Below are 57671 nucleotides of genomic sequence, written 5' to 3' on the forward strand. Positions count from 1 at the left end.
GGTAGCGTGACCAATCTGGTATTAACAGGAGGGACGCCATTGAGCTACCGCTGGCTGGACCGAAATGATGCAGAGGTCAGCAATGCCAGCGACCTGCTGAACGTGGGAGATGGGGTGTTCAGGCTATATGTAACTGATGTGGAGCAATGTGAACAGCTGGTCTCTACGATCATCCTGAGGACCCCCAATTTACCACATATTGATGCGTCCTTTGTGTCTATACTGGATGACGTTTGCAGCATGACCTCCGGTATGATCACCGGTGTGGCAGTAGATGGCAAGGAGCCTTTGTCCTACGCCTGGCTGAATCCCGATAGTGCGATCGTCTCAAACAGCCTGCATGCCGAGGCGCTGCCAGGTGGCTATGCTTATACCCTGCGGGTAACGGATGGGTATGGCTGTGTTGTATACGGTCAGCCGATCACGATCGAGGCTGTCGACATCCTCTTATTGGCGCCTGCTGTCAAAGAGGCGATCATTATGAAAGGTATGCCAGCAACTATCAAGGTAAATAACCGGAACCAGGGTACTTATTATCTTTTCAAACCTGGTACTGAATGGTCGATGAATAATGCTACCGGAGAGTTCACGATAGATGAGATCACCACTACCACGACCTTTGGCATTTACTATCAGTTCGGAGAATGTATCAGTCCGACGACCTATTTTAAGGTGGACGTGATCGATGCCATCAAAATATATGCCCCTACAGCATTCTCACCTAATGGTGACGGTCAGAACGATATTTTCAGGCCGAGAGGCATCGGCGTATCTTCCTATACACTGTTCTCTGTAATGGATCGCTGGGGCAATCCGGTATTTAGCACCAAAGATATCAATACCGGATGGGATGGCACCTTCCGTGGGAAAAGGGTAGAGACGGGTGGTTATGTGTGGCTGGTACAGGGAATAGACATCCTCGGGCAACCTGTCCAGGAGAAAGGGGCGGTGCTGGTGGTGTACTGATCCGGGCCGAAAAAAATGTAGCGGGGATTGCGCAATACAACTTAATATTGTTTTTTTGCTTAAGTATGTATCGATCTTTCCTCACTATATTTTTGTTAATCATTTTCAGTACGGCTGGACGGGCACAATCTTATTTATCCTATGGACTGGCATTTAACGGACATGAGGCAGTAGCCGAAAAGAGGACTGCGTTTGAAATCGGTACGCTGCAGCCGCTTTGTTTGTCTGGTGTGGTGAAGCTGGAATTTGACCTGAACTTTGTTTCCTATCATCATATTTACTTTGGTTACATCCTCCGTATTATCAATGGTAATCAGAATATTGATCTGATCTATGACCAGCGGATGTCGCTGTTCCGGGTTATCTCCGGGCAGAAATTCTTTAACATCTCTTTTGCTGCTGAACCTTACCGGCTCTACAATGAATGGAACCGGTTGGTTATTACATTAGATGCGGGCAACCAGCAGCTCTCTCTTTCATTTAATGACCAGCCTGTCGGCAGTGCCGCCTTTGCGTTTAAAGGCGATTGTTTCCGTTTCCTGTATGGGGCCAATGATGATGAACGTTTCCATACCCGTGACATTCCGCCTATGCGTATCAAGGACATCCGGATCATTCATGATAACTACCTGCGCCATCACTGGCCGCTTGAATCGGTTGCGGACACTTTATGTTATGATGCGGTTGGTCATATACCTGCGAAGGTAAAAAATGGTGTGTGGCTGAAACCTGATCATCAGCACTGGCGTGTGGCCGGCGATTTCCAATTGAACGGGAACGCCGTAGCCGCTTTTGACAGCAGGAATGAACAGTTGCTGATTGCCGGTGTAGACTCCGTGATCACCTACGACCTGCGTCAGCCGCAACGGCCACGCACGGCCCGGTCAGCCAGACAGGAGAACATCCTGGTTGGGTGCCAGGGCATTTATGATACGCTGTCCGATCGTTTCTATGACTACTACATTGATCATCGTAAAGTGGCTGCATACGATCCTGCTGCCGGTAAATGGAGCAGCACATTTCCGGATACCATCCTGACGGAATACTGGCATGCGAATAAATTCATCTCTCCGGTCGATTCGTCGTTATATGTCATTGGGGGATATGGTCAGCTAAAATATAAGAACCAGGTACAGCGGTATGACTTCCGCACGGGGCGATGGGAGACGCTGTCTGTCGCTGGCGATCACTTTCCGCCCCGATATCTGGCTGGGCTGGGCATTAATGCCACAGGCGATACAGCTTTTATTGCAGGTGGTTATGGCAGTACAACCGGCGATCAGATGCTGGATCCCGGAGTGTATTATGACTTTTTTTCTTTTGACGTCCGTACCCGTACGTTCTCCCGGCGTTTCAATTTCGATAAGATACATGGCCGTTTTACATTTGCGAACAGTCTGGTCATTGATGCGAAGCGCCGTCAGTATTACGGACTGGTATTCTCCAAGGATAGTTTCAATTCGAATCTTCAGTTGTTGCAGGGCTCACTGGATAGGCCGATGTACAAACTAACGGGGACTGCTATACCGTACTCGTTTTATGATGTACAATCCTTTGCTGATCTGTACTTCGCCCCCGGAGCGGGTAAACTGATTGCCATCACGCTCCTGTACGATGACCAGGAATTGCCTAAGCGGCAAACGAAGGTGAAGATCTACACAATTGACTTTCCTCCGCTGGATCTTGATAACGAAGTTGCGGCTACATTGGACGTCACTGAGCATGGTCATTCGTATCAGTGGGTCATCGCGATCTCGCTGTTTTTACTCGGTTATGGCATCATTTTGTGGTATTCATTCCGTAAGGACAGGCGGTTGAAGCACAATCAGGCCCCTATGCATCCTGATTCGCCGCAACATCCAGTTGCCCATAGCGCCGCTGGGCAGCCGGCAGCAACGGAACCGGGCGCAATGCCAACGGTGCCGTCATCAACACCTGCACCTGACATTGAGCCCGATACAGGCGACGCCATCTGCGAAGGATCAGCTATCCCGGTCACTCAGATGAAGACTTCGTTTGCCGTTCCCATTGATGTAACCTTACCAACATCTTTACCAGAAAATGCATATTCTCCTCCAGTTGATGTGCCTTCGTCCGCACAATCTTCTATACAGTTATTTGGTCCTTTTCAGGCTTTTAATGAGTTGGGTACGGAGGTGACGGGGCTCTTCACGCCGCTCATGAAGGAACTGCTATTGCTGATCCTGATCTATACTGTCAGAACAGGGCAGGGGATCACATCTGACGAATTAAATGAAGTGCTCTGGAGTGGTAAATCTGCCAAGGATGCCAAGAACAACCGTTCCGTCAATCTCGCGAAGCTGAAAGGTATTCTTGAAAAGATCGGCCACTGTATGTTGTACAAGAACTCCGTCTATTGGCAATTTCAGTATACGGAAGGGAAATTCTATCTTGACTATGAGGAATTTATACGTCTTACTAAAACTAAAGCTACGCCTGACAGGTCGTTGATAACGGCGCTGCTGAAGATCGTCGAATCAGGTGCTTTCCTGGCGAAAACGGAGTACGGCTGGCTGGATGATGTGAAGGCGGAAGTGAGTAATGCTGTCATTGACATCAGTCTGGCGTATCTGAAACGGGAACCGGCTGATGCTGAGTTTGTGATTCGTATTACTAATGCGATTTTCTTTTTTGATCGTCTGAATGAAGAGGCCCTGGAGTTTAAGTGTAAGAGCCTGGTGCAGTTGCGCCGGTATTCTCTGGCGAATAATACCTATGAGAAGTTTGTGAAAGATTACAGGGAGATCTATGGGGAGGAGTTTTATAAGTCTTTTAATGAGGTGATCCGGTAGATTCTTTCTTAGGGTGACTGGGGCCAGGTGGGCATAAGTTGTTTCGGGGAAACAGGATATCACCTTTTCCGGACTGTGGTTATGCAACGCCTTCGATGCGCTGTTAATTATTACAAACAGGTAATTTATTGCCATCTGAACCCCCCATAATGCGTCCTCTAAAGTGCTCCCATCCCTTCAAAATTATTACTTGCTCAAGTCAACGAAATGAACGCAGCTGGTCATCAAGGGGACTAACGTACATGCGCAACTGACTGATTGTAATAACAATGCAACTAATTGCCTGTGTCAATTTTTGGGGTAACGTCATTGTATATCCTATAGACACGAGCACCCCTGCATGCCCCATTCCGCCAACCCGGTGAGCCCTTACCCACACACTCAAAAGCCAGCCACATCTGGCAGAAAAGGCAAAAATCTAAAAAATAATTCCGATTAACCCCTCCATTAACCCTTTTGTTAAACCTTTTTTAACCTTCCCGTTAGTTTCTTACACCCACAGCCAAATGCATAGATCTATGTCAGTGAATCCAGCATAAAACTCTTTAATCCAGTTATGAAACCACAATTCCACAGACCTCCTCTTTAAAAGGACAAAAAGCAAATATGAAAAGATCCACGTCTGAAACATGCATGCATGTTATGAAAAAAAGCGGCCACTCCCTGTTCCTCCCGCTATTCCTCATTACCACCATGCTGCTATCCCAACCGGGACATGCCACAGCACAACAACGGGACAATACAGGGGCAACACCTGCTAACACGATCAGCGGACAGGTCATCGACTCCGCCAATGGCGGGGTCCTTGAAGGTGTCACTATCGGCATTGCAGGTACCTCTGCCGGCGCCATCTCCGGCAAAGACGGCCGCTTCTCTTTTAAAGCACCCGGCGGCCAGGCGACTTCCCTGTACGTACGCCTCGTCGGTTACCGGGAGCTCAGGGTCCCCTGGAACGGTACAGGCAATCTGCTCATACGGCTGCCTGCCACGACCGCCGGCCTGAACCAGGTCATTGTAACAGGTTACGGTACACAACGGAAGGCCACTGTTACCGGTGCGGTATCTGTTATTAAGGCGGCGGAGCTGGTAACGACCAGGAACGAGAACGTGATCAATATGATGACGGGAAAACTTCCCGGATTGAGAGTCGTGCAGAAGAGCAGTGAACCCGGAGCTTATGACAACGTATTCGACATCCGGGGAATGGGCAATCCACTGGTCGTGATCGACGGAGTGCCAAGAAGCGGTGGCGACCTGTCCAGGATGGACCCTAACGAGATCGAAAGCATCTCCATCCTGAAAGATGCTTCTGCCGCCATTTACGGGGTAAGGGCGGCAAACGGGGTGATCGTGGTAACCAGCAAAAAAGGTACCCGTAGTCAGTCAGGCAAGTATGACATTACCTACGCGGTGAACCAGAGCTGGCAGCAGTTCCTGAATGTGCCGCAGGGAGTGAACGCCCTGCAGTATATGATGCTGAAGAATGAGAAACAGAAGCGTGACTTCGGGAATAACTTCTATAATCAGATGCCGCCGTCTTTTTCAGATGCAGACATGGAGCTGTACAGGAATGGAACGCTTTTATCGTCCGACTGGGTAGGTGCCACCATGCGGGAGTTTGCCCCCGAAACGCAGCATACGCTGAGTGTCAATGGCGGCAATGACAAGGCTAACTATTTCTTCAACCTGGGGTACTTTGATCAGGATGGGCTGTTCCGTAGTGGTGACATGCACTATGACCGCTGGAACTTCCGCTCTAATATCAATGCACGGATCAATGACCATATGCGCGCGCAGTTGCTCCTGTCGGGCTATACCGATACAAAGCATCAACCTGGTGGCAGAGGTGTATGGGAGATGTTCAAGTATACATGGAACCAGCTGCCGACAGACCAGATCTATGCCAATAACAATCCCCTGTATCCGCACCTGGAGCCGGATAATGCCAATCCGGTAGTGATGACGGATGCTGACATTGTCGGGTCTCAGGCATTCAAGAACAGGAACTTCCAGGGACAGCTGGCGCTGGAATATGACATTCCCGGTATACAGGGCCTGATGGCGAGAGGAATGTATAACTACGGATTTAACATCGTAGACAATACGATGATCAGGAAGTCCTACAACCTGTACGAATACGACCGGCAGAATGATAAATACCTCCCTACGCTGGTCAACTCACCTTCTACGGTGAACAGGACCTACGGTAATAATACTTCTTCATTGTACCAGCTGTCGCTCAACTATAACCAGCATTTCGGAGGCAGGCATCACGTAACCGGCCTGCTGTTGTACGAGGAAAGCCACTCCATGGCGGATAATTTCTACGCACAGCGGGAGTTTTCTCTGGGACTGCCTTATCTGTTTGCAGGCGATCAGACCAATCAGCTGGGAAGTATGGATGGCAACGGATTATGGGAGACGGTGAACAAAGGGCTGGTTGGTAAAGTGAACTATGACTTTAAAGGGAAATACCTGTTTGACTTCAGCTTCCGTTATGACGGTTCCAGTAAGTTTAAACCTGGCGCGCAATGGGGATTCTTTCCCGCTGTGTCGATGGGCTGGCGACTGAGTGAAGAGCCTTTCATACAGACGATCCTCTCTCCCGATATCCTGAACAACCTGAAGCTGCGTGGTTCTTACGGTAAGACCGGTGATGACGGTGCTACCGGTTTCCAGTATATATCCGGCTATAACTATCCTTCCCCCGGTTATTTCTTTGGTGGTAATTACGTGAACGGAATGGTATCCAGAGGTGTTGTGAACCCTGATCTGACATGGTATACGGCGAAGACGCTGAACATGGGTGTTGACTTTGATGTCCTGAAAGGATTACTGGGTGGTTCAGTAGATTATTTCATCCGTAACAGGGACGGACTCCTCGCTACAAGGACCACTACGTTACCAGGTACGGTAGGTACCAACCTGCCGCAGGAAAACCTGAACAGCGACAGAACAAGCGGGTTTGAGATCGTATTGACACACCGGAATTCCGTGGGGGATGTCAGCTATAACATCAGTGCCAATGTCGCATCCACACGCACCATGTTACGCACGGTACAGCAAACGAAGGCCGGCAATTCCTACGAGCACTGGAAGAACTCCCAGCAGGACCGCTATACGAATATCTGGTGGGGTAAACAGTACGGCGGACAATTCGCTACCTATGACCAGATCTATCAGCATACTATCAATACTGGTGGTGGTAACCAGGGCATCGTACCAGGCGACTATTACTATATCGACTGGAATAATGACGGCGTGATCGATGGGAAAGATGAGTCTCCGATCGCCACACGCGATATTCCATTGGTCAACTTTGGTATGACCATAGGCGCGGGATGGAAGGGATTCGATGTGAGCATGCTGTTACAGGGAGCGACCGACTTCTATGTACAGTATGCGGAGCAGATGGCCGAACCCCTGATGTATGGGCGTAGTGCACTGACGCCCTTCCTGGACAGGTGGCATACGGCCGATCCGGGTGCAGATGTGTTTGATCCCAATACGGTATGGGTGGCTGGTAGGTATCCCGCTATGGGCTCTCCAACTGCAGAAGGTACCAAAGCGGTACAGGATGCTTCCTATGTGAGGATCAAGAGCCTGGAACTAGGTTATACCATTCCGAAGAAGCTGCTCAGCCGTGTGGGTATCACTAACCTGCGCGCCTTTGTCAACAGCTACAACCTGGCCACTTTTACCGGACTACAGTACAGTGATCCCGAACACCCGGGTACGGTGGCAAACGGGGCAGACTGGAACTATTCCCAGGGCGGCTATAAATATCCTATGAACAGAACATTCAGCGTAGGAGCGAGTGTCACTTTCTAAACTGAAAATTACATGAAGAGCAAGATATACATTGGTATCATTACTATACTCACGCTATTGATGCAGCCCGGCTGCCGTGATCTGGACATTGACCCGCTGAATGTGATCCAGGATAAGGACGTATTTGCCACAGAGGCCGGCGTCTCCGGATATATGGCTACGATCTACAGGGCGCTGCCGATAGAGGATTTCTTTTACCAGCAGGCAGGTTCCGGATTTAACCGTGGATGGGAACATTTTTACCATCCCGGTGCGCTGTGTGGTGAAATGGTCGGTCCTTATGGCAGTACCTATGATGGTGCCGGTGGCTTCGGCTACTGGCCTTATGGTGATATCCGTACGGTCAATTATTTTATAGAAAATCTGCCCGTATTCGGTACAGGATTTTCCAGGGAACAGATAGATGCATGGCTGGGAGAAGCTTACTTCTGTCGCGCGTACTTCTATTTTGCACTGGTCAAACGTTACGGCGGTATACCCATCATAAAGAAGGTACAGCACTATCCGGAGCAAAGTCTGGAAGAACTGCAGGTACATCGTGACAAGGAAATAGATGTATGGAATTTTGTGGCTGATGATCTGGATAGTGCCTATGCAAAGATGCCCGCCACCAGTCCACGCGGACGTGCGAATCGCTATGTAGCGGCGGCATTGAAGTCAAGGGCTATGCTATACGCAGGCTCCATTGCCAGGTATGGTGCAGACAATTTTGTAGCCGGAGAGGCACGGGAAAAAGGATATGCTGGTATACCGGCTGGTGCGGCGAACGGGTTTTTCCAGCGGGCCTGGGATGCGGCAAAACTGCTCGAAGGGCATTACTCCCTGTATCGTAAAAAGACAGATAAGGAACAGAATTATGCTGACCTCTTCCTTGATAGGGAAAGTACAGAGAATATACTCGTACGCGACTACTCCCTGACCAGCAATACTGCGCATAGCTGGGACGCTACCATGACCTGCCGGTTTATGACCGCCGACGGCCTTTCCCGTGCCTATCCGACACTGGAACTGATAGAGCGTTTCTCCGGGTCACTACCTGTCGTGAACAATGATGGCACACCACGCCGCTTCGACAATACCGCTCAGCTGATGCAGGGCGTTGAACCCCGCTTGCTCGCGACGGTGTACTTCCCCGGTGCAGCATTGAGGGGAAAGACCTTTGATATGCAGCGTGGTATTTATGAACAGTTTCAGGGTACTGCTGCCGCGGAGGTAGGGCAGAACCCACCTAACCGGGCATTCAGACATCTTGCCGGAAAAACAGAAACGCTGTATGATGGTATGCGCATCATCGGTTTTACGGGTATCAGCACTGATGATGACAATCTTACCCGTACCGGTTTCTATGTAAGGAAATACATTGATTACAACCGGGCACAGTCAGCCTGCGGATTATATCAGAGCACACAGAGCTGGATCGATATGCGTTACGCCGAAGTGCTCTTGAACAGGGCAGAAGCGGCGGCAGAACTGAACAACATGACGGACGCAGTGAATGTGCTGAATGATATCAGAGACCGCGCCGGTGCGCCACTGATCCATACCGATATCACCATCGATACGGTAAGGAATGAACGTTGTAAGGAACTGGCTTTTGAAAAGCACTACTGGTGGGACCTCAGAAGATGGCGTATTGCTGACCGGCTGCTGGACAATACCAGGTATCATGCACTGATGCCCTATTATGTCGCCAACGAAAAGAAATACATTTTCCTCCGTGAAACGGAGCCATTCCAGCGCACGTACAACTTTGAAAAGAAGTTCTACTATGAGCCTATTCCCGGTGGCGAACTGGGTAAGAATCCTAACCTGTTTCCCAATAACCCTAATCATTAAAACTGACCAACCATGCGAAAGATCATATCAGGACTATTTTTGTTACTGGCTACTACCTTATTTACCGCTTGCTCGAAGGAGGATAACTATGACGGACCGGATGCTGCGTTTAAAGGCAGACTGCTTGACAATGACTCGAAGGAGAACTTCCTGACGGAGACCGGCGGTGTGCAGATCCGGCTGGAAGAATTAAGCTGGAGTGCCACGCCTACACCGCAATATATTCCGTCTAAATACGATGGTTCATTCGAAGATACAAAACTGTTCAGCGGTCACTATCGCGTAACGCCTGTCAATGGCGCCTTCTGGCCGGTAGAGGGGGTGGAGCTTGATATCAGTGGTACCACGGCACAGGATTTCACGCTGACCCCGTACCTCCGTATCACCCAGTTTGAACATCAGCTCGAAGGTACCACACTCATCATGCGTTGTAAATTGTCGGCGCCAAAGACAGCCGGCTTACCCCGCTTACTGGATATCAAGCCTTTTGTAAACGTAGATGATTATGTAGGAAGCGGCGCAACGATCAGTCAGTATACCGATCCGAACAAGGTGGATATTAATGCCGGCTGGTCGGCAGATATTGCCGGTAAGACCTATGAGATCAGGGTGCCGAACCTGAAGTCAGGCAGAACCTTCTACGCCAGACTGGGCGCACGTGTGGACGACAGCTACAAGCAATTTAACTATTCACCGGTAATTGAAGTAAAAGTTCCTTAAAAGTCATCAGGAATTCCTGATTACCCATGACGCTTCCGCCCCTTATAAATGTCTCTCCCGCACCTCCTGCGTAAGTGAAAATAGTTCCACCTTTACCATAGGTTTATAACGCTAAAAAACACGTACTATGGAAAAACAGGAATTTAGGATCATGATCAATGGTCCACGCGAAAAAGTGTGGGAAATATTATGGAATGACGCATCTTACAGAGAATGGACTTCCATTTTTGCTCCGGGCTCCTGGGCCAAGACTGACTGGAAAAAGGGCAGTAAGGTGCTATTCCTGGGTGGGGAGGATAATTGCGGCATGGTAGCCACCATTGCAGAGAATATACCTAATGAGTACATGTCTATTGAGCACCTGGGATCTGTTAAGGACGGGAAGGAAGACCTGGACAGTGCTGAAGGTAAGGAGTGGGCCGGGGCACATGAAAATTACACATTGAAAACTGTTGATGGCAAAACAGAACTGGTAGTAGATATGGATATTACCGAAACCCATAAGGACTATTTCATGGAGACCTGGCCGAAGGCGCTTGAGAAGGTGAAAGAGATCGCAGAAAGAAATTAGGCAGTCGTAAATAATGTAATAGGTCGCTTCCATTCACTGGAGCGGCCTATTGTTGTTTATGGGGATATATACTTATTCGGCTTTTTTACTACTTTAGCGCCCGGTTCAACCAACGACAGTGAAAGAATGAATGCAGCATGTCAGGAATGTTAGATAACGAAACAGCTTTACTGGAACAATTAGCGGCAGGTGATAAAGAGGCCTTTCAGGCTATCTATTACCACTATGCACCCCGTATTTATGGTAAGTTGCTGAAGTTACTCCACTCCGAAGACCTGGCGACCGAACTGTTGCAGGAAGTGTTTATTGTTGTCTGGCAGAAGCACCCGCTTATTGATCCCACCCGCTCATTCCGGTCTTATATCTTTAAAATAGCGGATAACCTGGCCATAGATCTCTTCAGAAAGGCCAACCGTAACACCCAGTTGCTAAACCGGCTCCTGGATGCCAGCATTGACCACTATACCCATACGGAAGAAAGACTTGAGCAGAAAGAAAGTGCATTCCTGCTCCAGCAGGCTGTTGATGCCTTACCTCCGCAACAGAAAATGGTGTTTACCCTTTGCAAACTGGAAGGTAAAAGTCATGATGAGGTCGGCCGGTTACTGGGTATCTCTCCATCTACCGTTAATAATCATATTGTTAAAGCGACCCGGTCCCTGAGGGAATACCTGGCCGGCCACCCGGATATTGCCGGAATGATCCTGCTCTATTTTATTTTAAAATAATTTTTCACCGGGAGTAGTTATTTATTCCCTTTCGTTCGTAATAGCTATTATGGAAGATGTTTTTCATGAGGACGAACTACGTGGTCTGTTCATTAAATTATTGCAAAGATCCTGTACCGAAGCGGAATTGAGGAAGCTGACAGCTTACTCAGCCGATGAGCGGTTCCAGGAGCTCTGGCAGGAACTGCTGGAGCAGGTCGACGTAGATGGAACAGCAGAAGAACTATACTCCATATACCGTCAGCCGGTAGACAGGGTGTTCAGCCGTCTTTCTTTCCTGACCGATCAATTACCTGTGGATGTGAGTAGTATACGTGTTCGTTCGCTGAAGCGCTACTGGTGGGCAGCAGCAGCTGTGGTGGTGATGGCGATGGCAGGCACCTGGTTTGTTACACAGCATATGCCCGCAGGTGATATTGCGGTCGTTTATGACAAGGCGCCTGGTGCTGACAGGGCGATACTGACCTTGTCCGATGGCAGAGAGATTTCCCTGGATAGTGCAGGTAAACAACAAATTGCGGAGGGCGCCACTGCTATTCAGCAAAATGGAGGTCTGCTGGCTTATAAGTCTGACGCACATGCTGCCGGTGCTGGTTTTAATACCCTGACGACACCTCGTGGTGGTCAGTTCAAAGTGATCCTGCCTGATGGTACGACCGTATGGCTCAATGCGGCCACATCCCTGCGTTATCCTACCGCTTTTGATGGCAGGGAAAGGGTGGTGACGCTTAAGGGGGAAGCTTATTTTGAGGTAGCAAAAGATCCGCAGCAACCTTTCCGGGTACAGATTGATGACCGTGCAACGGTAGAAGTACTCGGAACCAGTTTTAATATTCATGCCTATTCCGATGAAAGCCCGGTCAGTACAACGTTGCTGGAAGGTAAAGTAGCAATGGTGAGCAATGATGCTCCTGACCAGCGCGTTGTGCTGAACCCCCTTCAGCAGGTCGTGGCCGACAAAGGAACACTGACACGCAATAATAAGGTCAATATGGACCAGGTCCTGGCCTGGAAGAACGGGATGTTTAATTTTGACGGACTGGATCTGCCAGCTGTCCTGCGGCAACTGTCCCGCTGGTATGATATAGAGATCGTCTTCGAAGGCAAGGTGCCGACAAGAAAATTCGGTGGGGAAATACAACGTGACCTGTCACTGCAGCAGGTATTACGTATCCTGGAGAAGATGGATGTGAAATGCCGTATTGAGAATGGGAACAGGTTAATAGTCATGTAAACAGGTACTATAGATTAACATAAACAGAGAACAACAGTAAAGGGGACTTCAGCAAGGAATGTAATAGCCGCTCTACGGGGAGGTAGAACGGCTATGGTCGGAGCTTTCTAAACAAACAGCGTCTTCGCCAGACACTTATTATTTATCAACCACAACGAGTACAAAAGTATGATTTTTCAAGCTTCTTGTAACCGGCAGGGGATGCCTATGCCCGTCCGAAAGGGTAGCCGGTTAGTGAGTCAAACGCTACGTATTATGCGATTATCAACCATTCTGCTCCTGGTATTTATATTGCAGACCAGCGCCAGGAGCGTCTATTCGCAGCATATTACCTATTCCGGTAGGGATGTGTCACTGGAACAGGTCTTCAAAGTGATCAAACAACAGACAGGCTTTGTCGTCTTCTACGACCAGGAGCTGGTAGGAAGAACCAGACCTGTCACCCTTCATGCCACAGACCTGCCGCTGGAGAGTTTCCTGCATAAAGCGCTGGTAGATCAGCCGCTCGATTACACTATAGAGAACAAGACCATCGTCATCTCCAAAAGAGCGATGCCCGTGCCTGTACCTTATACGGCACCTCCTTCCATGCCGGTCGTCTCCGGTGTGGTGCTGGATGAAAGAGGGGTACCAGTACCCGGCGCAATTGTAAGACTGATGCCCACAGAAGACAGGGGCACCACTACCGTGAATGATGGTACGTTTATACTGTCGGCCGTTCCCGCGGGTAACTATACACTTGAAGTAAGGCACATGGCTTATCTCGTTGCCAGAAAGAAAATTACGGTAGCTGATACAGATGTGAAAGTGACCATTTCGCTGACACCACAGCAGCGGGAGCTGAAAGGAGTGGTGATCAGTACTGGCTTTCAGAAGCTGGAGAAAGCCGTCACACCCGGATCCTATACCGTTGTTACAGCGAAGGAACTGGAAGAGACGCCCGATATCAATCTGGCTAAACGACTGGAAGGTAAAGTACCCGGTGTACGCTTCGATCCTGTCAGCAACACTATCCAGATCAGAAGTGCCAATAACTTCCTGAAGAGCGCTCCACTGATCATCATCGATGGTTTTCCTGCAATGGACCAGAATCTGAACCTGCGTCCGGGATATACCCCATTACTGGGAGATCAGGTTGTTACCAATAATGCGACCCTCAGCGCATTCAACCCAAACGATATTGAAAGCATTACCTTTCTCAAAGATGCTGCCGCTACTGCTATCTGGGGTTCCAGCGCAGCTAACGGGGTGATCGTTATTGAGACAAAGAAAGGCAGGCGGGGAGAAGCCACGGCTGTCAATCTCGGTGCTATTGTCAGCGTTGCCGCGCCTGTCAGCTTTTCCAGGTTAAAAAGGATGAACAGTCGTCAGTATATCGACATGGAACAGGAAATGTTTGACGCCAATTTTTATCAGGACCCTTATACGCACTGGCGATATCCCAATCCCAGTGAAGCAGTAAAATATATGTTCCTGGCACAGCGCGGAGAGATCTCTGCCCAGGAGCGCGATGCACAACTGGAAAGGCTGGCTAACACCAATGCTGATCCGCAGATACGCAAATATATGATGAGGCCTGCTGTGACACAGCAATATAATCTGTCACTGGCGGGCGGTGGACGAAGCAGCAGCTATCATGTATCGGGTAATTATTCAAAAGACCAGCCCTCTTACCGGAGTAATAGTACGACCAACTATACGATGAACAGTAACTTCACCTCAGATATACTGGGGGGACGTGCGAAACTGAATGCCGGTCTGACACATAATTATTCCAGCAGTGTGGTGAACACGGCGACGCTGTCTGTTCTGCAGCCAGGCATGTTCGGTGTAAGACCCTATGATCTGCTGGTAGATCAGAACGGCCAGTCGATCAGCTATAACACCATTTTTAAACCTGAAGTAGAAGACAGTCTGCATAATAAACTTGGATTGCTTCCCTGGACATACAATCCCGTCGATCAACTGAACTATTCCAATACAACATACGAAAAACAGCAAACGCGCATGCAGCTGTCCCTGTCTGCCCGTATCAATTCCTGGGCGGAATTGCAGTTTTCCGGCATGTATCAGCGCAGTTCACAGGAGATCACCTCCCTCGATGAACCGGAGAGTTTCGATGCACGCGATAAACTGAACAATGCCACCTCTGTACAGAATGGTAAACTGGTATATGGTATCCCACTGGGAGGGATTATGAAGAACCTGAACACCTGGTCAACCGACTATGGCGCCAGGGCACAGCTGAACATCAATAAGCAGTGGAATAATATTCACCGTCTGACATTCCTGGCGGGTACGGATATCCGTGAAGCGAAATCCCATGGCTACAGACAAACACGCTATGGCTATGATGTCAATACCGGCACTGCACAGGCATGGAATGCAACCACCCCATACAGGTCGTTCTATGGTGGGAACGTAACGATCGGTTATCAGGATGGTGCAATGCTCTCTGATATAAAACGCTACCTGTCTTATTTCTCCAATGCCAACTACTCACTGCAGGATAAATACCACGTGTCTGGAAGTGTGCGTTTTGACGATTACAGTATGTTTGGTGTTGACCGTCATAACAGGGCTATTCCGCTATGGTCTGCCGGTTTGAAATGGGACCTGCGCAAGGAACAGTTTATGTCCGCTATTACCTGGCTGGATGCATTATCGTTACGCACTACCTATGGCACGGCAGGTACTGCGCCATCTTTTGGATCGAACATCACAATAGTGAACGTATATGCGCCTGACCAGTTCACGGGCCTGCCGTTTGCCAGTCTCGGTTCTCCGGGTAACCAGCAGCTGGGATGGGAAACAACCGCGACGCTCAATGGTGGATTTGAAGCAGATGTCATGCATGGTCTGCTCAATATTACGTTTGACATTTATAGCAAACGTCCCCGTGGTATCCTTGTAGACCTGCCTATCAACACTACCTATGGCTGGCAATCTGTTCCCTACAATACGGCTACTATGAAAAGTCACGGTCTGGAGTTGGGTATTAACGCCAATTTGATCCGTACACGTGACTGGAATTATAATGCGACCCTGAACCTTGCCTATAATACCAATAAAGTGACAGATGCACGATTCCCGGTTACCAACGCTGCTATTTTAGCGGATGCACCTATACAGGGATTGCCGATAGATTATGTCATGGCGCTGCCATGGGCAGGACTGGACAACCAGGGACAGACACAGATCCGTAATCATGAGGGAAAGATCCTGAATGCCTATGATGGCGAGCCTGTCACGGATAAGGACTGGATCGCTGTGGGCCGCAGAGAACCGCCGGTATTTGGTGGATTCATTCATACGGTCCGTTATAAACAACTGAGTCTTTCCGCCAGAGCGACCTACTATCTGGGACACAAAATATTTAAACGGGATATCCTGCCGGGATTGTATCCTTCATGGGGACAGGCCCCCGGATTCCTGAACACCTCCAGTGCACTGGTAGACCGCTGGCGTAAACCAGGTGATGAGGCTTTTACAACGATCCCTGGTTTGCTGAATGCGAATTCGACCAGTCTGGAAAGGTATGTTCAGTCAGACCTGAACGTGATCAGCGCTTCCAATATCCGTCTTGATCAGCTTTCGCTGAACTATATCGTAGGCGCGGGTATGCTCAAAAAAATCGGTGCTATCAAAAGTATGACGTTAGGTGCTACGGCTGGTAACCTGGGTGTGATATGGCGTAAGAATAAAGACGGGATAGATCCGATGTATGTACTGTCCAACAACTATGCAACCCTTGCGCCGTCGGCGACCTATACGTTCAACCTAAATGTCTCATTCTAATCGTTACTGATCATGTTTAGCATAAAAAGACTTTTATATATCACATTAGGTAGTGCCGCTATGTTGTGGAACACCGGCTGCCGCGACTATGTTGAGGTAATTCCGCAGGGGAAAAGAGCGCTGGTGAATACAGTAGATTACCAGTGGCTGATGCAGAATGAAGGCGACATCCGTGTGTCTTACAGCTTTCCCCTGTATGCTGTGGACGATTACGGTATTGACTATGAGCCCTTTCAAAATGGTATGGCCAGCGGGCAGGAAGCTGCCTACACATGGGCGGTAACGTTTGTTGGCGATCAGGACGATCCCGACTGGACACTGTTCTATAAACAGATCTATGTCTGCAATACCATTATCAGCGAAGTGCGTAACAGCAAGGGCGGCACGTCACAGCAAAAAGAACAGATACGCAGTCAGGCGCTGGTGCAACGTGCTTACGCTTACCTGATGCTCGTGAATAACTATGCGCGTCACTATGACAAGTCGACTGCCACAACAGATCCCGGTGTACCTCTGCTGCTGACACCTGATCTGTTTGCCTCGTTACAGCGAGCGTCTGTGCAGGCAGTGTATGATCAGATCATGGCGGATCTGAAAGAAGCTGCCGCTGTATTGCCTGATCAGTCCATCATTACCCTGCTGCCTTCTGCTACCTCTGCCTATGCGCTGATGGCCCGTGCAGCATTGTATATGGCCGATTATGAAAGTGCGGCTGCATACGCAGATAGTGCACTGGCCAGACAGTCGACCCTGATCGATCTGCGTTCCTATGCCAGTAGTACAACGTCTTTCCCCCAGATATATCAGGACCCGGAGATCATCCTGGCGAAGACGGTTGCCGTATCTCCTGTGTACGCATTGAGCACTGACCTTTTACAGCTGTTTGAACCAGGCGATCTCCGTTATGAGTTATATACAAATGATGGCGCCAACTTTGAGTGGACACCGTTCCCTGGTAGAGGTTACTGGCGCACCCGGTTGTCAAATACCAACGCATATACAGGTCCCGGTGTGCCGGAGATGATGCTCATCCATGCCGAAGCCGATGCGCGTAAAGGTAGAACAGCGGCTGCGCTGCGGACATTGAACAAGCTGCGGGAAAAGCGTTTCACAACCGATACTTATGCCGATCTGACTGCCAATAGTGCAGATGAGGCACTACGCCTTGTCGTGGATGAACGCCGCCGTGAACTGATGGGCAGTGGCCTGCGATGGTTTGACCAGAAGCGTTTGAACAGGGAGCCTGCATTTGCCAGAACAGTCATACGCAGGTTCCTGGGAACGATCTATACGCTGGAACCAAACAGTAACAGGTACCTATTTCCAATACCTTCAAAGAATATTCAATTTAACCCGGAGATTTCACAGAATCCGAGATAACTACATTAGCTAAGAAGATATGTTACAAGTAAAACTAAGTCCCGGTGCATGGCTGTTGTCATGCGCCCTGCTCGCCGCATCCTTACCTGCTAACGCGCAATGGAGAAAAAAGAAAGATAAAGGCAAAACACCGGCTGAGGTGAAAGCAGATACTACGGCTGGTAAAAAGCCGGAAGTCTCTAAACTGAAGAAGTACAGTGAGGTCATTACTAAAGACATGCGTACCGACTCGGGTTTCATTATCGTACATTCAAAAGAAGACGATTACTATTTTGAAGTGCCGTTGTCTGTTCTGGGAAAAGATATTCTCATCGTAAACCGTCTCGCACAGGCTTCTGTAGATATGCGTAATGGTAACTGGGGACTTACTGGTGACCAGATAGGAGAGGCGGTATACCGCTTCGAGAAAGCACGTAATAACAACATTTATCTTCGCAGACTTTCTTTCTCCGAATACAGTGGTGACAGTACCAAGCCTATGTACACCAATGTACAGCGTAATAACGTGCAGGCGATCGCGGCGGTATTCCCGATCGCGGCTTACAATGCTGATTCAACGGCTGTCGTGCTGAATATGGGCGAGTTCCTGAACAGCGATAACGACATTAACTATTTCTCCCAGCCAAAGCTGAAAGAGCGTGCCGGTATGGGCGGACAGCAGAATGACAGAAGCTATATCAAGTACGTGCATGCCTATCCTACCAATGTGGAAGTGCGTGCGTTCAAGACCTATTCCGCCGGTCTCAATCCGACTTCTTCCAACTACAGCGTGGAACTTAACTCCTCTATGGTGCTGCTCCCCGAAAAACTGGCGCGCCCGCGTCTGGAAGATAAACGTGTAGGTTACTTCACCGTTGCACACAGAGATTTTGATGCGAACCCACAGGGTGTTGCCAACACTACGTATGCTGTACGCTGGAGACTGGAACCTAAACCGGAAGATGTAGAAAAGTACAAACGTGGCGAACTGGTGGAACCGGCCAAACCGATCGTCTTCTATATCGACCCCTCTACACCGAAAAAATGGGTGCCTTACCTCATGCAGGGTGTAAATGACTGGAAGGTTGCCTTTGAACGTGCAGGCTTTAAAAATGCTATTTGTGCAAAGGAAGCACCTTCCCGTGAAGAAGATAGCACCTGGAGCCTGGAGGATGCCCGTCATTCCGCGATCATTTACCGTCCGTCCACAGTAGCTAATGCCATGGGCCCTAACGTCAATGACCCGCGTACCGGTGAGATCCTGGAAAGCCACATTTTCTGGTATCACAATGTGATGTCGCTATTACACAAATGGTATTTTATACAGTGTGCAGCGGTTGATACCGGCGCGAGGAAAATGGTGTTCGATGATCAACTCATGGGAGAACTGATCCGCTTTGTATCTTCTCACGAAGTGGGGCATACCCTGGGGCTGAGGCACAACTATGCTTCCAGCGCTACTGTGCCGGTAGAGAACCTGCGTAATAAGGCCTGGGTTGAGCAACACGGGCATACTCCTTCTATCATGGACTATGCACGTTTTAACTATGTGGCACAGCCGGAAGATAATATCAGTCGCGCAGGATTATATCCGCGTATCAATGATTACGACAAATGGGCGATCGAATGGGGCTATAAATGGCGTCCCGACATCAGGGACGAGTATGCGGAACAGCAACTGCTGACTGCTATCGTCACAGACAGTTTGAAAAACAAACGTCTCCTGTTCGGCAGTGAGCTGGAACCAATGGACCCGCGCTGCCAGAGCGAAGACCTGGGAGATGATGCAGTAAAGGCAAGTACCTATGGTATCATGAACCTGAAACGCATCATCAAGCATATGGCTGAATGGACATACCAGCCTGAAAAGGATTATGAGGACATGCGTGAATTGCTGTCAACGCTATATAATCAGTATGGGACATACGTTGGGCATGTGCTTCGTAATATCGGCACAGAATATCATAACGAACGGATAGCGAGTCAGCCGGGTGTTAACTACGAACCGGTACCATACGATCGTCAGAAACAAGCGATGGCATTCGTAGACAGAGAAGTATTTACGACACCCGAGTGGCTCAACGAAAAGTCACTGATGCAGAACATCCCTGATAAATTCGGTATTGACCTGATAGATATTCAGCGCGGCGTGATCGTAGGCTTATTCAACCGTTTACGCCTGACCGCTATGCAGGCGGCACAATATGACAAGAACTATACCGTGAAGGTCTACACTATTGAGGAGATGCTGCAGGATCTGGATAAGAGTATTTTCAGAGAATTGTATGAAGGAAAAAGTGTATCGTTCTACAGGCGTAATCTCCAGAAGATCTATATCAACAAACTCATGGAGATGGTATATCCGACAAGCGATAATGATCAGGTGTACTCGTCGATCAATCTGGTATATACCTACCACCTGTCTGATATCAACGACCTGTTTAGGGCTGCGCTGGTAAAGTCACAGCAACTGTTGACCAAATACCAGGCCGATCCGAGGATGGATAAGGAAACGAAACTTCATCTGAAGGAACTGAGTGCGAAGATCAGGAAGATGGGAGAGAAGGAGATCAGATTTTAGTTAATAATTAATGCATCATTAGCGCCAAAAACCAACCAACGATCATATATCGATTGACAATAAATAAGCATTAGGTATCAGGGGCTGCTTTCAAGTGGCCCCTTTTTTATGGACGACTTTCTTCCTCCCACTATTTGATAAGAGTAGTTCACACTTTCAAAACATTGGGTTCGCCTATTGTGACGGATCATCAGTATACACCAGCATTTCCTCGCTATTCCTGTTAAACGCAAAAAAGGAGATAAAGAATAAGGGAATTCAGTTCCCCACTGCCCTGAGCGCATACTTCTCCAAAGGCAGTGCACATGACAACCCTGTAATCGTCCGGCTGAAGCCAAAAGATGAATTATAACGAGAAAGTGATCATACCGGTACTTACCTCATACCTCCCAATCTCCTTTTTCATTCGATCAGGTATTAGTGAGGTAAGCTTTCTCTTACGTTTCTCCTACGTCTTAAAACGTAGGAGAAACGTAAGAGAAAGCTTACCTTAACAAGACAACAACCAGAAAACAACACCAGAAGCCCTTCCGCGTAATATATTACTTCCCATATTCCTACAGAAATACAACGATTTGTTTGCTGGTCTGTTTCCACCCCTGATTGCTGCAGTTCACGTACACAATTCTGCAGTTCACGTACATGATCAGAAAATGTGTTTTAAATCCCGGTATTATTGTATCCGGAGCTGAATAAGGCACAAAGTGACTGTGTTTACTCTGGTAGTTCCTTGACATATTTGTTGAGTAATAAAAATAAGCAGGCCCGCTCGCTGGCTTGTTATTACTCGCGTTTTGATTTTCACTCTGTTCTGATACTCTTCAGCGGATTGCCTATTGCTGCTTTCACCGACTGGTGCGCAATGGTAAACGCTGCTATTGCAATGGAACATCCCAGGGCAATAAGGAAGATGCCGGGACCCAGCGTAATATGATAGGCAAAATTTCCCAGCCAGTTATGCATGAGATAGTAGGACAGCGGTGTCGCCACCAGGAAGGCGACGGCGATCAATGTGATGAACTCTTTCCCTAACAGGGTAACAATATCAGCAGGCGTTGCGCCCATTATCTTTCTGATGCCCACCTCCTTATTGCGCTGTACAGCAGAGAAGGCAACGAGTCCGTAGAGCCCCAGACACCCGATCACGATCGCCAGTATGGAAAAAATCCTATACGCTGTAAAGAGCTTCTCTTCCTGCTGATATAATGAAGCAATGTGATTATCCATAAATTCGTAAGAGAATAGTTCATCGGGGAAAGTAGCGGACCAAATCTTTTCTATCTGTGCAACGGTGTTATGCATCCCTTTAGGATAGAGCCTTACACTGACGACGTCCGTTCTGCGGGCGAAATCTGTCATGACCAGCGGTCTTCTTTCCTTGTGTTTGGATTCACTCTGGAAGTCCTGTATTACGCCATTGATGGTGACTTTATCCCCGGCGAACTCGATATTCATGCCGACGGCTTCTTCCGGTTTATGTATGTTCAGTTTACGCAACAGTGCCTCGTTCACGACCACCTGCCTGAGTGAATCTTTATCTCTTAAGTGAGATACGTTTGTACCCGCCAGCAGTTGAATATGATAGAATGGGATATAGTTTTCGTCAATGAATTTCACTTCTGTTACATCTTCATCTACCATCCCTTTTTCCGGAGATCTGAATGGTGCAAAGTTATTGTTATAGGAAGGGGCACTGGAAGAGAAGGTCATCTCCTTAATACCGGAGATACTTTTTAGCTGCTGTTCCAGTACGTCCTTTTTCTGCATATCCTCTACCGGAAAACTCACCACTGCTTCCTTATCAAATCCCAGGTCCTGGTTCTTGAAGAAGTCCATTTGCCGTGCTACTACCAGTGTGCCGATGATCAGTACCTGTGATACCAGGAACTGTACAAATACCAGTGATTTACGGAGGCTAAGCCCGCCAGATGGCTGTCTGGTAACACCTTTCATGCTCAGCACCGGCTGGAAGGAGGATTGTACGAATGCGGGATAAAGACCGGCTAACAGAATGATCACTATTGCGAGTAGCAGTAACAGGGCATATACCACCGGCTGATTCAATTGTTCGATACCGATACGCACATTCAGTAAAGCGGCGACGCTGGGTAATGCAAGATAGGCGAGGACCAGACCCGCCAATACCGTGATGAAAACCAGTATGGCTGTTTCTCCGAGGAATTGCCTGATCAGTTGTGTATGCGTGGCCCCCAGTACCTTTCTTACACCGGTTTCCCTGGCACGCTTCACCGCCTGCGCCGTGGCCAGGTTAATGAAGTTGATACAGGCCGTGATGATAATAAATGCCGCGATGGCGATCAGCGCAAGATAGGTAGTGCGGGAAGTGGTTGCACTCTGAATATAACGCTGGTCAAAATGAATATCTTTTAAAGGTTGTAATGGCATCTCTGCACCTGCTGCAATGTCTGCACCCCAGTTGTCTTTGATAAAAGGTTTCATACGAACCTGTAACTTACTGACGTCAAAGCCAGGAGGCGTAACAATGAATGTCTCACCACCCACAATAGCGTAGAATTCCCGCATTGGCCGTTCCATTTCACGTATAATGGTGGCAAAGGATACCAGTAGGCCGAAGGTCTGGCTGGTATTGGGAGGAAGATCTTTTATGACGCCGGTGACTTTCAGCTGATGCCTGTTGTTCAGGTGTAACACATGCCCCATAGGGTCCTGTTTATTGAAATATTTGCGGGCAAGACTTTCTGTTAATACCACCGAGTTCGGTTCCAGCAGGGCTGTTTTGGCGTCGCCGCGCAACCATTCATAATCGAATACCCGGGTGAAGTACTGGTCGGCATAGGCGTATTCGCTTTCACGATAACGGGCATCTCCTACCTTAACATATGCGTTCGTGTTATGCCAGTACTGTGTGACCATTTCCAGTTCCGGAAATGACGTACGCATAGCAGGTGCCACAGCGAGAGATACACTGGGGTTGTAATCCAGTGCGTGCAGGGTCACCCGGTAGGTCCGTTCTGCCCGCTGGTGGTGCTGGTCGAAGGTCAGCTCGTTTTTAGTGATCAGGAAGATGATCAGACAGGCGGCAATACTGAGGGTCAGTCCGACCATATTCAGTACAGCATAGTTGAGATTGCGTCTCAGGTTCCTGATAGCAACGGTGAAATAATTCCTGAACATAAGGATACGTTTAGATAATGGGTGCTCCCATGCCATACAAAGGCGGTGCCATCACACGAGGGTGCTGAAAAACAATGCGTTGTAAATGATAAGGGCTGTGCAGGTGTTCGCTTTCAAAGTAACCGGCGTTCACTTCCGGACGTTTTTACCGCGGCGTTTCGCACAGCATGTCTTTGTCCAGTAAAAAGAAGCAATTCCGGACAGCCTGGTCAAATGATATGAACTTGTTCCATTCCTGCACAATGGCGCCAAATGTACAGCTTTAAATGTCAGACGACGATCGGTTCATTGTGACAGATTCTGTTGCGGATTGATCAGCCAGTGTTTGCTAACCTGGACACAACCGGCGTCGCTACTGCGATAAGATATTTCCAACCTGAAACATGGAAAGATTTTTTTGAGATGGAGACTCATCTTACTAATTAAACAGTAATTTACACCCTCTTAAAATTGACTTTCATATGGCTTCAAAAATCCCGGTTACAATCATTACTGGATTCCTGGGTTCCGGTAAGACGACGTTAATCCGCAACCTCATTCAAAATGCCAACGGGCGCAGACTGGCTGTTATTGTCAACGAGTTTGGTGAAATGGGCATTGACGGGGAGATCCTGAAATCATGCTGCTCTAATGAAGAAGATGTACTGGAGCTCAATAATGGCTGTCTTTGCTGTACGGTACAGGAAGAATTCCTGCCTGTAATGCTGCAGCTGATGGAGCGTAAAGATACCATTGATCATATTATCATAGAGACTTCCGGTCTGGCATTGCCAAAGCCATTACTGCATGCATTCAACTGGCCGGAGCTGAAACCACAGATCACAGTAGACGCGGTAGTAACGGTAGTGGACGTAGTAGGACAGGCAACGGGTGAGATCTGTGACAGGGAACGCGTACAGGCGCAACGCCTGGCGGATGACTCGCTTGATCACGAGACTCCGATCGAAGAACTGTTCGAAGATCAGCTCTCCTGCGCTGACCTCGTAGTGATGACGAAGAAAGACCTCGTAGATGAGACCCAATATGAGGAAGTACGTAACATCATCGCCGGCAAGGTACGTCCGGATGTGAAGATGGTCGCTGCTGCTAACGGTGTATTGTCCGCAGACATCCTTTTAGGCGTGAATGCCGCTGCTGAAAATGACCTGGACAGCCGTCACTCTCATCACGAAGAAGATCATGCCAATGGCCTGGACCATCACCACGATGATGATATCGACTCTGTAGTCGTGGACATTACTGCGCCGCATACACCTGAAACCCTGATAGAAGCACTGAAGGAACTCATCGAAACATATGAGATATACCGTATCAAAGGTTTTATCGACGTACCGGGTAAGCCGATGCGTCTCGTACTGCAGGGTGTATCCAACCGTTTCGATCATTACTTTGACCGTAAATGGAAAGACGGAGAAACCCGTAAAACCAGCCTGGTGGTCATCGGTGACGAATTACATGACAAGGACCTGGCCGCTATCATCAATGAAAAACTGACTGTAGTCAGCTAATCTCTTACATGCACCTTATTCCAACTATTCCGGGAGGATGGAACCCTAATGGCGAAGGGGTGTTCCATATACAGCAACAACCGGGTGATATCATCTTCCTGTCAGCCGCTGACACGGAAATACACTCGCTGAACAATGCCTACAGAACGCTGCATGCGTCAGCTGATGCTGGACAAACCCTGCCTTCACTACGTATTGCGAACCTGGTCTATCTGAAACAGGAGCTGACCATAGACAAATACGTGGAAGAAGTCATCAGTAATGCGAAGCTGGTCATCTGTCGTTTCCTCGGAGGGAAGAGTTATTATCCTTACCTCTTTGAGGCGGTCAGCATTGCCTGTGAATTAAAGAAGATCCCTGTTCTCTTCCTCCCGGGATATGATGTACCCGACGTAGAGCTGCTTAACAGCTCTACTGCCGATGTACATGTCGCTGATATGGTATGGAAATACCTGTGCGCCGGTGGCAAACAGAACCATGTCAGTTGTCTGTGTTACCTGTTCCGTACTTTCTTTGATCTGCCCTATGCCATAGTTCTTCCCAGCCGTTTGCCGGACCTGTTCCTGTTTCATCCGGAACGGGGGATTATCCCACAGGGGGAAGAGCATACTGCTGGTAGTCGGACGCAGAGGAATGCGGTGATACTCGTGTATCAGACGCATTACCTGGCAGATAACCTGGAGCCGGTATACTATCTGGCGGACAAGCTGAGACAGGAACATATACATCCTGTGATTGCCTTTGTCAGCAACCTGAGGGATCAGGCGATCTGTGATGAATTGTCCGACCTGTTGCAACATAAGACAGGTGCGCTGATCGATGTGATGATCAATACCACCAGTTTCTCAATCAGGTCCCTGCTGGATACAACTGACGAACAGTTCATTTTCAGGAAAATGGATGTCCCTGTCATTCAGGCCATTTTTGCTTCCTGTACCAGGGAGGTGTGGGAAGAGAACCTTTTCGGACTTACACCTACGGACGTAGCCATGAATATTGCCCTGCCGGAAATAGACGGACGTATCATCACGACTGCGGTATCGTTCAAGTCGTCCGAGGGAAGGGATGAACTTACCGACTCAGACATCCTGAAGTATACAACACATGAAGAAGGTTGTGCTTTCGTGGTCGCTTTCGTGAAACGCTGGATAGCCATTCGCTGTAAGAATAACCGGGATAAACGTGTCGCCCTCATTATGCCGAACTATCCGAACAAGGACAGCCGGCTGGCCAATGGGGTCGGACTGGACACACCTGCCAGCATTGTAGAGATACTGCAGGCCATGAGATCGGCCGGCTATGCCCTGGGGAATTTTATTCCTGCGGATAGCAGTGAGCTGATCACACTCATCACCCACTACATCACCAACGATACTGATACTACTTTACACAGACCGTATCAGGTCAGTCTTTCAAAAGATGCTTTCTATCAGGCATATGACGCATTGGCGCCTGCCCTGAAAGAAAAGATCACGGCACAATGGGGCCAACCGGAAGACTCGCCTCATTTTAACCAGGATGGGTTTATCATCCCCGGTTTCCTGTTAGGCAACACCTTCGTCAGTATTCAGCCTGCACGTGGGTACAACCAGGATATCAAAGCCATCTATCACTCACCCGACCTGCCACCTACATACGGGTACCTTGCCTATTACTTCTGGGTCAACTATGTTTTCGCTGCTGATGCCGTTGTGCACGTAGGTAAACATGGTAACCTGGAATGGCTGCCCGGCAAGAGTGTAGCACTGAGTAAGGCATCCTGTTTCCCTGCGGTACTGCTGGAGCCTATCCCGCACTTCTATCCGTTTATCGTGAATGATCCCGGAGAAGGTACACAGGCGAAGCGGAGGAATCATGCGATCATCATCGATCACCTGATACCACCGATGACCCGGGCGGAAAGTTATGGTGTGCTGACTAAACTGGAACACCTTATCGATGAATATTACGATGCATATAGTGTAGACCCGAAGAGAACCGCGGTGATCAGGACGCAGATCAGGCAGCTGGTGAAGGAAGCTAATCTGGAAACAGACCTCCAGGCCTCGGTGAAAGATATTGATGAACTGCTGGTAAAACTGGACGGCTATCTCTGTGAACTGAAAGAAGCACAGATCAGGGACGGACTGCACATCCTGGGTAAAGTACCGGCAGGTGAACAGCTGATCGACCTGATGGTAGCGTTGCATCGTATACCGGTGAATGGCAGGATGGGGATTACACAGGCACTGGCGAAAGATCACCAGCTGGAAATTGATCCGCTGCACTGCGACTATCAGGTGCCCTTCGCCGCGGAAGGTGCGGACAGCGTGTTCCTGGCCTGTCGTCACAACGGCGACGTCGTAGAAGTGCTGGAGGCCATGGCAAGAGATACCATGAAAGCGGCGCTATTCAGAGATGGCGCCATCCCACAGACGCCGCATGTAAAAGAACTATGTGCATTTATCATAGCAGATACTTTGCCCAAAGTACTGCAAACAACCGAAGAGATCAGCAACCTGCTGCACGGACTTAATGGTGGATATGTGCCGTCCGGTAGCTCGGGAGCGCCTACACGGGGCAGACTGGATGTATTGCCCACCGGCAGGAACTTCTATTCGGTTGATGTACGTGCCATCCCGACTCAGACGGCCTATGATCTCGGCGTGAAGAGCGCCCGGCTCATCATCGACCGGTATATGCAGGAGCATGGCGATTATCCGGAGACGATCGGACTCTCCGTTTGGGGTACTTCCACCATGCGCACCGGTGGCGATGACATTGCGCAGGCCCTGGCATTGATGGGCGTGAAACCTGTATGGCAGAAAGCGAACAGGCGTGTCAGTGACTTTGAGATCATCCCGCTGATCCTGCTAAGACGCCCGCGTGTAGATGTGATGCTGCGGATCTCCGGTTTCTTCCGGGATGCATTTCCGGATGTGATCTCCCTGTTTAATGCGGCAGTAGAAAAGGTCGCGCAACTGGATGAACCGTTCGAACAGAATCCTGTCCGGAAGCGCTTCATACAGGAGAAGCAGGAATGGCAGGCCAAAGGACTGGAAGAGCAGAAGGCGCATAAGCGTGCTTTATTCAGGGTATTCGGTTCCAAGCCTGGTGCGTATGGGGCGGGCTTACAGGCCGTGATCGATGAAAAGAACTGGCAGTCCAGGGAAGATCTGGCCAAAGTATATATCAACTGGAGCGGATATGCTTATGGCGCTGACCGTATTGGTGAATCGGCGCATGAAGTATTTGAGAAGCGCTTGTCGGATATGCAGATCGTCATGCATAACCAGGATAACCGGGAGCATGACATCCTGGACTCCGACGACTACTATCAGTTCCAGGGCGGTATGGCAAATGCCGTGCAGTCAGTCAAAGGTGAGCAGCCTGCTATTTATTTCGGCGATCATGCCCGTCCCGGGAACCCGAAAGTCAAATCGCTAAAGGAGGAACTCCTGAAAGTATATCGTTCGCGTGTTGTCAATCCGAAGTGGATCGCCGGTGTAAAGCGCCACGGCTACAAAGGGGCGTTTGAAATGGCTGCTACCATGGATTATCTGTTTGCGTATGATGCGACCACCGACCTGGTGGACGACTTTATGTACGAAGGCATCACACAGGAATATCTTTTCAATGAGGAGAACCGCCAGTTCATAGAACAGGTCAATCCGTGGGCACTGAAAGATATGACAGAGCGTATGCTGGAAGCGATCCAGCGTGGCATGTGGAAGCAACCCGGCAAGGATACGCTGGAACGCCTGCAGCAACTATTTGTGGACCACGAATAAGCTTATTCCGGCTGTTTCTTTCTTTTGTAAAGAAACAGCTGCCATTTTTCTTCCGCTACACCTGCTTTATCCATCTCAGCACGGGCCATGATAAAGAACAGGTCAGACAGCCGGTTGATGTAGGCCGCGATATAGTCGTCTACATGATCCACTTTCATCAGGCTGACCAACAGTCTTTCTCCTCTGCGGATCTGTGTTCTCATCACATGACATAAAGCGGAGATCTCATTTCCTCCGGGCAACAGGAAATAGTCGGACTTAGTAGTCATAGCTGCTTCCAGTTCATCGATCCACTCTTCGCAGAACGCTGCGCCATCTTCCGGTTTGGGATTGGGATTTTCCTTTTTACAGTCTGACGGCCTGGCCAGGTGTGACATCATGTCCATCATGTCTTTCTGGATCTTATGCAGCTTAGGCTGCCATTCATGTTCCGGCCCTAATTTCGCACGCAGTAATCCGATAGTAGAATTTACTTCGTCCAGCGTGCCGTAGCAGTTAACCCTGACATCGTCTTTGTCTACGCGGCTGCCACCAAATAGGGCAGTCGTTCCTTTATCTCCTTTTCTGGTATATATCTTCATCTGATTAGGAATGAATAATTACTAATTTATATTGGCTGCGATCATTATGTACGGAACGTGTAGGTGCCACCGTAATCCACTTTTTCCATCATGATCTGGTTCAATGGAATGTGATTGAACAGGTACATGGCAGCGCGGATGATGCCTGCATGGGTGATGATGAGTACGCGGCGATGCGACGTAGCGTTTAATTCATCTACGAAATCGGCGAACCTGTTCACCAGTGTCAATAGGGATTCTCCGTTGGGCGGCGCCCGATTGATATAGTCTTCCATCCACGGGTCAAGTTCCTGCCGGTCGATGTCGTCCCACTTTCTGCCTTCCCAGTCTCCGAAATGAAGTTCCATCAGCCGTGGATCGGTATGATGGCCGGGAGCGATAGCGGCGGCCAGTAGTTGACAGCGGCGCAGCGGACTACTATACACGGCGTCATACTCAGGCAGGTGTTTGATGATGCCCGCATGTATAATGGCATAGTCTGCCGGCAGGGGTACATCTGTCTGCCCATAGTTAGTGCCTTCGGGATAGTCAGGTTTGATATGTCGGATCAGATGTAATTCCATATAGCGAGGATACCCATGTAAAAAACGAGTTCATTGAGTTGTTGTGTGGCACCCAGGCAATCTCCTGTATAACCATTGATCCATTTACGGAAGTAGCGTGACAGATAGATGGTCAGTAACGCGCACGGAAGAATGACCAGTAGCAGCCACACTGAATGATGAAAGACAGTGATCAGCAGTGTCAGCGGAACCAGGCCGGTAATATTGGCCAGTATAAAACCCGGCCAGCTGATCCTTGTGGCCAGTGGTTTGCTTTTGGATGTACTGTCGTCTTCCCGGGAATAGGCCATAAAGCGCAGCAGGTATACGGGCATGGTACGGCTGTATGCGTGAGCAGCTACATAGAGCAGGCAGAAAGGCAGCAGCTGCGTATGGATCATCAGGAGTGCGAGCTTGGCCAGCAGACAAACTTTCAGCAGCAGGGTCACAATCAGTGCGATCACACCGAAAGCGCCTACGCGGGAGTCTTTCATGATCTCCAGGATGCGCTGTTTGGTCCAGCCACCACCGAAGCCATCTGCGACATCCGCCAGACCGTCTTCATGAAAAGCGCCGGTGGTGAGCAGTGTGGCGATCAGCGAGATAATGACAGCTGTGAAGATATCTTTGAAGAGTGCATGTGCGCCGGCGAAAAAAGCTGCGCCAATAAGACCAACAACGATACCTACCATCGGGAAGTACCGGCTGGAACTGTTCAGATCAGCAGTGTTATGGTCAATACGTGACGGCACCGGTATACGGGTGAAGAACATCAGTGCAGTCAGAAATATGCGGACCTCCTTTTTCATACCTATGCTTTGTTCGACACGCCGGCAGATTCGAAGCTGGCCATTTCATTCAGGAAATTAACAGCGGCCTGGATCACCGGATAGGCAACAGCAGCGCCGGTACCTTCTCCTAAACGCATACCCAGGTCCAGTAAAGGTACAGCTTTCAGGTGGGAGAGCATCAGCCGGTGCCCCTGCTCATTTGACTGGTGCGTGAAGACCGTATAATCCAGCACATGCGCATTGATCTTTGACGCCACGAGCAAGGCAGCAGTGGTAATGAAACCATCTGCCAGGATGATCATACCCGAAGCTGCTGCCTGCAGCATAGCACCGCACATCATGGCTATTTCAAAGCCACCGAAGGTACTGAGTATGTTCAGGGGAGTTCTATCTATACGGTTGTGGCGGATCATCGCTTCCGCCAGGATCACCTTTTTCCTGATCAGCCCTTCATCATCCAGTCCGGTGCCCCGGCCGATACACTGTTCCAGCGGAATATCGCACAGCAGGCTCATAATGACCGCGGCTGCGGAAGTATTCGCGATCCCCATTTCCCCGAAGCCGATGACATTACAGCCCTCATCGTGTAGTGTTTTTACGATCGCAGCACCGCGTTCTATGGCGGTTTCACATTGAGCAGTTGTCATGGCCGGTTCATGCAGAAAGCTTTTGGTGCCCATGGCCACCTTGGCATGTACCAGTCCGGGATGCTGATTGAAATCGAAGTTCACGCCTGCATCCACTACTTTGATATTCATACCATTCTGACGGGCGAACACGTTGATAGCAGCGCCGCCCTGCAGGAAGTTGAAGACCATCTGGTAAGTGACTTCCTGGGGGAACGGACTCACACCTTCATGTGCAACCCCGTGATCACCGGCGAAGACAACCATGGCAGGTTGGTGCAGCGCGGGCGTCAGCGTCTGCTGGATACAACCTATCTGTAACGCGAGCCTTTCCAGTTGTCCGAGTGCGCCAAGGGGCTTTGTCTTGTAATCGATCTTGTGTTGTAGTGCGGCCTTTATACTGTCGGTGACAGGCGCAATAGCAAATGTCGTCATAGCTGTACGGTTACGGGTTATTTGAGCGTGAGCGGAAGGCCGGATACCATCAGGGTGGCTTTATCCGCTTTCCTGGCAATATATTGGTTCATCCATCCCTGGAGATCGGCAAACTTTCTGCCGCTATCCGTGCTGGCATGTACACCCATTCCTATCTCATTAGAAATGATAATGAGGTGGAAGTCCTGCTGGATGAAAAGATCGAACTCCGTCCGGGCCTCTTTCATTGCCGCCTCCACATTATAGTGGTTATCCATGAAGAAGTTGGTCAGCCAGAGTGTGACACAGTCCAGCACCACCGTCCTGTTTTCCAGCTGGAGCCGGCTGATGTTCTTTTCTTCTTCTATATTCTCCCAGCGGGTATCGCGGCTGTTCCTGTGTAGCTGTATACGAGCCCGGTGATCTTCGTCCCATATACGGGAGGTGGCAAGGTATACCGGATTATTGGAGTGTTCGAGTGCCTGCCTGGCGGCATAGTCGCTTTTGCCTGAGCGTTGCCCGCCCGATATGTAGTGAATCATGGTTATTAGAAATTGAGCATTAGGAATTGTTCAAATGTTGGTTCCCGTTCCTTCTATAATTGATGCTAATACAATTTTTAAGGGGCCTATGGTCAGGTGGTCCTTCGATACGTTTAGCTATTACGTTGAGCAAGCGTTCATTGTCATTTTTTTAATCAGGTGCAGTGCTAATTGTAGACCCGCTTTCATTCCTCATTCACCGTTCCCCATTCTTCTGGCATTGATCGCGTCAGCCAGTTTCCCGGCCAGGCCCAGTTTCACAAAGCCACTCTCATTATCCACCACTGTTGTCTCCCTGATGGCAGAGAGGTATTGTTTGTAATAAGTGACGGCTTCCTCAAAGGGCTGTGTGGAATGACCTGCATTGATCTTCCCATCAGTGAAGATGTACAGACTGGCTTTCGCCTGCATATTCCGTTTCAGCAGCTGATGCAGCAATGCAAAGCCTGCCTGCATGTTCGTTTTACCGCCGGTCTTTAGGGTGGCAATAGCCTGTAGCACTTCGCCGGCATGCAAGGTAGGGGCAGACAATATGGTTGCTTTTCCCTGGTGTAAAGCGACTGCTGCATACCGGATACGCCGGGTTTTATAACGGGCGATGGTGCTTTCCACCAGGCCTTTGATGTAGGCGATCTGTTTGTCCCTGATCATTGAGCCGCTGGAGTCCAGCAGGAAAAAGACATACATATCTGTCTTGATCAGTTCCTTTTTAAAACGGACCACGAGGGTGTTGTGGACCAGGTAGTGTCTGACCGTGGCGGCTATATCGATCTGTGCGGACGGAGGAGCGTAAGCCTGTTTCTGCCGTAGCCCGCTATCTTTTGTGTTCGTTTTATGTTGTGCCCCTTTACGGTCGCCGGGTGCTGCACGTTTCAGCTGTACGTAGTTGTTTGTCTTCGTCGCCTGTAACAGGTATTCCTGTAGTGATGCAGGAGGGGGGCTCAGTTCATTTTTATTCGTATCGTATCGCCCTCCTTTTCATCCCGGGGAGACTGTTGCTCCCGTTGCTGCCGGGGATTTTGCGATGAAGAATAGTTTTTTGAACGGTGGGATAGTACAAACGGCATTACCTTATGTACATCTTCGGCCGTCACTGCTGGCTGGTGATGGAAGGCGGCATATGCCCTGGCGGCTTTCAGCAGCAGGATATCTGCGCGGAGGCCTTCTACTTTATGTTTGATACAGGTATCCGCAATGACAGTCTGTATGCTGTCATCATAGGTGACCCGTTTCAGCTGCGTACGAGCGGCAGCTATTCTTTCTGCGAGTTGCTGTTCGGCGGCAGTATGTTCTTGCAGGAAGGCGGCCGGATCGGTATCAAAGCTGAGGCGGCGGCTGACGATCTGCATACGGTCAGTCCTGTCCATCGGGGTGTGTACGGTGACGCTCAGTCCGAACCTGTCCAGCAATTGCGGACGTAGTTCGCCTTCTTCGGGATTCATGGTACCCACCAGGCAGAACTTGCTTTCAAACCAGTGGGACACAGCGTCCCGTTCCAGGTAATAGCCGCCACTGGCCGCAGCATCGAGCAGGATGTCCATCAGATAGTCATTCAGGAGGTTCACCTCGTCGATGTAAAGAATGCCCTGGTGAGCAGATGCCAGTAGTCCCTGCTGGATCTCGATCTTCTTTTGATTGATCAGCGTATCCAGTTTCACGGTGCCGAGTACACGGTCTTCTGTGGCGCCGATCGGCAGATTCACAAATGGGAAGTCGGGCAGGGTGCGTTGCATCAGGTGACTAAGTCCTCTTACCGTGGTCGTCTTACCGGTCCCCTTATCGCCCAGCGCCAGTACACCGCCCAGCGCGGGATCGATCATGCAGAGCGTGAGGGCCAGTTTGAAATCGTCCTGCGCGTATATGGCTGTAAATGGAAATAAATGCATGTCCAAGCTGTTTTATGCAAAGCTGTTATAGATCCAGAGGCAACCTACGCCAATGGAGAACAGTCCGACAATTGCGTTAAGTGACTTAAATGCTATCTGGTTACGTTCGATGAACCTGGATACCGAAAAGGCCAGTACACAACTATAGGTGGTCATCGCAACGACAATACCTACGCTTTGCAGGACAATGATACCGATAGCGGTGGTGGTATTACTGGCAGCCATGATCAGCGCTACTGCGCAGGCGCCGCCGGTACCGGCCAGGCCGTGCAGCATGCCTACCCAGAAGGAGCGGCTGAGCGGGTTCATGGCAATCTCTTCTCCCTGCCGGCCATGAATATGCAGGGCGTTGTTCAGGTGCTCATGCTCGGCAATCACCTTGTGTGCTGCCATCATCTTTTTGAGCTGATGGTTCCTGCGGATGGCGGAGATGCCCAGCCATATCATCACTGGTCCGACGGTCATTTCCGCGTAGGCGGAGAGGTCGAGGGGCAGGGCCGATTTTACCAGTAGCGCCAGGCAGCTGAAAAGGATCAGTGTAACAGAGTGACCGAGCGCCCATTGGGAAGACCGCCATATCAGCTTTGACAGTCCGATCCTGTTATTGGCCTTTTCAGAAGCCAGCACGGATACTGCGGCCATATGGTCGGGTTCAAAGGAATGCTGTATCCCTAGTAACAAAGAGTCTGTAAAAAGAAATCCAATCATATCAAAAGCTCAGAATTGTATCGTTTGCGTCAATCAGTAATATATGCAGTGCCACGCCCGGTATCAGTGGTGCGCAGACTGTATAGCAGCGGTCTGCCAGTGCCCGGAAGAAGGGCTCTGTGGCGGTGAACGGGAATATTTCCGTCAGCCGCCGGGCCATGTTCAGCTCCAGTATCGGCGCACATTGTGCTTCCGGATACCCGCATGCGATGGCCAGGTCGTATATGAACTGTTTATCCCACGAGGACTTGCCACTATGGGTGTCGAGTTCTCCCTGTGCGAGTTTGGCCGCCTTACCCAGCATAATGCCCATGGTGACTTTCTCCAGTGGGACACTGCTTATCTTTTCCAGGGTTTCACCTATCCAGTTGCCATACTGTATGAAGGCATATTCGGGCAGGTGCGGCATGCGCTGCCGCAGGATGTTCTCTGAGCGGCCGCCGGAGTTGATCACGATCTCCCGGCAGTGATTGGCCAGCGCCACATCTATTCCCTGAGTAATACTGGCGATGTAGGCAGACGCACTGAAGGGCCTGACGATACCAGTTGTGCCCAGTATGGAAATGCCGTCTAAGATGCCAATACGGCTGTTTAAAGTCTTCCTGGCTATATTGACCCCATCCACGACGAAAACCTCGATATTTACCCCCTTACGGAGCTTATACTGGTGTGTCAGGAATAAGGCGACATCGGTCATCATTTTCCGGGGTACCGGATTAATAGCCGGTTCACCTACACCAATGGCCAGTCCGGGCAGCGTTACAATGCCGACGCCTTCGCCCCGGATGAACCTTACTTCCAGGGTGTCATTAAAGGACACTGTACAGCCAATAGTGGCCCCGTTGGTCACATCCGGATCGTCTCCGGCATCTTTTACGGTGGTACAGGTTGCCTGGTCCTTTGTGAACGTACAGGAGCTGATGGCGAAGGCCACCTTCTCGCCGCGTGGCAGGGTGATCTCTGCTTCCTGCACCGTTTCCTGCCTGATCAGCGATAACAGCGCCGCACGGGTACATGCCGTAGCACATGCCCCTGTGGTATAGCCTTGTCGTAAAGGCCCTGCTGGTACCGGTTGTAAACTCATGGCAGCAAATAGTTTATCTGTGTCATCAGGGTGGCTTCGTCTGTTACGGGGATGAATGTCTCCGGCAGTACGGGCCTTTCAATGATGACTATGGGTATATTGTTTTCAAGTGCCGCGCTGATCTTCGTGGATAGAAAGCCGGAATCACCGCTCTCTTTCGTCAGCACCGCCCCGATGTTGTATTGTCTGATAAGTGCCGCTTCCTGCTGGCTGTCACTACCCGGCATCTCCATGATCAGCTGTTCTTCCGGAAAGCCGGCTGCCCTTGCCAGTGCCAGCGAACTATCCCGCGGCAGTATCCGGAAGATAGTCGTATGCTGTTTCCAGTAACGCTGTAGTGGTGCGATGGTCTGTACACCTGTCAGCGCCAGCAGCCTTGCTACGGGACGTTGTTCCAGCCAGTCCATCGCGGCCTGGTACGAGGGCAGGTACACGATCAGGGGATGCTGTTGCCGTTCAGGGTATTGCCGTTCGAAACGGAATACCGGCAGCGACAACGCCTGCGCAGCGGTATATATCGTGTTGTGCAGTACGGCTGCAAACGGATGACTGGCATGCACGATCGCTTTAATACCCTGCGTTCTGCAGAACGTCTGTAGTTCGCCGGCTGTCAGGGCTCCATAGCGGTACTGCCCATACTGACCTGCTTCGAAATCAATGAGGGTCTTGGTGGAATAGTAATAGGGACGGGCATGTTTCTCCAGCATGCCGGCCACCTTTTTACCTTCTGTTGTTCCGCCAAAGACCAGGATCATGATTTGGCTTTTAATGTTTTGCCTGTTCTGAACGTATGTTTCCAGTCAGGACTGTATAAATGTGAGCGGTTCTTCCGGGCGCCGATCGCGACACCAACAATAACAAGTGTGGTCAGCGTGAGTTTATTCTCCCGGATGATCTGCGCCAGGTCTTTTAGCTGACCGGTATAGATCTCTTCATCTTTCCAGCTGACGCGGTACAATACGGCTACCGGTGTTTCGGGTGCATAGTGTTCCATGAGCTGTTCCTGTACGGACTTTGCAATGGTAGCACTCAGGAAGATACACATGGTCGCCTGATGTTTTGCCATTTCGTTCAGCTTTTCATGCCCGGGCAGTGGCGTTTTACCGGCACCCCTGGTGAGAATGATACTTTGTACCACCTCAGGAATGGTAAATTCTGACTTCAGACTGGCAGCTGCCGCCTGGAAGGATGAAATACCCGGTACGATATAGTAATCCATTCCTTTTTCATCGAAGATGGTCATTTGTTCCTGGATAGCACCGTAGATGCTTGGGTCGCCGGATTGCAGCCGTACGATGAGATGCCCTTTCGCATAGTGTTCTTCCATGAGGCTGATCTGTTCTTCCAGGGTCATACTCGCAGAATTACGCACGATCGCTGCCGGTTTCGCATAATGGGTGATCTCTTCCGGTACCAGACTGCCTGCATACAGGATCAGGTCAGCCGTTTCCACCAGTTGTTTTCCTTTAAGACTGATCAGTTCCGCATCGCCTGGTCCGGCCCCTACGATGGCCACCACTGCTTTGCGTACCACCTGCTGATCGATCGCCACGGCAATGGTATGTTTCTTGCCGGAAGGAACGGTGATCTTTTGTTTTTCTAACAGTAGTTCTTTATTACGGGACAGCAGCATAGCCGACGCTTCTGAAACACTGTGTACGCCCAGTTTGGACATCACGACTTCCGACGGATTTACGACAGCCTGACTATTCAGTTCCGCTGCTGTATAAGTAATGAAAGGTATCTGTAGTTTTTCAGCCAGTGCAATGAAGGCGGTCTCATCGTGTTTGACATCAATAGAGCCGATCGCCCTGACTGACTGCACCGCCAGCTGGTGCTGTGCTAATTCCTGAAAGAAAGATGTCTCCAGCTGGTCACTTTCAATATCGCGTGAGCAGCCCATGCCTGCAAACAGTACTGGCGGATGGAATGCCAGGACCGGAATATCAGCTGTATACACTTTGTATGTCACCGCGATGAGCAGTGCATATTGCGTAAGGTCTATCTCATCAAAATCGTAGTAGATATCTGCGAATGCGGGTAAACTGTTTTCAAGATAGGTCGTTCCTTTGTCCTTAATGTCCAGCAGGACAGCGGTTCGCTTATTATTGACGAACAGGGAAATGATGCTGTTCATCTCTACAGAAGCGGATGCCTTCCAGTCAAATTTTGCGGCCAGTGTATCCAGTGCCCAGATATCCTGGAGGTCACTACTGGTCGTGATGACAGCCTGTGCGCCGATAGCTGCCGCTACCTTACGGGTAAGGTCGTTGGCGCCGCCGCTATGTCCGGATACAACTGCCTGTACAAAGCGGCCGTTGTCATCCATATTGATGATGGCAGGGTCAGTATGTTTATCCTGTAAGTAAGGCGCGATGCTGCGTACGCAGATACCCAGTGCTCCTATAAATATCAGGGTATCAAAAGCCGTGAAATTATTCTCCAGGAAGAGGGCGATACTTTCTATGGCCGTAGCCTGTTCATGCGGGCGGGTACTGACCAGCAGGGACTTTGGAAATTCTGTCCTGATCCTGTTGCCCAGCGCAACGCCTTTATCTGTACTGGCTATGATGACTGTCTTACTCATTGTATAACTTTTCTGCCGTTAGGATGGTGATCGGATTATGACTATCCACCGTGATCACCATCGGTGCGGATAATGTGTATTGTAATTGTGCAGCGGTTGCGGTAAACTGCGTGATGCTGTCTTCCCTGACGGCATTGATGACCACCTTTGCGCCTGCAGGCAAATACTGGTCCAGGTGTTTCATCAGGGCCTCCAGACGGTTACCATGTCCACCGATAAAGACGGCATCAGGGGATGGCAGTGCTGCCAGGTCCTGCGCAAAGAAATCGCCCATGACTTTCGTCATACCCGGTGTACTGTGTTTACGGGTGTTCTGTTCGAACAGCGCATCACATTCCGGTCGTATTTCAAATGCGACAATCTGCAGGTGCGGGTATTGCCTGCGGGCCTCTATTGACACAGAGCCGGTACAAAAGCCGATATCCCAGAATGTACGTCGGGCAGAAAGATCCAGCTGAGCGAGGCTCACCATGCGTACCGGCATTTTAGTGATCATGTTAGGACGTCCTTCCAGACCGTGAAAACTATTGTCTGGTATGCCATAGGAAGCAGGTTTGGGTGACTTCTTATTCAGCAGCACGCAGTTGAGGGTATGTGCCTTATAGTCCGTCATGTCTTTTATATGTTCACTGAAGACGATCTTGCCAGCGGTTCCTTCCAGGTCTTCGCCCACATACATGGCGTAGTTGTCAAACCCGTATTCCAGCATGCGTGCAGCAACAGCGGCCGGTGTTTTAGTGCCGTCGGTCAGTACGCCTATACTCTGTGATTGTTTTATCAGCGCCTGATCCAGCTCTTCCCATGAGCGCCCATGTATGGAAGTATTCACGACATGTGCATAGGCGAAGTTCAGCTGGTGACATAGCAGTTGTATACTGTTGAAATACGGGTATATCTGCATATCTGCTCCGGGATCATATTTCTGTATCGTCGCTGCAAAGCCGTAGAACAGGGGATCGCCGGAGGCAAAGATCACCACATCTTCGTTCCGGGCCCTGTACTGCCGGAAAAGGCCAGGCATATCACTACGGATATCTATCCATTCATGTTTTTCCGGCAGCTGTTCTTTTACCAGTTCATAGTGTCGTTTGCCACCGGAAAAGACCTTGTAATGAGGCACAATTTCCATGGCTCCTTCGGGCAGTACACTATGCGGATGGTTCGATATGCCGATCACGATATACTCCACTACTTGTCTTTTACGGTGAATGCGGCGTTGACAATACTGGCGGCTACGTTACTGCCTCCCTTACGTCCACGTATGATGACATAGGGCACCTGTTGCAGCGCCTGTAGTTTCAGTTTGGATTCGATCACATTGACAAAACCGACTGGTGCACCAATGATACCCGCCGGGGTGAACTTACCTTCCTGTAACTGATCACACAGTTCAAACAGGGCCGTTGGTGCATTGCCGACCACAAACAGGGCATCCGGATGTTTTTCAATGGCGATGCGCATACCTGCCTGGCTACGGGTCAGTCCTTCTTTTTCTGCCAGTGGTAATACTGCTTCGTCATTCAGATAACAGTATACGTTGGCATTATATCTTTTGATGAAATCTTTCGTAATACCTGCCTGTACCATGGTCACATCTGTAACGATGGTCCCCCCGTTGCGGAGATAATCATGCCAGTGGTCGATCGCATTATTGCTGGATACATAGAGGTCTTCGTATTCGAAGTCGGCCGTTGTATGTATACAGCGCATGATCGCCCATCTGTCGGCCTCACTGATATCCTGACGTTTCAGCTGTGCAGCGATCTGGCGGAAGCTCTCGTCCTGTATTTCCTGTCCGGAGGCTGGCTTCCTGGCCATGTAGCCTCTTGGCGTCACCAGGTAGTTCTTGAAGGAATAGGTTTGCGAGTTACCGATCATTACCAGGGAGAACATGTCTACTGCTTCCACATTCATATCGCCAAGTGTAGTGATGGTGATCGTTTCGTCCGGTCTGGTCACCTGGCGGATGATCGCCACGGGTGTCGCCGGATCTCTGTGTTGCAGGAACAGTTCCCTGAAGCGGGCGAGTTGCCAGAAGCGTTTTTTGCTCCTGGGATTGTATAAAGAAGTAACGAAGTCGCCGATGGCAGCTGCCTGTATCCTTTTTTCGATCACCGGCCATGGTGTCATGAGATCAGATAAAGAGATACAGCAGAAATCGTGTCCAAGCGGCGCACCCAGTTTACCGGCAGCAGCGATGAACGCGCTGATCCCGGGGATAGTCTGCAGGTCGATGTGTTTATCTGTGCGGGTGCTGGCGTATTGGTATACCAGAGAGGCCATAGCGTAGATGCCGGCGTCTCCTGAGCTGATCACGACAACATGTTTGCCGGGTTCACAGCGGTTGACGGCCAGTACTGCGCGGGCTTCTTCTTCGGTGAGGTCTTTGCCGATACATTCACAGTGAGGGGGCAGGAGGTGCTCCACAAACTGAAAATAGTAACTGTATCCGATGGCGATATCTGCTGTTGCCAGTACCTGTTGTGCAACGGGCAGGATATAGTCTCTTCCGCCGGGACCAATGCCAACTACGCTTAATTTCATATGAGTGATTCAGGAATCAGGAATTAAGAATGAGGAAATTGATTAGCCGTAAGACAATTCCTGATGCTTATTCCCGATTATTTATTAGTTTTTAAAATCAATAATGAGAAATATGGTATTTCCCTGTTTTCAAGATCTTCCAGCTTTGTGGTAATATACTGCTGCTTCGTACCGAGTCTTTCGCAGTATACTATCTGCAGGCCGGTCTGTTGGATCAGGCTCCGGATCTCGTGCAGGATGCTTCTGACTTTAATGAGGACCACTGTTTCAAATTCTTCCAGGTAACGTGCTAACGTGTCCCGGTCTTTCATCCTGGGCAGGATGGCGATCTTTTCATTGAGTATGGCCAGAGAGGATTGATGCTCCGCAGCACCCAGTATAAAAGCGGGTACACCGGCGATGATCTCCAGTTCCAGTTGATGCGCCTGAATGTGTTTGAGCAGATAGGCGAAGGTGCTGTAAAATGAAATATCCCCTTCACTGACAAAGGCTATCTGAAGTCCTTTCTGATAATCAGCCAGTATCAGCTGAAATGTCTCCGCGTAGGTCTGTTCAGCCGACTGGCGGTCGTCTGACATTTTCAGGAACATCCCCTGGAGTTTTTTTTCGTCCAGCCGGTAATGCTGTAATATCTGCAAAGAATAACTGGCGGTCTGACCATCCGCCAGCAAGGATCCCGGATAGTAGATCTTATCTGCGTGCTGCAATGTTTGCAGGCCTTTCACGGTGATCAGCAACGGATCGCCGGGGCCTAGTGATACGCCATATATCTTTCCCTGTCTATTCATGTATCAGATGCCGAGGATCTTTTTAACGGTTGTGAACACGGTTTTCTTTTCACCAGGTTTTTCATCTTCTTCAAAGAGGATACCTTTTACAGCCAGGTGGTGTCCAGTTTGTTCTTTACCGACTTCATCCTCGAAACCGATGATCTGCGTACGGTATTTACACAACTGGCAGTTCATATTCGGATGACCGTCTTCGACTTCTCTGACACGTTCGTCGATTGTTTGCATCAGGAGTTCATCGCATTCGAAGGACTTAGTTGCGATCACTGTTTTATTGGTGATAGCACTGAATTCTTCGAGCTGTGTATAGATCTTTTTAAGCAGTACACCTGTGAACAGGAATACGGGCAATGCGACAATCCTTTTATACGGCAGGTGATCGATGATCGGTAAGTGATCTTTCAGTAAAGGCTGTGTGACGCCAATGAAGGCAGTCGTAGTAAATCCGAAGCCCAGGCCTTCACCCAGCATACGGGTCAGTTTCACAATATCGGAGTTAGCATCCGGATCGGACGTACCTCTGCCTACGAGCAGCAGACAGGCATCTTTTCTGTCCATCGCCGGATGGGCAGCTTCCGCCTGTTCTACCAGCTTCTTTGCCAGTTGCAGGATAGAAGGTGTGATACCAATGTGCCGGCCCAGTCTGATCCGCAGATCAGGATATTGTGCCTGCAGCGTATTCATTTCGAAGGGAATGTCGTTTTTGGCATGTCCACCGGCAAAGAGGATGGCAGGAATAGCGATGATCTCCCGTACACCTGCCACGTACATACGTTCTACGGCGGCAGCGTATACCGGGTGTGCAAATTCAAGAAAGCCATAATCCACCATCCGGTCAGGATAGCGGTTGCGCATCAGTGCTACCAATGCCTTAAAGCCTTCGACACCTTCGGGGTCGCGGCTGCCATGACCACAGATTAAAATCCCTTTCATCATATACCACTATGTAAAAGGCTGAGCGGATCAGGGTACCTGAACGAATAGTCCAGTCTTTGTTTGATCTTGTCAGCGTTAACTATCTTGAAATGCGGATCGGCGGTGACTGCGAAGGTAGGCAGTTCCAGTCCGGCGACAGCGGCCGCCTGGGTGTAGTATTCCCGGCGGGTGGGATGTTCATCTGCGCAGGCATTGAATACATCACCCCATGCCTGTTGCCGGATGATCTCCCGGATCAGCGCAATACAGTCGTCCTGGTGGATGACATTGATCGGTGCATCCCCGTTCTCTACATTCTTTTTGCCAGCCAGGAAACGGCCAGGCATACGGTCGTAACCGATCAGTCCTGCGAAGCGTATCACTGTTGTCATAAAACGAACATTGGTACGCAGCATTTTTTCTACGGTGAGCAGTGCCTTGCCGCTGCCTTTTGTAGGCATGGCTACTTCATGTTCATATACTTCTCCATTCACATCAGGGTAGACAGAAGTAGAGCTGATGAAGAGCACGTGTTTCACCGGACTGTGCTCCACTTCTTTTATGAGGTGGGCCATCTGTGCCTGATGGTACAACACAACATCTTCTCTGCGGGAAGGAGGGAAGTTAATGATCAGTATCTGACTTTGCAGGAAGCCTGTCATGTCATTGCTGTCAATACCGGCGTCGGTGATCATTACTTTGTAGGGTTTGATCTGTTGTTCCGCCAGTTCATTCATTTTGTCGTCCGTCGTGACAGAGCCTTTCACCAGGTATCCTTCTTTTACAAGATGGACAGCCAGCGGGAGGCCGAGCCAGCCGCAGCCTAAGATGCTGATCGTATTTTCCGGTGTGTTGCTCATATTGATTTAATCTTCTGCGCGGACCTGTTCACTGACGATCACTGTTTCCGCCTTCGCATACCGGTGCCGCAGGTACAGTTCCGCGTATAAAGATATAATGATACTAATAAAAACCAGTCCGACAATATTATTCTGGAAATCACTAAGTTCGAGTGATTCGTTCCATGTGCTTGCAATTTTATACAAAGGAATGGCAAAACACATGATCGTGATCAGGACATTCAGTTTAAAACGATGACGCTGGATCTTTTTCTGGTCAAATGTTTTCAGCAGTTTGCTCAGCAGCAGGGAGTCGCAGGTGCCCGTGGCGATCAGCCCGAGCGAGAATACGATGCCACCCATAATGGCGTATACCCATTGATTAGATACAGATACAGCATACCCGAAGGCAGCGATCTGTGAAGAGGTATCGAAGATGAATCCGAAGATAATACCCGTGAGGATGACGGTGAATGGGTTCAGACTGTTATCAAACACTTTTGGCAGCAGTCTTTTACGGAATCCGCTGACGGTCGTATTGTCTTTACGGGACAGGTTGATCAGGTTTGAAATACCCATGAGCAGCAGCATCACGGAAGACAACCATTCCACGACGAGATCCAGTACGGGAGGTATCTCAAAGTTGTTCTTCAGTATACACAGGAATAACGCGATAGCCGTGACCATGATGCCATGGCCAAACGTGAACAGGGTGCCTACCCAGCGGGTCCATTTGCTTTTATGGAGATGCAGGCGGTAGGTGTAGCTATCAATCACCGTGATATGATCGGGATCCAGACCATGCCTTAAACCCAGCACAGACAGGACAATGAATCCGGTCAGATCTTGTTGCAGGATGTCCATAAGATGCGTTTATTCGTTAGGCTGGCTGTTATAGGAGAGTGGTTTCGCATCAACCAGTTCCGCTTCCGGGAAGTGTACATGGTCCATGACAAGTGCATTCTTCATCAGGTGCTCTGCGACGATGGCGCGGGTGGTTTCAGGAGAGACTTCTTTATACCACAGGCCTTCCGGATGCATAAATACCATGGGGCCCCAGGTACACTGGCCCAGGCACTTGGTGCGGACGGTGTGGATCTCATCGTTCAGGTCATTTTCGGAGAGATGTGTCCTTAATCTGATGGTCGTTTCATCTGCGCCTTTGTTGCTGCAGGTGCCGCCATTACAGATAAAGAGGATTTTCTGAACTTTCGTCAGGTCTTTGATTGCCATGCTGGTCGTTACTTTTGATTTAATACATTAATTACCCGTTAATGATTAAACAAGACCCCCGGAAATAGAAAGGAAACAAGTGCAGGTGTGCGGATGGCAAACTGCGGAATGTACTCCTTCCACTTTTTTCCCGAAGTGTTGGATAAACATAGTCGTTGGCAGGTCTTCTGACTCGTTCTACTTTTAACGCCTTCCCATGCGCCGACAGGCGGACAGTGGCATCAGTTAAAAGCTGTTACAGAACTTACAGCAGCGGGAACTGTTTTGGAATCACACCAAATTCCCTTTTAATTTCAACCGGTTTGTGAGCGGCTGAAAACCAAAAACCGTAGCAAATGTAGGTATTTATTTACTTTTTTTATCAGTAGATAAAAGCAGCGTACAGTTAATCAGTTAGTTATGCTAATGAATAATAAAGGGCGGTAATGATCACGAGGGTCAGCAACGTCACTGCATGATTGATATACATGACTTTGCGTAGCTCCTCATGGGCGAGGTCCCTGGCATGTTCCCCAATATATGGCTTGACAACTACCTGCCCATGGTAGGTGTTGGGGCCGCCGAAACGGCAATGCAATATGCCGGCAAGAGCGGACTCGGGGTACCCGGAGTTAGGGCTGGCATGCTGGTTACCGTATTTAAAGATATAGATCAGCCCCCGTTTACTGAAGGTGGCCAGTACCATCAGCACGGCCGTGATACGGGCCGGGATAAAGTTGGCCACATCATCCAGGCGGGCGGCGAACTTCCCAAACCAGAAGAATTCCTCCTTTTTGTAACCGATCATCGAGTCAAGGGTGTTGATCATCTTATAAATCATCATGGCCGGTAAGCCTCCGACGGCATAATAGAACAAAGGCGCGATGACACCGTCGCTCAGGTTTTCAGAAAGGGTTTCAAATACGGCCGTACGGATCTGGTTTTCACGCAGGTGCGTTGTTTCCCTGCCTACGATCCAGGACAGTCGTTTTCTGCCCGCTTCCAGTCCCTGGGTAGCCAATGTGTCAAAAACCTCTTTGCCTTCCTGTAAGAGGCTTTTATTCGCCAAACCATAGAAGACAAATATGCTGGTGAACAGGTAATAAAAAATGGGTGTCTGTAATTGCAGTAACAGATATTGTGCGCCATAAAAGAGCCCGCCCGTGACGATACAGAGGGCAAGGGTCATCCACATACCTTTGATGAACCGGTATTCGCCTTTATTAAGTGTAGCGGTGCATCTGGCGATAATGGATCCGAAAAGGCGGACAGGGTGTGGCAGCCAGCGGGGATCGCCCAGCGCAAGGTCCAGCAGATAGCCCGTCACTAAAGGAATAATGATCAGGAGAAACCGTTGATCCATGTGTTCAGGGCTTTGATCAGTAATTGGTTGTCCTCCGGCCGTTGTGTAGCGATCCGGAAGTGTTGTGTAGACAGACTTTTAAAGTTGGACGCGTCGCGGATAAGCAGACCATGATTGCTCAGCAGGTATTGTTTGAGTAATGATGCAGAGAACCGGTGCGTCATACAGAGGAAGAAGTTCGTGTGTGTGTGCCAGACACTGAATTCCTGCATGTAACGTAGTTGATCCATCAGTTCCTGTGTGTCTTTCCGGAGGCGGCTGACAGGCAGCTTGAGTGTATCCCTGTGTGCTGCGATGTAGAGACCCGCTTCTATGGCCAGGGCATTGACAGACCAGGGCATTTTGGAAGCCAGGATCTTGCTGATCAGTGCCGCATTACTGAGGATGTATCCGAGGCGCAGGCCGGGGATGGAATATGTTTTTGTGAGTGATTTGATGATGATCAGATTGGGATGGCGGTCAATGGCGCCGGCCATCGAAATCACCGCTTCTGTAAAGTCAACGTAGGCTTCATCTATGACGAAAATCGTTTTCGGATGGGCGGTGAGTAGCTGCGTGATCGTGTCCCGCGTCAGTATAGCTCCGGTAGGATTGTTCGGGTTACCGAAGAATACCAGGTCTGTATCAAAACGGGTGCCCGCGTTCAGGTCATCGTAGGGAACATACCTGACCGTCAGATCGTTGGTCTGGCAGGCGTCTTCATATTCCGCGAAAGCGGGAACAGCGATCGTAACCGTCTTTTGGCGAAAGGCGTGCGCAACAAGATAGAACGCCTCCGTAGCGCCATTCGTCACAAGCACTTGTCCGGGTGTGAGCAGGTGCCAGCCGGCCAGTGCCTGTTGCAGTCGCTGGGCATTGGCTTCCGGATAATTATTCAGTTTATAGAGACATTCCGTGAGATGCTGTTGTAATCCGCTGTCAAATCCTTCATAGTATACATTTGAGCTGAAATCGGCTTTGACAGGATAATTGAATAAATACCTGTCGTCTCCATGCCCGTTGATCATGACTGTTGCTTTAATTGGCCGTAAATATAATCCATGTCGATATGTTCGCGCAAGTGGGCAGCTAATTTATCATATTGTTCTTCTTTGAATGCGGCGTAATCAAAGGAGGCCGATTGTTTGTCTGTATAGGGCAGCAGGAGGTCATCTATTACCGTGGCATTATCAAGTATGCCGTGTATATAGGTACCCCAGCAGCGGTCACTGAGTTGATACCCATCAGGATGTCCGGAAGTTGTTTGGTTCAGTGGAAATGCTTCACCGGTGGAGGTGGTTTGTCCCATATGAATCTCGTATCCTTCGCAGGTGCGGGTGTTCCCTTTATAAAAGAAGCGGCATTGTTCCGTCACCTTGTGTTCTGTCAGCGTGGTCCTAACCGGCAGTAGACCCAGTCCCGGCATGGATTCTACCGGGCCTTCCACGTGCTGCGGATCTTCTACGACCTGGCCCATCATCTGGTAGCCACCACAGATGCCTATGACTGTTCTGTTATTTTTATGAGCCTGCACGATGGCTTTGGCAACACCATTGTTTTTAATATCAATGAGATCAGCGATGGTATTTTTGCTGCCGGGAATAATGATGATGTCGGCCTTCTCTATATCAGCCGGATTGTTGCTATAGAAGAGGTGTACCCGTTCATCTCTTTCGAGTACATTGAAATCGGTAAAATTAGAGAGGCGGTTGAGTAATACGACAGCCACATTGATCCTGCCGGTCGCCAGTTTATTATGTTTATGTTCGAGTCCGACGGAGTCTTCTTCTTCTATATAGATGTCTTTGCGATAGGGTACGACACCGACCACCGGTACGTGACAGAGGTCTTCGATCATGGTCCTGCCACTATCGAACAGCCGGGCATCGCCCCTGAATTTATTGATGATAATACCTTTGACGAGTTGTTTTTCTTCCGGCGTGAGCAGGGCAATGGTACCATATATACTGGCGAATACACCACCGCGGTCTATATCTGCAACCAGGTATACGTCCGCATGCGCGTGCTGTGCCATGCGCATGTTGGTGATGTCGCGGTGTTTGAGGTTTAGTTCGCTGATGCTGCCGGCGCCTTCCATAACAACAGGGTTGTGCCGGTCGCTTAATCTGTCGTAAGCCGCTTTAGCCTCCTTAAACAGCTCCTGTTTATTATTACCCATAAAGTAATCGTACGCAGTCTGACTGCCGACAGGTTTACCCAGCAATACCACCTGTGAAGCTCTGTCACTGGTAGGTTTCAGGAGTACGGGGTTCATATCGGTGCTACACGGAATGCCACACGCTTCTGCCTGTACCGCCTGTGCCCGGCCGATCTCAAAACCATCCGGCGTGGCATAGCTATTGAGCGACATGTTCTGTGCTTTGAAAGGTGCGGGAAGATAGCCATCCTGTTTGAAGATGCGGCAGAACCCCGTATTAATTAAACTTTTACCGACATCAGATGCAGTGCCGGCGAACATGATGGACTTTAGTCGCTGCATAAGGGCACGAATGTACTATCTTTGGCCGAATGAAGCCTCAGTTTTTAATTGCAGCTCCGTCGAGCAATTCGGGTAAAACAACCATTACGCTTGGTTTGTTACGTTTGCTGCATAACCGCGGACTACACGTGCAGCCGTTCAAGTGCGGCCCCGATTATATTGATACGAAACATCACTCACTGGCTGCACATGCGACCAGTGTCAATCTCGATACATTTATGATGAGCCCTGAACATCTGGCGTATGTTTACGGGAAGTATAGTGAGCCGGCAGATGTGGTCATCACCGAAGGGGTGATGGGCCTGTTTGACGGGGCAGACCGTATGAAAGGCAGTAGTGCGGAAATTGCCATGCTGCTGGATATGCCGGTTATCCTGGTGGTAAATGCAAAAGCCATGGCATATTCCGTTGCGCCGCTCATATATGGGTTTATGCATTTTCATGCGGGCGTTAAAATTGCTGGTGTGATTTTCAATTTTGTCAATACAGAGAGTCATTATCAGTTCCTGAAAGATGCCTGTGAAGATCTGGGCGTGACGCCGCTGGGATATGTGCCGGCAAGTGACGCGGTAAAGATACCGTCCCGACACCTGGGGTTGGCGATTTCGGCAGAGCATGATTATGATGCGATCATAGAAGCTGCAGCGATGCATATCGCAAAGACAGTTGACGTGGACAGGATACTGGAGATCAGTCGCCGGCCGGCAGCCCTGTTTACACCAGCCGGTCCGGTAGAGAAAGGACGTTTGCGGATAGCGGTAGCCAGCGACGAAGCATTCAGTTTTACGTATCTAGAGAACCTGGAAGCGTTGCGGCGATTAGGAGAAGTGAAGTTCTTTAGTCCGGTGCATGATGCGGAAATGCCGGCCGCAGACCTGTTATATCTTGCCGGCGGGTACCCTGAGTTACACCTGGAGCAGTTGTCCACTAATGTAACCATGCGTGCTTCTGTCAGGAAATATTGTGAGCAGGGTGGGAGAGTGATCGCGGAATGCGGTGGGATGATGTATCTCGGAGAAACGCTGGGAGACAGGGATGGATTGCCATACCCGATGGTGGGGTTCTTAGGGATCAAGACGACGATGAAGGATGGACGCCTGACCCTTGGGTATCGAGAAGTGGAGATCGAAGGCAGGCGATTTAAAGGACATGAATTTCATTATTCGACGGGGAGGGAGACGGGGGAATTAGAACGGATCGGAAAGGTGTATAATGCAAGGGGGAAGGAGGTGGATATGCCGGTTTACAGGAAGGCGGGAGTTGTCGCGTCGTATTTGCATGTTTATTGGGGAGAAAAGGGAGACTGGCTGGAGGTGTAGAGAAACCCCATACTATCTATATTGCTAGTTACTGCCAGAATATGATTCTGTAATGAATTTCTTAATTTTGCTCCATGAGCGCTAATAGTGGAAGATCCGTATCATATTTCAATAATCAGTTGAAACTGAACGGCTTTAACGTGTGGGAGATCGAGAGCGACAGCAATGCAACCAGGATATACAGCAGAAAGGATTTCTATAAGATCTGTCTGACCACAGGCAGCAGTATTATCCATTACGCAGACCGGAGTTTCGAACAGGAAGGATCCGTATTATTCTTCGGTAATCCTCATGTGCCCTACTCGTGGGAGACACTGTCGACTACCTATGTCGGCTATACCTGCCTGTTTTCAGAAGGATTTCTGGGGCAGTCGGAGCGCTCGGAGAGTCTGCAGCAGTCACCATTGTTTAAGATCGGCGGCACGCCTATTCTGAAGATCTCAGAAGCCCAGCGGCTCTTCCTGAATGGCATCTTCCAAAAGATGATTGAAGAGCAGCAGACTGATTATCAGTATAAAGACGACCTGATCCGGAATTATATCAATCTGATCATTCATGAGGCGTTGAAACTACAGCCTTCTGAACAGATGGACAGGCACAACAATGCCCTGTCGAGGATCGCGGCGGTCTTTATGGAACTGCTGGAGCGTCAGTTTCCTATTGAGACGGTGGAGCGCCCTTTAAAGCTGACCAGAGCACAGGATTATGCGAAAGCATTGTCCATCCATGTCAATTATCTGAACAAGGCCGTAAAAGAGACTACAGGCAAGTCTACCACTACACACATCACCGAGCGCATTGCGCGGGAGGCGAAGGCATTATTACAGCATACAAACTGGAATGTTGCAGAGATCGCCTATTCCCTGGGGTTTGATTACCCGACATATTTTAACAATTTCTTTAAGAAGCTTACCGGCAGTAATCCATCGGCCTTCCGGGAGTCAGTAGTTTGAATTTCTTAATGATTGATTTGAATTTCATTAACCGGCAGGAGGTCGTATGACGGACCTTTGCGGTATGAATATCTTCGATCGATTACAGGCAGGCGAACTGGTTTCACTCCAGGACCCGGAGTTTCGCCAGGTAGATGAGGTTGTCGCCCGTACGCTGGCCCTTACCCCAGCACTGAACGCCTCTACTGATACAGATGAGGTGCGTCGCCGGATCAGCGAGATCACAGGCGCAAAACTGGATGATACAACCACCGTATTCGCGCCTTTTTATACCAATTTCGGACGTCATATCCGTATTGGCAGCCGGGTATTTATCAATCATGCCTGTTCTTTCCTGGATATGGGAGGCATAACTTTAGAAGATGACGTCTTAATAGGTCCCAAAGTAAATCTTATCACAGAAAATCATCCGTTAGATCCTGCTATAAGAAGGGGGATGGTGTGTAAACCGATCTATATTAAACAGAACGCATGGCTGGGAGCAGGGGTAACGGTGCTGCCGGGAGTAACTATTGGCAGGAATGCTGTTGTGGCGGCTGGCGCGGTGGTCACTAAGGATGTACCGGATAACACTGTAGCCGGCGGGGTACCGGCAAAGATCATCAGATACATTTAACAGCTAAGGAAGTTCCGTGAAATTTAATCAGCCATAGCGGCGAACATTGCACATCCGCCGTTGTTATACTAGGCTTATATTCCAGCAAGCTAACTGGTAAATTTAAAAACGTAAACAGAAAAACAGGACAAAATGGTAGCAACAACTCAGGTGAAAGCCTTTGGTAACGAATCAGCCGAGGCGCAATTAGAAGAATTAGATATTAAACGTAGAAAACCAACGCCACACGATATAGAGATAGATATCCTGTTCTGTGGTGTATGTCACTCAGACCTGCACACTGTCAGAAGCGAATGGGGACCGACAATGTATCCATGCGTACCTGGTCATGAGATCGTTGGTAAAGTAAAGAGTATAGGTGATCACGTTACAAAATTCAAAGTTGGTGACGTAGTGGGAGTAGGATGTATCGTTGACTCCTGCCGTGAGTGCGAGTATTGTAAGGAAGATCTTGAACAATATTGTGAGCCGGGTATGACCGGCACTTACAATGCGCCGGATAAATATTTTGAGAATACGCCCACCTTTGGGGGGTATTCAGAAAGTATCGTGGTTGACGAGAACTATGTATTACGTATTCCTGAGAACCTTGACCTGGCGGCGACAGCACCGTTACTGTGTGCTGGTATCACTACCTACTCTCCGCTGCATCACTGGCAGGTAGGTCCGGGTAAAAAGATAGGTGTTGTAGGCATCGGCGGATTAGGTCATATGGCCATCAAGATCGCAAAGGCGATGGGAGCTCACGTCGTTGCGTTTACAACATCTGAGTCGAAGTTTGCTGAAGCGAAACGTTTGGGAGCCGATGAAATCGTGCTATCCAAAGATAAAAAACAGATGGCTGCTTATCGTGGAAAACTGCATTTTATTTTAGATGCAGTATCGGCTGAGCATGACATCAATACCTACCTGGGACTGCTGCGCGTAGATGGTTCCCTTGCGTTGGTGGGAGCTCCTGAAAAACCATTACCAGTAGCTGCGTTCAGCCTGATCCCGGGGCGTAAGAGCTTCGCAGGTTCGATGATCGGAGGTATTAAAGAAACACAGGAAATGCTTGATTTCTGTGGAACGCATAATATCACTGCTGACATCGAGATGATCAACATTCAGCAAATTAATGAAGCGTACGAACGCTTACTGAAAGGGGATGTTAAATACCGTTTCGTGATCGATATGGCTTCCCTGAAAGGGAAAAGCTAATGTGTTTCTTATAAAAACAAAAAGCAGGAATTATGGCAGCTCATGAAGAGATAAAGAACGGGACAGCCTTTCCGTTGGGAGACAGGAATGATGCCTTTGCGCAGTATTTTACCGGGCAGAGTTATCTTACCTCGCTGATCGCTGATCCCAGGATCAATGTTGGTGTCGGACAGGTGACTTTTGAACCGGGTTGCAGGAATAACTGGCATATTCATCGTGACGGCTATCAGTTGTTACTGGTGACAGGAGGCGAAGGATGGTACCAGGAAGAGGGTAAACCGGCGCAACGGTTAAAAACCGGTGACGTAATTGTCATATATGATGGTGTAAAGCATTGGCATGGGGCCACGAAGGACAGCTGGTTTGCGCACATTGCCATTACAGCAGGTAAAGCCGAATGGCTGGAGCCAGTGACGGATGATCTTTACAATAAGTTATAAGCAGAGGGCACGCCTGGCTACACTGGTAGCCAGGCGGATGTCCCGCGATTATAAAAAATCAGTATTTCCCGCAAATATTTTGTGAAAGCCGCTGCTTATCTTTGTAAGGTAATCAGGAAGGCTGGAGTTTTGAGTTGAATCCCTTAACCCTTCAACTGCTGGTAATTTGTACAGCGCCCCAGGAAGTTATCAAGCCCACACCCTATACTGGTTATAATCAGTAGCTGGTAAGCTTCTTTACCACTCTCTATTAAGTTTCTGTTACCTCGTTTGAGGACATCCACATCGGGGGTGTTGCAGAAAGATATCATTTGTTTATAAGGAGGGTACGCCGGAACGCCCGCCTCAACAAAAAGATATAAGGACTTTATGGTCAACACGGGAGTATGCTTTAGGGAATATCTGAACAGTTAACTATTAAATCTCAATGGTATGAAGAAATATATATACTACATGTTTTTATCATTGGCAGTGATAGCTTTGTGTTGGGAAACATTGAAGATAGCAGAGACCAGTCAACCGGCAGGAATAGCAGATGAAAAAGGGCCCGCGGAAGTCGGCACTGCAATGGTAGAATACCGCTTACCCGTAATGGTGGCCAGATCATATCGCAGGCTGCTGTTACTTCGACTATATCAGGGAGTCGGCAATATCCAGGGCAGGCAATAAAAAAAAAGGCCCGAGGGCCTTCATTTTATTCACTTTGCTGGTTAGAACAGCTTCTCCATGGGAGGTTTGACACCAGCTAGCCGCAGGTACACAGTAGCTTGTCCCCTGTGATGGGTCTGATGCTCAAACGCCTTTTCAAAGGTAGTCCCTTTGGTCAGCTCAAACCGGTCCATTAGTTTGATGTTTTCATTTAGCTGTGCTGGCGTCAGCTTTTTCAGGCAACTGATAGCGAAATCATAGCTTTCCATCACCACTTTTGTTACGGCTTCTTTTGACCTATCAGTAGTCTTTTCAGCTTCTCCCATACCAAAGGGAGATTTTTCCCCCGTAGCGGCAGATGAGAAACCATAGTTCGCATCGGCGATGTGTAACATCTGCTCTGCAAATGATCGCATTTCCGGCGTTGGTTTTAGTCCGTAATCTTTGTCCGGCATGGCGTCAAGATATTCTTTGGTGTATGCTTTGGCACGTTCCCATTCTTTGACCATGGCGTCGGTAGAAGATTGGGCATTGACGATACCGGATATACCCAGGAACAACACCAGGGTCTGAATAAATGCAACAGCTTTCATTATGGAGGATTTTTTTGGTGGCAAAATGCACTGGTCTTTAAATTAACACGGTTCACAGGCGTTTGGTTTAACAATAGTTCCGCAGGGCCGCCTGGTCTTATTTAACGTGGTGCTACGACGAGGTTCCCGAAATCCCCTTCGGCATTATTACCTACCCACAAACCCAGTTTGCCGGAGGTCCGGGTACCCAGTGAGGTTACCTGCAGACTGGGGCTTTTCTCATTATTGACATATACTTTAATGGCCTTACCCTGTACATCTATCTTCACATGGAACCAGTCGTCGGGTGCAGGCGGTACAGCAAGTTTGTTTTCATATACACCCGGGTGTTCTTCCCTTAGCCGTTCCCATCCATAGAGAGTGTCCTGTACATACTGTACCATGTGCATGCTGGCCAGGCTGTCTTTCGCATGGAAGTTAAAGGGCCGGAAGTAGATCACTTCACAATCGTCTTTCGACGCGCCGTGAAAGGCTATACCGATAAAGCTACGTTGTTTGATGTCTTTGCCCCGCAGATCGGCTTCTATAGCACCATTGGAGAAGGAGGCGTTATTAATCCAGGCAACGCCGGCGCCATTGTCAGCGGAAAGCCGGACGCCGTTTTTCTCAGTCAGTCCGGATATACGCCTGTTTTCGACAGTGAAGCTTTTTTTGGTTAACAGGTCTGACAGGTTATAGGTCATACGCTGACGCTGGGCATCAACAGGGAGACTGAATGCGAGGATTAATGCAGCCATACCTATCAGACGGCTTAACCGAACAGGTATCGTCATACCGTCGGTCATTGGGAATGTACTTCTTTTCATAACTCAGATTTATACAGTTAATGTGCTTATGGCATGGGTTATTGAATAGTCGGGGGGAAACCTCTCAGGCAGCGCTGTCACGGGTCATTACAGGTTGTAGGGCAAATTAGTAAATAGAATGTTAGGGTTTTGGTAAAATACATAAGATTACTCATCCGTCAGGAAAGATAGCCGTTACCTGTTCCGGACTGATACATATCAGTTCAATGAGAGATTTCAGAAAATTATGAACCGTCGTCTTTTCGAGTTGCAGCGACTGGGTAATGTCCTGCAGGCGTACATTATTCCCATTCTGGGCGATATACTGCAGAATTTCCATTGTACGCCGTACCAACTGTATCATAAGTTCATGATTATTGGACAAACCAGCAAAAAACTGCCAGAAGTTTGGTTTGAAGTTCAAATGTAATGAATTTTGCAGGGCAACAATGACGCCTGACAGGTATCACTACTTAAATATCATTATTATATGCAATCATTACAAGGAAAGACCGCCGTTATCACCGGCGCAGGAAAAGGATTAGGTAAAGCAATGGCACTGGCACTGGCCGCAGAGGGTGTACATCTGGGGCTGATCGCCCGCACGGCGGCTGACCTGCAACAGGTAGCAGGGGAAGTGAAGGCAATCAATGCGGATGTGAACGTGGCATATGCGACTGCAGATGTAGGCGACTATGCGCAGGTAAAAGCCGCAATAGCCAGCATCACCGGTGCCCTGAAAAAAATCGATATACTGATCAATAATGCAGGTGTACTGGCGTATGGCGGTATACTGGAGATTCCGGTGGAGGAATGGGAGAAAGTATTCCAGGTGAATGTACTGGGTACGTATTATGTAACACGTGAGGTATTACCGTTCATCCTGGAGCAGGGTAAGGGTGATATTATCAATGTGGCATCTACAGCGGGACAGAAGGGTGCGGCGAAGATGACAGCCTATGGTGCGTCCAAAGCGGCGGTGATCAACTTTACAGAGTCGCTGATGCAGGAGGTGCGTAAATCGAATGTGCGCGTGACCACACTGAACCCTAGTACGATCGCAACAGAGATGACATTGACATCTAAGTTTACTGATGGAAATCCGGACAAGGTATTACAACCGGAAGATCTGGCATTCCTGGTGGTGAATAATCTGAAGCTGCCCCAGCGCGCTTTTGTAAAGGAAGTAGGATTGTGGTCAACTAATCCATGATCGGATCAGGAAGGGGCTGAAAAGCCCCTTTTTTAATAATATACAACACTGTTAGCTCCCCGGCCTTTGATGCCCCCCCATGATATCGCCTACATTTACAGGATTTTGTACAGAATGACCGATGGTTTAGACATGGACAAAACGACTATGTAGTAATAATTTTGTCAGCAGTATGAGTTAACCATGATACACATCACTGCAATGATCGCTTGTATCAATATAGGTAACCCGGGGAAGATATCTGCTTCCCGTTATTATCGTCTACAGCATACTTACTAAATCGTAAGGCTTTATCAACAGTAAAAAAAATGTTATGCAGTCAAAGGTCGCAGATCAGCTGGTTGAAATGTTAGTTAACGCAGGTATTAAGAGAATATACGCCATCACCGGCGATAGTCTTAATGGCTTGAATGATGCTATCCGGAAACATCCGGAACTCACGTGGATACATGTAAGAAATGAAGAAGCAGGCGCGTTCGCAGCCTCCGCAGATGCGCAGATCAGTGGGCTGGCGTGTTGTGCGGGCAGCAGCGGACCCGGACACGTACACCTGGTGAACGGATTATATGATGCTCACCGTTCCGGCGCGCCGGTACTGGCAATTGCTACTACCTGTGCTACAAAGGAATTTGGTAGCGGTTATTTTCAGGAAACGAATGTGATCAAACTATTTGATGATTGCAGTTATTATACGCAGGTGGGGGCCACGCCGGAACAGGTGCCGAGAATGACACAGGCGGCGATTCAGACAGCTGTACAGAAGAAGGGTGTTGCAGTAGTAGGATTGCCTGGCGATGTAGCCCTGTCAGCTGCTACGACCATTGAATCATCCACCCGCAATTATTTTACCAGGGCTACGATCTGTCCTATGCCTGAAGAACTTGCTGTGCTAGCAGGTATAATCAACGCACATCCTAAGATCTGCATCTTTTGTGGTATCGGCGCTGCGGAGGCACACGATGAAGTAGTGGCCATGGCGGCTTTGCTGAAAGCGCCTGTGGGATATTCTTTCCGTGGGAAGATGGGCATTGGATACGATAACCCTTACCAGGTAGGTATGACCGGTTTGCTTGGATTACCTTCTGCCTATCACAGTATGCATGAGAGTGATGTGGTGATCCTGCTGGGAACT

The 57671-nt window shown here is 49.3% G+C and carries 46 protein-coding genes and 1 riboswitch (2 of these 47 cut by a window edge); of the genes, 21 read left to right on the forward strand and 25 right to left on the reverse strand.

Translation table 11 applies throughout. The annotated features are described in order from the left end of the window. The 11 genes from GWR21_RS02455 to GWR21_RS02505 all read left to right on the forward strand — a co-directional run. On the forward strand, positions 1 to 966 hold the end of the coding sequence (locus GWR21_RS02455; RefSeq protein ID WP_162330197.1) for a T9SS type B sorting domain-containing protein. It extends 2523 nt beyond the left edge of the window; only the last 966 of its 3489 coding nucleotides appear in the window; the start codon falls outside the window, past its left edge; the stop codon is at positions 964 to 966. Positions 967 to 1058: 92 nt separating this feature from the next. Then, on the forward strand, positions 1059 to 3779 hold the full coding sequence (locus GWR21_RS02460; protein ID WP_162330198.1) for a Kelch repeat-containing protein: 2721 nt from the start codon (positions 1059 to 1061) through the stop codon (positions 3777 to 3779). Positions 3780 to 4421: 642 nt separating this feature from the next. Further along, positions 4422 to 7610: a SusC/RagA family TonB-linked outer membrane protein gene (locus tag GWR21_RS02465; RefSeq protein ID WP_238430142.1), complete on the forward strand. Its 3189-nt coding sequence runs from the start codon at positions 4422 to 4424 to the stop codon at positions 7608 to 7610. A 12-nt stretch (positions 7611 to 7622) separates the two neighbouring features. Beyond that, positions 7623 to 9446 (forward strand): RagB/SusD family nutrient uptake outer membrane protein, encoded by a 1824-nt coding sequence (locus GWR21_RS02470; RefSeq protein ID WP_162330200.1) that lies wholly within the window; start codon positions 7623 to 7625, stop codon positions 9444 to 9446. 12 nt (positions 9447 to 9458) lie between these two features. After that, positions 9459 to 10166 carry a DUF3823 domain-containing protein gene (locus GWR21_RS02475; protein ID WP_162330201.1) on the forward strand — a complete coding sequence of 236 codons (708 nt, stop codon included), beginning with the start codon at positions 9459 to 9461 and terminating at the stop codon, positions 10164 to 10166. A gap of 127 nt (positions 10167 to 10293) precedes the next feature. Continuing rightward, complete coding sequence (locus GWR21_RS02480; RefSeq protein WP_162330202.1) at positions 10294 to 10737, forward strand: SRPBCC domain-containing protein; 444 nt, start codon at positions 10294 to 10296, stop codon at positions 10735 to 10737. A 137-nt stretch (positions 10738 to 10874) separates the two neighbouring features. Further along, a complete protein-coding gene (locus GWR21_RS02485; protein ID WP_162330203.1) occupies positions 10875 to 11465 on the forward strand; it encodes an RNA polymerase sigma factor in 591 nt (196 codons plus the stop codon). Between the two features lie 49 nt (positions 11466 to 11514). Next, entirely contained in the window at positions 11515 to 12699 is a 1185-nt protein-coding gene (locus GWR21_RS02490; protein WP_162330204.1) for a FecR family protein, read from the forward strand. Between the two features lie 255 nt (positions 12700 to 12954). Further along, positions 12955 to 16497, forward strand: a complete 3543-nt coding sequence (locus GWR21_RS02495) for a SusC/RagA family TonB-linked outer membrane protein (RefSeq protein WP_162330205.1) — start codon at positions 12955 to 12957, stop codon at positions 16495 to 16497. A 12-nt stretch (positions 16498 to 16509) separates the two neighbouring features. After that, complete coding sequence (locus tag GWR21_RS02500) at positions 16510 to 17877, forward strand: RagB/SusD family nutrient uptake outer membrane protein (RefSeq protein WP_162330206.1); 1368 nt, start codon at positions 16510 to 16512, stop codon at positions 17875 to 17877. Positions 17878 to 17896: 19 nt separating this feature from the next. Then, on the forward strand, positions 17897 to 20437 hold the full coding sequence (locus tag GWR21_RS02505; protein WP_162330207.1) for a zinc-dependent metalloprotease: 2541 nt from the start codon (positions 17897 to 17899) through the stop codon (positions 20435 to 20437). An 801-nt stretch (positions 20438 to 21238) separates the two neighbouring features. Here the strand turns inward: GWR21_RS02505 and GWR21_RS02510 are convergent. Further along, a complete protein-coding gene (locus GWR21_RS02510; RefSeq protein WP_162330208.1) occupies positions 21239 to 23593 on the reverse strand; it encodes an ABC transporter permease in 2355 nt (784 codons plus the stop codon). 461 nt (positions 23594 to 24054) lie between these two features. Between GWR21_RS02510 and cobW the strand changes: the two genes are divergently transcribed. Together cobW and cobN are read left to right on the forward strand one after the other, a co-directional pair. Next, the gene (cobW, locus tag GWR21_RS02515) at positions 24055 to 25101 is read left to right on the forward strand and encodes a cobalamin biosynthesis protein CobW (RefSeq protein ID WP_162330209.1); all 1047 of its coding nucleotides are present in this window, start codon (positions 24055 to 24057) and stop codon (positions 25099 to 25101) included. An 8-nt stretch (positions 25102 to 25109) separates the two neighbouring features. Further along, positions 25110 to 28871 (forward strand): cobaltochelatase subunit CobN, encoded by a 3762-nt coding sequence (cobN, locus tag GWR21_RS02520; RefSeq protein ID WP_162330210.1) that lies wholly within the window; start codon positions 25110 to 25112, stop codon positions 28869 to 28871. A 2-nt stretch (positions 28872 to 28873) separates the two neighbouring features. On the opposite strand, the gene GWR21_RS02525 is transcribed toward cobN, so the two are convergent. The 21 genes from GWR21_RS02525 to GWR21_RS02625 all read right to left on the reverse strand — a co-directional run bounded on the left by GWR21_RS02525 (position 28874) and on the right by GWR21_RS02625 (position 48772). Next, on the reverse strand, positions 28874 to 29452 hold the full coding sequence (locus GWR21_RS02525; protein WP_162330211.1) for a cob(I)yrinic acid a,c-diamide adenosyltransferase: 579 nt from the start codon (positions 29450 to 29452) through the stop codon (positions 28874 to 28876). Between the two features lie 44 nt (positions 29453 to 29496). Beyond that, the gene (cobC, locus tag GWR21_RS02530; protein WP_162330212.1) at positions 29497 to 30015 is read right to left on the reverse strand and encodes an alpha-ribazole phosphatase family protein; all 519 of its coding nucleotides are present in this window, start codon (positions 30013 to 30015) and stop codon (positions 29497 to 29499) included. Then, complete coding sequence (locus tag GWR21_RS02535; RefSeq protein ID WP_162330213.1) at positions 30000 to 30803, reverse strand: adenosylcobinamide-GDP ribazoletransferase; 804 nt, start codon at positions 30801 to 30803, stop codon at positions 30000 to 30002. Before GWR21_RS02535 ends, cobC begins: the two co-directional genes overlap by 16 nt. A 2-nt stretch (positions 30804 to 30805) precedes the next feature. Further along, on the reverse strand, positions 30806 to 31846 hold the full coding sequence (gene cobT / locus GWR21_RS02540) for a nicotinate-nucleotide--dimethylbenzimidazole phosphoribosyltransferase (RefSeq protein WP_162330214.1): 1041 nt from the start codon (positions 31844 to 31846) through the stop codon (positions 30806 to 30808). A 17-nt stretch (positions 31847 to 31863) separates the two neighbouring features. After that, positions 31864 to 32367 carry a bifunctional adenosylcobinamide kinase/adenosylcobinamide-phosphate guanylyltransferase gene (locus tag GWR21_RS02545; RefSeq protein WP_162330215.1) on the reverse strand — a complete coding sequence of 168 codons (504 nt, stop codon included), beginning with the start codon at positions 32365 to 32367 and terminating at the stop codon, positions 31864 to 31866. A 192-nt stretch (positions 32368 to 32559) separates the two neighbouring features. Continuing rightward, entirely contained in the window at positions 32560 to 33090 is a 531-nt protein-coding gene (locus GWR21_RS02550; RefSeq protein ID WP_162330216.1) for a vWA domain-containing protein, read from the reverse strand. A gap of 218 nt (positions 33091 to 33308) precedes the next feature. Continuing rightward, positions 33309 to 34253, reverse strand: coding sequence for an ATP-binding protein (locus GWR21_RS02555; RefSeq protein WP_162330217.1), 945 nt, complete (start codon positions 34251 to 34253; stop codon positions 33309 to 33311). A gap of 12 nt (positions 34254 to 34265) precedes the next feature. Then, positions 34266 to 34895, reverse strand: coding sequence for a hypothetical protein (locus tag GWR21_RS02560; protein WP_238430144.1), 630 nt, complete (start codon positions 34893 to 34895; stop codon positions 34266 to 34268). Positions 34896 to 34962: 67 nt separating this feature from the next. Beyond that, on the reverse strand, positions 34963 to 36045 hold the full coding sequence (locus tag GWR21_RS02565; RefSeq protein ID WP_162330219.1) for a cobalt-precorrin-5B (C(1))-methyltransferase: 1083 nt from the start codon (positions 36043 to 36045) through the stop codon (positions 34963 to 34965). Then, the gene (cobK, locus tag GWR21_RS02570) at positions 36042 to 36800 is read right to left on the reverse strand and encodes a precorrin-6A reductase (protein ID WP_162330220.1); all 759 of its coding nucleotides are present in this window, start codon (positions 36798 to 36800) and stop codon (positions 36042 to 36044) included. The genes GWR21_RS02565 and cobK overlap by 4 nt, the downstream gene beginning before the upstream one ends. Further along, on the reverse strand, positions 36797 to 38632 hold the full coding sequence (gene cobM / locus GWR21_RS02575) for a precorrin-4 C(11)-methyltransferase (RefSeq protein WP_162330221.1): 1836 nt from the start codon (positions 38630 to 38632) through the stop codon (positions 36797 to 36799). The genes cobK and cobM overlap by 4 nt, the downstream gene beginning before the upstream one ends. Further along, positions 38625 to 39821: a precorrin-6y C5,15-methyltransferase (decarboxylating) subunit CbiE gene (cbiE, locus tag GWR21_RS02580; protein WP_162330222.1), complete on the reverse strand. Its 1197-nt coding sequence runs from the start codon at positions 39819 to 39821 to the stop codon at positions 38625 to 38627. The genes cobM and cbiE overlap by 8 nt, the downstream gene beginning before the upstream one ends. Then, positions 39821 to 41176, reverse strand: coding sequence for a precorrin-3B C(17)-methyltransferase (gene cobJ / locus GWR21_RS02585; RefSeq protein WP_162330223.1), 1356 nt, complete (start codon positions 41174 to 41176; stop codon positions 39821 to 39823). Before cobJ ends, cbiE begins: the two co-directional genes overlap by 1 nt. 77 nt (positions 41177 to 41253) lie before the next feature. Continuing rightward, positions 41254 to 41964, reverse strand: coding sequence for a precorrin-2 C(20)-methyltransferase (gene cobI / locus GWR21_RS02590; RefSeq protein WP_162330224.1), 711 nt, complete (start codon positions 41962 to 41964; stop codon positions 41254 to 41256). A 3-nt stretch (positions 41965 to 41967) separates the two neighbouring features. Next, entirely contained in the window at positions 41968 to 42900 is a 933-nt protein-coding gene (locus GWR21_RS02595; protein ID WP_238430146.1) for a sirohydrochlorin chelatase, read from the reverse strand. Beyond that, complete coding sequence (locus GWR21_RS02600; RefSeq protein ID WP_162330225.1) at positions 42897 to 43739, reverse strand: SDR family oxidoreductase; 843 nt, start codon at positions 43737 to 43739, stop codon at positions 42897 to 42899. Before GWR21_RS02600 ends, GWR21_RS02595 begins: the two co-directional genes overlap by 4 nt. 6 nt (positions 43740 to 43745) lie before the next feature. Beyond that, positions 43746 to 44582, reverse strand: a complete 837-nt coding sequence (locus GWR21_RS02605) for a HoxN/HupN/NixA family nickel/cobalt transporter (protein WP_162330226.1) — start codon at positions 44580 to 44582, stop codon at positions 43746 to 43748. A gap of 9 nt (positions 44583 to 44591) precedes the next feature. Next, complete coding sequence (locus tag GWR21_RS02610; protein ID WP_162330227.1) at positions 44592 to 44951, reverse strand: (2Fe-2S) ferredoxin domain-containing protein; 360 nt, start codon at positions 44949 to 44951, stop codon at positions 44592 to 44594. Between the two features lie 140 nt (positions 44952 to 45091). Next, positions 45092 to 45290: riboswitch (cobalamin riboswitch) on the reverse strand. 58 nt (positions 45291 to 45348) lie between these two features. Further along, complete coding sequence (cbiB, locus tag GWR21_RS02615) at positions 45349 to 46293, reverse strand: adenosylcobinamide-phosphate synthase CbiB (RefSeq protein ID WP_162330228.1); 945 nt, start codon at positions 46291 to 46293, stop codon at positions 45349 to 45351. Continuing rightward, positions 46272 to 47300, reverse strand: coding sequence for a pyridoxal phosphate-dependent aminotransferase (locus GWR21_RS02620; protein WP_162330229.1), 1029 nt, complete (start codon positions 47298 to 47300; stop codon positions 46272 to 46274). Before GWR21_RS02620 ends, cbiB begins: the two co-directional genes overlap by 22 nt. After that, positions 47297 to 48772: a cobyric acid synthase gene (locus GWR21_RS02625; protein ID WP_162330230.1), complete on the reverse strand. Its 1476-nt coding sequence runs from the start codon at positions 48770 to 48772 to the stop codon at positions 47297 to 47299. Before GWR21_RS02625 ends, GWR21_RS02620 begins: the two co-directional genes overlap by 4 nt. A 29-nt stretch (positions 48773 to 48801) precedes the next feature. Between GWR21_RS02625 and GWR21_RS02630 the strand changes: the two genes are divergently transcribed. From GWR21_RS02630 to GWR21_RS02655, 6 genes are all read left to right on the forward strand, one after another. Beyond that, positions 48802 to 50091: a cobyrinate a,c-diamide synthase gene (locus GWR21_RS02630; protein WP_162330231.1), complete on the forward strand. Its 1290-nt coding sequence runs from the start codon at positions 48802 to 48804 to the stop codon at positions 50089 to 50091. A 74-nt stretch (positions 50092 to 50165) separates the two neighbouring features. After that, positions 50166 to 51044 carry a helix-turn-helix domain-containing protein gene (locus tag GWR21_RS02635; protein WP_162330232.1) on the forward strand — a complete coding sequence of 293 codons (879 nt, stop codon included), beginning with the start codon at positions 50166 to 50168 and terminating at the stop codon, positions 51042 to 51044. 46 nt (positions 51045 to 51090) lie between these two features. Then, positions 51091 to 51660, forward strand: coding sequence for a DapH/DapD/GlmU-related protein (locus tag GWR21_RS02640; RefSeq protein WP_162330233.1), 570 nt, complete (start codon positions 51091 to 51093; stop codon positions 51658 to 51660). Positions 51661 to 51792: 132 nt separating this feature from the next. After that, the gene (locus GWR21_RS02645) at positions 51793 to 52860 is read left to right on the forward strand and encodes an NAD(P)-dependent alcohol dehydrogenase (protein ID WP_162330234.1); all 1068 of its coding nucleotides are present in this window, start codon (positions 51793 to 51795) and stop codon (positions 52858 to 52860) included. Between the two features lie 32 nt (positions 52861 to 52892). Next, positions 52893 to 53300, forward strand: a complete 408-nt coding sequence (locus GWR21_RS02650; RefSeq protein WP_162330235.1) for a cupin domain-containing protein — start codon at positions 52893 to 52895, stop codon at positions 53298 to 53300. Positions 53301 to 53732: 432 nt separating this feature from the next. Next, a complete protein-coding gene (locus GWR21_RS02655; RefSeq protein WP_162330236.1) occupies positions 53733 to 53969 on the forward strand; it encodes a hypothetical protein in 237 nt (78 codons plus the stop codon). A 41-nt stretch (positions 53970 to 54010) separates the two neighbouring features. Here the strand turns inward: GWR21_RS02655 and GWR21_RS02660 are convergent, their stop codons facing one another. The 3 genes from GWR21_RS02660 to GWR21_RS02670 all read right to left on the reverse strand — a co-directional run bounded on the left by GWR21_RS02660 (position 54011) and on the right by GWR21_RS02670 (position 55690). Then, positions 54011 to 54541: a DinB family protein gene (locus tag GWR21_RS02660; RefSeq protein ID WP_162330237.1), complete on the reverse strand. Its 531-nt coding sequence runs from the start codon at positions 54539 to 54541 to the stop codon at positions 54011 to 54013. A gap of 101 nt (positions 54542 to 54642) precedes the next feature. Beyond that, positions 54643 to 55347: a LamG domain-containing protein gene (locus GWR21_RS02665; protein ID WP_162330238.1), complete on the reverse strand. Its 705-nt coding sequence runs from the start codon at positions 55345 to 55347 to the stop codon at positions 54643 to 54645. Positions 55348 to 55498: 151 nt separating this feature from the next. After that, entirely contained in the window at positions 55499 to 55690 is a 192-nt protein-coding gene (locus GWR21_RS02670) for a helix-turn-helix domain-containing protein (protein ID WP_162330239.1), read from the reverse strand. A 126-nt stretch (positions 55691 to 55816) separates the two neighbouring features. On the opposite strand from GWR21_RS02670, the gene GWR21_RS02675 reads away from it, so the two are divergent. Together GWR21_RS02675 and GWR21_RS02680 are read left to right on the forward strand one after the other, a co-directional pair. Beyond that, positions 55817 to 56539, forward strand: coding sequence for a 3-ketoacyl-ACP reductase (locus tag GWR21_RS02675; protein ID WP_162330240.1), 723 nt, complete (start codon positions 55817 to 55819; stop codon positions 56537 to 56539). Between the two features lie 313 nt (positions 56540 to 56852). Next, positions 56853 to 57671 carry the beginning of a thiamine pyrophosphate-dependent enzyme gene (locus GWR21_RS02680; RefSeq protein ID WP_162330241.1) on the forward strand. The gene runs 921 nt beyond the window's last position, so 819 of the gene's 1740 nt are visible here — the first part of the coding sequence; the start codon lies at positions 56853 to 56855; its stop codon lies off the right edge, out of view.

Origin of the sequence: Chitinophaga agri, from assembly GCF_010093065.1 — a bacterium.
GTDB classification, from domain to species: Bacteria; Bacteroidota; Bacteroidia; order Chitinophagales; family Chitinophagaceae; genus Chitinophaga; species Chitinophaga agri.

Excerpts from the sequence above, each read along its gene's own strand:
- GWR21_RS02465 (WP_238430142.1), top strand. The coding sequence starts at position 4,422 with ATGAAAAAAAGCGGCCACTCCCTGTTCCTCCCGCTATTCCTCATTACC.
- GWR21_RS02470 (WP_162330200.1), top strand. The coding sequence starts at position 7,623 with ATGAAGAGCAAGATATACATTGGTATCATTACTATACTCACGCTATTG.
- GWR21_RS02475 (WP_162330201.1), top strand. The coding sequence starts at position 9,459 with ATGCGAAAGATCATATCAGGACTATTTTTGTTACTGGCTACTACCTTA.
- GWR21_RS02480 (WP_162330202.1), top strand. The coding sequence starts at position 10,294 with ATGGAAAAACAGGAATTTAGGATCATGATCAATGGTCCACGCGAAAAA.
- GWR21_RS02485 (WP_162330203.1), top strand. The coding sequence starts at position 10,875 with ATGTCAGGAATGTTAGATAACGAAACAGCTTTACTGGAACAATTAGCG.
- GWR21_RS02490 (WP_162330204.1), top strand. The coding sequence starts at position 11,515 with ATGGAAGATGTTTTTCATGAGGACGAACTACGTGGTCTGTTCATTAAA.
- GWR21_RS02495 (WP_162330205.1), top strand. The coding sequence starts at position 12,955 with ATGCGATTATCAACCATTCTGCTCCTGGTATTTATATTGCAGACCAGC.
- GWR21_RS02500 (WP_162330206.1), top strand. The coding sequence starts at position 16,510 with ATGTTTAGCATAAAAAGACTTTTATATATCACATTAGGTAGTGCCGCT.
- GWR21_RS02505 (WP_162330207.1), top strand. The coding sequence starts at position 17,897 with ATGTTACAAGTAAAACTAAGTCCCGGTGCATGGCTGTTGTCATGCGCC.
- GWR21_RS02510 (WP_162330208.1), bottom strand. The coding sequence starts at position 23,593 with ATGTTCAGGAATTATTTCACCGTTGCTATCAGGAACCTGAGACGCAAT.
- cobW (WP_162330209.1), top strand. The coding sequence starts at position 24,055 with ATGGCTTCAAAAATCCCGGTTACAATCATTACTGGATTCCTGGGTTCC.
- cobN (WP_162330210.1), top strand. The coding sequence starts at position 25,110 with ATGCACCTTATTCCAACTATTCCGGGAGGATGGAACCCTAATGGCGAA.
- GWR21_RS02525 (WP_162330211.1), bottom strand. The coding sequence starts at position 29,452 with ATGAAGATATATACCAGAAAAGGAGATAAAGGAACGACTGCCCTATTT.
- cobC (WP_162330212.1), bottom strand. The coding sequence starts at position 30,015 with ATGGAATTACATCTGATCCGACATATCAAACCTGACTATCCCGAAGGC.
- GWR21_RS02535 (WP_162330213.1), bottom strand. The coding sequence starts at position 30,803 with ATGAAAAAGGAGGTCCGCATATTTCTGACTGCACTGATGTTCTTCACC.
- cobT (WP_162330214.1), bottom strand. The coding sequence starts at position 31,846 with ATGACGACATTTGCTATTGCGCCTGTCACCGACAGTATAAAGGCCGCA.
- GWR21_RS02545 (WP_162330215.1), bottom strand. The coding sequence starts at position 32,367 with ATGATTCACTACATATCGGGCGGGCAACGCTCAGGCAAAAGCGACTAT.
- GWR21_RS02555 (WP_162330217.1), bottom strand. The coding sequence starts at position 34,253 with ATGCATTTATTTCCATTTACAGCCATATACGCGCAGGACGATTTCAAA.
- GWR21_RS02560 (WP_238430144.1), bottom strand. The coding sequence starts at position 34,895 with ATGGCCGCAGTATCCGTGCTGGCTTCTGAAAAGGCCAATAACAGGATC.
- GWR21_RS02565 (WP_162330219.1), bottom strand. The coding sequence starts at position 36,045 with ATGAGTTTACAACCGGTACCAGCAGGGCCTTTACGACAAGGCTATACC.
- cobK (WP_162330220.1), bottom strand. The coding sequence starts at position 36,800 with ATGATCCTGGTCTTTGGCGGAACAACAGAAGGTAAAAAGGTGGCCGGC.
- cobM (WP_162330221.1), bottom strand. The coding sequence starts at position 38,632 with ATGAGTAAGACAGTCATCATAGCCAGTACAGATAAAGGCGTTGCGCTG.
- cobJ (WP_162330223.1), bottom strand. The coding sequence starts at position 41,176 with ATGAAATTAAGCGTAGTTGGCATTGGTCCCGGCGGAAGAGACTATATC.
- cobI (WP_162330224.1), bottom strand. The coding sequence starts at position 41,964 with ATGAATAGACAGGGAAAGATATATGGCGTATCACTAGGCCCCGGCGAT.
- GWR21_RS02595 (WP_238430146.1), bottom strand. The coding sequence starts at position 42,900 with ATGATGAAAGGGATTTTAATCTGTGGTCATGGCAGCCGCGACCCCGAA.
- GWR21_RS02600 (WP_162330225.1), bottom strand. The coding sequence starts at position 43,739 with ATGAGCAACACACCGGAAAATACGATCAGCATCTTAGGCTGCGGCTGG.
- GWR21_RS02605 (WP_162330226.1), bottom strand. The coding sequence starts at position 44,582 with ATGGACATCCTGCAACAAGATCTGACCGGATTCATTGTCCTGTCTGTG.
- GWR21_RS02610 (WP_162330227.1), bottom strand. The coding sequence starts at position 44,951 with ATGGCAATCAAAGACCTGACGAAAGTTCAGAAAATCCTCTTTATCTGT.
- cbiB (WP_162330228.1), bottom strand. The coding sequence starts at position 46,293 with ATGGATCAACGGTTTCTCCTGATCATTATTCCTTTAGTGACGGGCTAT.
- GWR21_RS02620 (WP_162330229.1), bottom strand. The coding sequence starts at position 47,300 with ATGATCAACGGGCATGGAGACGACAGGTATTTATTCAATTATCCTGTC.
- GWR21_RS02625 (WP_162330230.1), bottom strand. The coding sequence starts at position 48,772 with ATGCAGCGACTAAAGTCCATCATGTTCGCCGGCACTGCATCTGATGTC.
- GWR21_RS02630 (WP_162330231.1), top strand. The coding sequence starts at position 48,802 with ATGAAGCCTCAGTTTTTAATTGCAGCTCCGTCGAGCAATTCGGGTAAA.
- GWR21_RS02635 (WP_162330232.1), top strand. The coding sequence starts at position 50,166 with ATGAGCGCTAATAGTGGAAGATCCGTATCATATTTCAATAATCAGTTG.
- GWR21_RS02640 (WP_162330233.1), top strand. The coding sequence starts at position 51,091 with ATGACGGACCTTTGCGGTATGAATATCTTCGATCGATTACAGGCAGGC.
- GWR21_RS02645 (WP_162330234.1), top strand. The coding sequence starts at position 51,793 with ATGGTAGCAACAACTCAGGTGAAAGCCTTTGGTAACGAATCAGCCGAG.
- GWR21_RS02650 (WP_162330235.1), top strand. The coding sequence starts at position 52,893 with ATGGCAGCTCATGAAGAGATAAAGAACGGGACAGCCTTTCCGTTGGGA.
- GWR21_RS02655 (WP_162330236.1), top strand. The coding sequence starts at position 53,733 with ATGAAGAAATATATATACTACATGTTTTTATCATTGGCAGTGATAGCT.
- GWR21_RS02660 (WP_162330237.1), bottom strand. The coding sequence starts at position 54,541 with ATGAAAGCTGTTGCATTTATTCAGACCCTGGTGTTGTTCCTGGGTATA.
- GWR21_RS02665 (WP_162330238.1), bottom strand. The coding sequence starts at position 55,347 with ATGAAAAGAAGTACATTCCCAATGACCGACGGTATGACGATACCTGTT.
- GWR21_RS02670 (WP_162330239.1), bottom strand. The coding sequence starts at position 55,690 with ATGATACAGTTGGTACGGCGTACAATGGAAATTCTGCAGTATATCGCC.
- GWR21_RS02675 (WP_162330240.1), top strand. The coding sequence starts at position 55,817 with ATGCAATCATTACAAGGAAAGACCGCCGTTATCACCGGCGCAGGAAAA.